Origin of the sequence: Providencia sp. PROV141, from assembly GCF_028481645.1 — a bacterium.
In the GTDB taxonomy this organism is placed as follows: Bacteria; Pseudomonadota; Gammaproteobacteria; order Enterobacterales; family Enterobacteriaceae; genus Providencia; species Providencia rettgeri.
The window spans coordinates 1-57,671 of record NZ_JAMPPR010000025.1; the positions used below are offsets into that span (position 1 = coordinate 1).

Below are 57,671 nucleotides of genomic sequence, written 5' to 3' on the forward strand. Positions count from 1 at the left end.
CCCTTTTTTTCATATTTTTTTTCGTTCGCTCAGCTTTCCATCAAATTTAACTTAAATAGCTAGTTTTTGCAGCGTTTTGAACCCTTCGGCTTCGAGAACTGGTTGTAACCCTTTTACGTTGTCATCCATTAATAAGCAATATGCGAAGTTTTCCTCATCTGAATTGATGATTTCAGCTTGATTATTAATGAGCCAAATAGTTCTTCTGGCGATTGCAGAACCTGAATCAATGAATCGAGTTCCATCTGGTAGCACTTTTTCGAGCTCTTCTATTAATAAAGGAAAATGGGTGCAACCTAAAATAACGGTATCAGGCGGTTCAGGCATGCGGATCCATGGTCTGACGGCTTGAGCGACTTCATCTAATGGTAAGCTTTCCCCATGCAGTTTTCTTTCTGCGAGTTGAACGAGTTCCGCAGAGCCCAATGAAATGACTTTGCAGTCTGTAGCAAACCGTTCGATCAGCTCTTTGGTGTATTCGCGGTTTACAGTGCCTTTCGTCGCCAATAAACCCACCACGCCATTACGCGTTAACTTGGTTGCGGGTTTAATAGCTGGAACAACCCCAACAACTGGGAACGTAAAATGTGCTCTCAAATTAGGGAGGCTGACCGTACTTGCAGTATTACACGCAATAATCACAATAGTTAAAGGATGCTTTGCAGCAATATCATTTACGATTTGATAGACCCTATCAATAATAAACTCTTCACTTTTTTCGCCATAAGGGAAGGCTTCATTGTCGAATGCATAGATATAGTGGGCATTCGGGATCATTTTTTTGACTTCACGGTAAACAGATAACCCGCCCACTCCAGAATCAAATACTAGAATGGTCGGGCGAACAGATAGGGTGTTATCAGAAGTTGTAGCTTCCTGTAAGGAAATATTCTCTTCCAGCGGTGCGATAACCATACGCGGTCTCATAGTCTTTATCGAACATATTAGCTATTTTACCACGAATTGTGAGATGTGAAGTGATTGGATATGCAGCTGTGAGATCCCAGAGGCTTACTCCACCAACTTTAGTGCGTTGATAAGTTTCATTGATATCATAGCGACTGCCTATATATTGGTAAGTCAGCCCCATATCTACCGCAGCAATATTCCAATCTAGCTGGTATTTGACTTGTTGTTTTGCTCTACGATTAAGCACTTTATTTGTTTTTTCATTTCTTGGGTCTAGATACTGTAACGTGAGTTGATGGCTAAATAGGCCTGTTTGTAATTCACCATTCCACTCGACACCTTTAATCTTTGCCTTGCCAATATTGTTATAAGAACTAGCATAAGTCACTGGATCCGTAGTGAAATCAATCAGATTAGTTATCTCGTTTTCATACCCAGTTAATTGCCAAAATAATAACCCTGTTTCGCCTTCTAAACCAATTTCCCACTGTTTACTTTCTTCTGGCTTTAAATTTGGATTTCCTTTGATGTTCCAAGCAACATTATCTGTATAAAGCTGACCTAAATTAGGGGCTTTATACGCTGTAGCATAAGAGCCGATTATCTTATATCCATCATAAAATTCCCAACTTAAACCTGATTGCCATGTCGTGTGCCAGTTAAATTCAGAATAGTGATCTGAACGTACTGCCCCTTCCGCACTGACAGAGTCGATGAGTGCATATTGTCCTGTAAGATAAATACCTGCGTTATTGACGGTTTCTTTTTTGCTTGTCATCGTATAACCACCGGGCTCGATACTTTGACGTTGATAATCGACTCCGGCACTGATATTTCCTTTTTCTAACCTATAGCTATTACCCCATTGAAAGTTATATTGGTCTGATTCATCAATTACAGAACCGCTACCATACCGCCCATTATGATAGTTGTAGTTATAATCTTTCATATGGCTATAGCTCCCAAGTAAACTTGTAGAGTACTTACCATTCGCATATTTCAACCCAGACTCATATGTTCTGCTGTATAGCTTACGAGTGTCTGCTGGTGTACCGTCATAACTCGTACGATTGTCATAACCATAAGCGCGTGCATAAGCAGAAAGATCGGAAGAAAATTGATGCTCAACACCTAACCATAACGTTTTATTCAAAAAACCATCTTTATCGGGTTGAGGGCCCCCGCCTGTATTTCCTCTGGCTTCAATATCAAACCCTTTGGTATGAGTATAAGCCGCAGCGGCAGTTACCGTTGTATTCTCACCAAACTTTTGCTGAGTCGAACCGTTATAGTTTTGATAACTGTGTGAGCCAATACCTGCATTTAAAGTTGTGCCATCGTTATCACGGCGCGTAATAATATTCACTACACCGCCAACGGCATCAGAACCATAAACTGCTGAACGGGCGCCGCGAATATATTCGATACGTTGTACCAGTGAGATAGGAATTTGGCTCATATCAGAAGAGCCAGAAATACCCGCTTGATTCAAACGAACACCATCAATCAGCACTAAAACATGGCGTGACTCTGTGCCACGTATAAATAAGGAGCTTTGTTGACCCATTCCCCCGTTTTGCGCAATATCCACTCCCGGTAAGCGTCTTAATACATCTATCACAGTATTGGATTGCCAATGATCGATATCTTCACGAGTGACCACCGTCACTGGCGCTAATATAGAAGAAATAGGTTGTTCAAAGCGGTTAGCAGACACGACCACTTGGTCAGTTTTATTATTTGCACTTGCCAAAGAAGAAGTAGCACAGAATACAGCCAGCGCAGCGGCCGATAACGGCAGCGACTTTTTATTATTCATTATGATTACACTCGGAAAATCAATTCAATTAACGTTCCGCGAGGTTGAATATAGATTCGCGCAGATATTCAACGAAGCGATTGGAAGCGTGGCAGGTATCGGACTTATAAAGTAACAAGTTGGGTTTCTATATATGAAATAAAAACGATATATAAAATGAAAATTCGACCTGTTATATCCCCTAAATAACTCAAGTAACATGTAGGCGGCAAGCGAAGATATCCCTAGGAGCATACTGAAGTATGTGACTAGGGTAGCTGAGCGATGCCAACACCCATGTAGCTTGAAGAATGACGGGGATACCTTAATTACCGTTGCGCGTCAGTCTTGGATTTACACCAAGTTCCCTAAACCACAGCCTATTATCGTAAGTTGAATAGTTATGAGTGTCTATGGATGGATAATGAAAACTGGACATCTTCGCCGCATTCCCTACAATTTCGCTCCTGATACGAATTTATTACTGTTTTATGGAGCCAAACATGCCAAACACCTCGCACACTGAAGACTACGAACAACAGCTCGTAGAAAAAACGGATCGTTTAAAGGCGATGATGGCTCCTTTTAACGCCCCTGAACCTGAAATTTTTTCATCACCAAAGTCGCATTACCGGATGCGCGCCGAATTTCGCGTCTGGCACGATAATGACGATTTATTTCATATTATGTTTGATAAGGAAACTAAAGAAAGGATCCGTGTTGATCAGTTCCCTGTCGCAAGTCAGTTAATTAATGACATGATGGCAGCGTTATTGCCGTTAATTAAGCAAAATGAATTACTGCGTCATAAATTATTTCAAATTGACTATTTATCAACACTAAGTAATAAGCTGATTGTTTCGCTGCTTTACCATAAAAAACTCAGTGAAGAGTGGGTTACTGAGGCAAAAGCCTTAAAAGCCGTTTTAGTTGAACAAGGCTTTGATGTGCAGTTGATTGGCCGGGCGTCAAAAACAAAAATCATGTTAGACAATGATTATGTGGATGAAATATTACCGGTAATGGGTAAAAATATGATTTATCGCCAAGTCGAAAATAGCTTTACGCAACCTAATGCACAGGTCAATATCAAAATGTTGGAATGGGCAATTGGGGCAACACAAAATTCGACGGGGGATTTATTAGAACTTTACTGCGGAAATGGAAACTTTTCATTGGCATTAGCGCAAAATTTCGAACGCGTATTAGCCACTGAAATTGCAAAACCTTCCGTGGCTGCGGCTCAATATAATATCGAAGCCAATAATATTGAAAATGTACAAATTATTCGTATGTCTGCAGAGGATTTTACCCAAGCCATGCAAGGTGCTCGTGAATTTAGGCGCCTAGAGGGTATTTCTTTAGCAGACTACCAGTGCAATACCATTTTCGTTGACCCGCCTCGCAGTGGTTTAGATGCAGAAACAGTGAAGCTAGTTCAGGGTTATGACCATATCCTATATATTTCATGTAACCCAGAAACGCTATGCGATAACTTAGTTGAGCTGACTAAAACGCATAAAATAGAGAAATTAGCCTTATTCGACCAATTCCCTTATACCCATCATATGGAAAGTGGGGTATTACTGAACCGCTATTAGTTGGCTGAAAACTCGGTTATTAAAAACAAAAACGCCGCATTTTACTGCGGCGTCTTATTTAGTAGAAAAGTCGTCTAAACTTAGTTTTCGACTTCTTGCTCAAGTGCCAGCTCCGCTTTTTCTTTCTTACGTGCTTTCCAGCTTGAATACATCCACAATGCGATAATGACAATAAAGGTTGCTGGGATAAAGTTAGAGCCTATTTCAGGGTTTTGAACGCGTAAAATCGCGGAATAACCAAATAGACCAATAAAAAAACTACCAGCAACAAATTTTGGCAACCCCATCGGCATGGCTTGATGTAAATAGCGCTGGTGTAAACAATACGCAGCCAATATTAGGGTTAAAATTGGAAAAAATGAAAAGTCGACCAACGAGTTAAACAGCGTTGAAAACGTCCCATGGGTTGCAAGGCCAATCACAAAGGCTAGCAATAATGTGCTTCTTTCATAACTTTTTTGATCCGTCATTGATTCTCCTTATTATTTAGTAAGGTCTGGGTCAGTTTGATTTTGTTTTTCCTGTTCCCGGCGGTACCAGTAGTAGGCGCCTTTCGCGATCATTCTTAACTGTAATACCAGCCGTTCTTCGAGATTTCTGCGTTTTTCTTCATCAATGTCTAGCGCTTCCGCACCTGCGCTAAAGACAATCGTTACCATGGCCTCGGCTTGCATTTCTGTAAAATGGCGAGGCATACGGCTTTCAAGTTCAAGGTAATCGGCCAATTCCGCAATAAAATGTTGAATTTCCCGAGCGACAGCTGCACGAAACTCCGCAGATGTTCCCGAACGCTCCCGCAATAATAACCTAAAGGCATTAGGGTTATTACCAATAAACTCCATAAAAGTTGAGACTGATGTACGGATCACACTCCCGCCTTTTGCAATACGCTGTCTTGCTTGGCGCATTAACTGGCGTAACATCAAACCACTTTCGTCAACCATCGTCAGCCCGAGTTCATCAACGTCCTTAAAATGACGGTAAAATGAAGTTGGTGCAATCCCAGCTTCACGTGCAACTTCCCGTAAACTGAGGCTAGTAAAGCTCCGCTCAGCGCTTAATTGGCTAAATGCGGCTTCGACGAGTGAACGCCGAGTTTTTTCTTTTTGTTTTGCTCTAACGCCAATTGTGTTGCTCACGGTGATCCTAATTTCTTATCATGGAAGGTCAATGTAATAAGTATTACTCTTCGCCTAGCATACCTGAAAATAATTAAACTGTTTTGGAGAAAAAGCGACTATCGCTGCAATTTACTCATTTTCAGAATTTAACTTAGCCTTTTTTCAATTAGTTTTTTAACGCTGATATACTACCAACCTTTCACTAAACAATACTTCAGCAAATCCCTACTTTATGAATCTATGAATTATATTTAGGTATTTTTCTGAGGCTCTTGAACTAAAATATTTTCGCCTAAGAATTTCAAATTGAGATAAGGCGGCAAAACAAGCGAATTTCTGAAAGCATATATAAGTATGTGACTAGGGTAAGCAAATGTCGCCAACGCTATATCAATTTGAAAGACGGCGAGGAAATTAGGTGAAATAACCAACTAATGATAACATCTTGTTGTCATTTTGTTTTAGAGCAGGTCTTACCTCATGCAACTTACCCATTTTGATGCAATAGTCATTGGTTCCGGTCCTGGTGGTGAAGGCGCCGCCATGGGGCTAGTGAAACAAGGAAAAAACGTTGCTGTTATAGAACGTTATAATAATGTCGGCGGAGGCTGTACCCACTGGGGAACCATTCCCTCAAAAGCCCTCCGTCATGCTGTTAGCCGTATTATCGAATTCAACCAAAACCCTCTTTATAGTGATAACTCCCGTAGCTTAAGCTCCTCTTTCTCTGAAATTCTGCGACATGCTGAAACGGTAATTAGCCAACAAACGCGCATGCGCCAAGGATTTTACGAACGTAATGGTTGCCAAATGTTTTCGGGTGAAGCCACCTTTATCGATGAACAACATATCAGTGTCCGCTACGCGGATGGAAGTTGTGATGTTTTAAGTGCAGATAAAATCGTAATAGCCACTGGCTCTCGTCCATACTGCCCTTCTGACGTTGATTTCAACCATTCTCGGATCTACAACAGTGATACTATTCTCAACCTGACCCATGAGCCTCGCCATGTGATTATTTATGGTGCAGGTGTTATTGGCTGTGAATATGCATCTATTTTTCGTGGATTAGGGGTTAAAGTTGACTTAATCAACACCCGTGATCATCTCTTGGCCTTTCTTGACCAAGAAATGTCAGATGCCTTGTCGTATCATTTTTGGAATAGTGGTGTTGTTATTCGCCATAATGAAGAATATGAAAAAATCGAAGGGGTTGAAGACGGTGTTATTGTTCACCTGAAGTCAGGTAAAAAAGTCAAGGCGGACTGTTTACTGTATGCGAACGGAAGAACCGGTAACACTGACAGCTTAGGTCTGGCTAATGTCGGGATCGAAGCAGATGGTCGCGGTTTAGTTAAAGTCAATAAAGCGTATCGCACCACTAATGAACATATTTATGCTGTTGGTGATGTCATTGGCTACCCAAGTTTGGCCTCTGCAGCTTATGACCAGGGCCGAATTGCAGCCCGAGCCATTGGGGGTAGTTTAGGTAATGCGCATTTAGTGGAAGATATTCCAACAGGGATTTATACCATTCCTGAAATTAGTTCAGTTGGTAAAACAGAACAAGAACTGACCGCAATGAAAGTGCCTTATGAAGTTGGCCGAGCACAGTTTAAACATTTAGCACGTGCACAAATCGCAGGTATGAATGTCGGTAGTTTGAAAATATTATTCCATAGAGAAACATTACAGATATTAGGTATTCACTGTTTCGGTGAGAGAGCGGCTGAAATTATCCATATCGGCCAAGCTATCATGGAACAAAAAGGTGAAGGTAATACTATCGAATATTTCGTCAATACGACGTTCAATTACCCGACGATGGCGGAAGCTTTCCGTGTTGCAGCTTTGAATGGTTTAAATCGACTCTTTTAATTATTCTGTGATTTATGGTTGCCAAAAATTTGGCAACCATCATCAACTAAAAAATAATATTGGTAGCTTAACCCTAAACTCTATTTTTATAATAGTTATCCATTGAGTTATAGATGGTCTCCGCTAATTGTTCATAACGCCCACGTAACGGTGAACCCGGGCGATAAACTAATACAATGGTTCGTTTCGGTTCAGGTTCAATGCAATTTAAATAACATACCCCATCACGACAAACCTCATTTGGCACCGATAAATCAGGTAAAAGTGTAATTCCACTCCCTGCTGCCACCATATTTCTTAACGTTTCTAAGCTTGTTGCCCTGAAATGTGTATCTTCTTTAGCCCCTGCTTGGAAGCAAAAGCCCATTGCTTGGTCACGTAAACAGTGGCCATCTTCTAACATTAATAGTTTTTCACCTGACAATTCACTCATTTCAATCGTATCACGATCATGCCATGGGTGACTCTCGTAAATAGCCAATTTCATCGGTTCTTCAAATAAAGGAACAACAATGAAAGGGTCCGTTTCTTTTACTTCCGCTAAAATAGCGCAATCTAATTTACCACTGTCTAACTGAGCTAATAATTGCTGAGTTTGCGCTTCATGCAAATAGATTTCTAATTTAGGATGAGCTTGGTGCAATTGCGGAATAATATGAGGTAATAGATACGGCGCAACCGTTGGAATTAAACCAATATGTAATGGTCCTGACATGCTTTCCCCTTGGAGGGCTGCCATTTCTTGTAATACTTTAATTTCACGCAAAATAGTACGGGCTTGTTCAACCAATAACAAACCTTGTTGAGTAAAAAGAACTTTACGGCTAGTTCTTTCTAACAACATCACGCCAAGTTCTTCTTCTAATTTACGAATTTGGCCACTAAGAGTGGGTTGGCTAACATGACAAGAATCCGCGGCACGTCTAAAGTGTTTATGTTCGGCGAGTGCGACAAGGTACTCTAAATCTCGAATATTCATATTTCTTTTCCTTTCGTGAATTCTCTGTCAAACCAAAGATAGATAATACCAATCACTATATCGATATTGTTTTGTTTTATCTATTGATAAATTGAAAAATAGGGGGGAAGCCTCATTTTTTGAAGGATACACGCAATATAATGAAACAAAATGTAATATTTAGAAACAAAATGTATCTCATTCGTGACTCTTCAAAAGAGAGAATAGTTAATTAATAATTAAATTCATTTACCATTAGCGTTTCAATATAACATTCTTAATAAAATCATTAACTGTGTTTTTTTAGAATAAACTTTCAATAAGTTACATCTTAACGTTGCCAAGTAAAATCCCAACATTCTCCTCAAAAAATATAGACTATTTTTGTCATTAAATCACACAACCAATAAAATTAACTTAATCTTAACATTCAGTTAATGTCACTAAAATAATTAAAATATTAGCGTTTAATATACATTCAGTCACATTTAAGCAGTTGTGAATTCATTAATTTATACAAAAATTAATTATAAAGATAAGGAAACAAGAAGTAATTTTTATAAAGAAATCAAAACAATAAATAATCATTCACTAACGCGCTCAAAATTAATGTTTTATTCAACACTCCCTTAAAACAGGAGAAAACACTATGAACGCATCGATATCGTCTTGTTTTAACTCACAGATTAAATCTTTATTGTTATTCTTTATAACATTATTTATTTCACTTAATGCGAATTCATTAGCCAAAGAGCATTCAGGAGTTATTACCTTCACCGGTAATGTTGTTAACGCTCCCTGCTTAATGTCCCATGAAGCATCATCACATTTACGTGTTGGATGTCTAGATGAACAATCAAAGATGAAAACAGAGTATGTTGATATTCATAGATTAAGTCGTACAACAAAAAGCATAGAACTCTCTAATCAACTCGGAAACTATCAATTTAAATGGCTAGATAGTTCGAACAAAACCGGACTAATTAAAGTGCAGTATCAATAATTGCCTCACTACAGGTTCTATTAGGGCTCTTAAGAGCCCTTTTTATTACACTTAATACGCGTTAATAAAACTTAGTAATAATATATACATTCTTCAACTGATGAATAACTCCCATTAATATCACGCCACATGTTAATCATTATATTAAAGTAAAATAAAAGAAACATTTTGTTATATTTACTTTCACTTTTTATTAAAGTTTGTAAGTTTTTATATAAAAGTAAATGTAAATTGCAGCCTAATTTTGTTAAATTTTATTTTAATTATTATTACAGATTGATGACAACAGAAAACCACTAGAGAATTCAACCATAAAAACCTAACATTCAACGAAAATAAAGAAACAAAACACTACAAATGATAACACTATCAGTTTTATTACCCAGCAAGATGCGGAGAGATAACTTTAAATCACAATGGGTGTAATTTTATTTTCTTTATATTTTTAAACATTTCCTTTTTTAATTTTACACCTAAATAGTGTTTTTCAATTTATAATTCCCTCGTCAAAAACACCAGGGAATATCAGTTCATTATTATTATTCTTATTTAAGAGCACACAAATCTAATTTAAACATACAGCAAGTTGATTAATCAAAAATCAATGACGGGATACTATTATGAAAAATTTATTAACAAAAACTCAAAAATTTGGCCTTCGTTCACTTTGCGCATTATTGTTCGTTACAACCGCATCTATTCATGCTTATGCAAGTAATGACCAACAAAATGGGGTTATTCATTTCTCTGGTGCAGTCGTATTTCCGCCTTGCTTTAATGAAGTGACCGACAAACATGTCACATTGAATTGCTTAAATAATCAATCTGATATGGTTGCTAGTAAAATTAACTTGAATGATGTTGCAAATACTCAAGGCTGGAAGGTAATCAATGAAGGTAGAGGAGAGTATTCATATAACTGGGTGAATGAAGAAAAACAACTCGGAATGCTAACCATTAAATATATTTAAAAACAAACGCGTTATGGGAATCGGGGTAGTCATGCTACCCCCCATTTTTTCTTCTACAACTAATCACAGCTCTAATCGTTTTTTTGCTTCCACAATAGCACTTGCCACTTGCTTCTGAGACACCCCACCTTTTGCTAACCGCTTATCTAAACAAGATTGTAGCGATAAAATTTCATAGACATCCAACTGAATAGTGTCACTGAATTTTTGCAAATCACTGAGAGCCATTTCTTCTAAAGCTTTACCTTGCCCAATCGCTGCAACAACCGCTTCGCCCACGATATGATGCGCTTCGCGGAATGGAACACCTTTAGCAACGAGGTAATCAGCAAGCTCAGTTGCATTGGCGTAACCTTGTTTCGCCGCATCTTCACAACGGCTACGACGAATTTGAATACCATCAAGCACTAACGCTGCCATATGCATGCAATCTAACCAAGTATCTAATGCGTCGAATAACCCTTCTTTGTCTTCTTGCATATCTTTGTTATACGCAAGCGGCAACCCTTTAAGGGTCATCATCATACCTGTTAACGCCCCTTGGACACGGCCACATTTTCCACGGATTAATTCCAATGCATCAGGGTTTTTCTTTTGTGGCATTAATGATGAACCTGATGTCACTTTGTCTGATAACTCGACAAAACCAGCTTCACCACTATTAAAGAAAATTAAATCTTCAGCAAAACGGGATAAATGAACCATACCGATACTTGCATTCGATAATAATTCAAGGACGTGATCTCTGTCTGATACTGTATCCAAGCTATTACGTGTTGCAGAAGCAAAACCTAACCATGATGCCAGCTGCTCACGGTCGATATCATAAGCCGTGCCTGCCAATGCTCCGCACCCTAATGGACTGACATCTAAACGTTTTAGTGTATCTTTTAAGCGGCTTTCATCACGCGCTAACATTTCACTGTAAGCTAAGCACCAATGTGCAAACGTCACCGGTTGAGCACGCTGTAAATGCGTATAACCGGGCATCACAGCGTCTTGATTATCTTCTGCCGTCAGTACCAGTGCTTTTTGTAGCTCTGTTACCGCTTCAAGTAGCAATGCAACTTGGTCTTTACACCACAATTTTAAATCTGTTGCGACTTGGTCGTTACGGCTACGGCCTGTATGTAATTTTTTACCTAAATCACCGACTTTATCAATCAGTTGACCTTCAACCCAGCTATGAATATCTTCTGCGTCACTTTGCAGGATAATTTCAGGGTTATCTTGTACTTCTTTAAGTAAGGCATTTAGCGCTTGTTCTAAAGTTTGTTGTTCGCTATCAGACAATACACCTACGGTCACCAGTGATTTTGACCATGCGACTGAGCCGATAATATCTTGTTGCGCCAAGCGATAATCGAAACGCAGTGAATCATTAAACTGTTTAAACCGTTGATCTGCTTGCTGACTAAAACGTCCACCCCAAAGTGCCATAACGAATCCCTACCTGATTGATAAAATAAGTTTTTAACCCCGATAGCGGTCTTGGCTATCGGGGGACTACAATTTGATTTATTTCGCTTTGTTTTGTTCTTTCAGCGCACGGATACGTGAAGATAGCGAGTAAAGACGAATAAACCCACCTGCATGGCTGTGATCATAAACTTCATCTTCACCGAATGTGGCAAACTCTTCTGAATACAAGCTCTTATCCGCTTTTTTCTGAATCGCAGTCACTTGCCCTTTATATAATTTCAGAACAACTTCACCTGTCACATCTTGCGCTAATGATTCAGCAGCTGCTTGTAGCGAGTGACGTAATGGCGCAAACCAACGCCCATCATAAACCACATATGACATTTCTAAACCAAGTTGCTCACGCCATTTGTAGCTGTCACGGTCAAGAACCAGTTGTTCAATACCACGCAGAGCAGCCATCATAATGGTGCCGCCTGGGGTTTCATAACAACCACGGGATTTCATACCCACTAAACGGTTTTCAACGATGTCGATACGGCCCACACCGTGTTTTGCACCTAAAGTATTTAATGTTTCTAAACAACCGAGTGGGGACAATACTTGCCCATTCACCGAAACGACTTCGCCGTGTTTAACACCAACGGTAACCAGTTCAGCTTCATCCGGTGCATCTTGTGGGTCGACAGTCCATACCCAACAATCTTGGTTTGCCGCATTCCATGTGCTTTCTAATACGCCACCTTCAGTAGAAATGTGCCATGCGTTTTCATCACGACTATAGATTTTTTCTAAGCTGGCTGTTGTTGGAATATTACGTTCTTTCAGGTAATCAAGCAGCGCTTCACGGGAACGTAAGTCCCACTCACGCCATGGTGCAACGACTTGTAACTGTGGTGCTAATGCCGTATAAGTGCTTTCGAAACGCACTTGGTCATTACCTTTACCTGTTGCGCCATGGGCAACAGCATCTGCCCCCACTTTTAAGGCAATTTCGACTTGAGCTTTAGCAATAATTGGGCGAGCCATTGACGTACCTAATAAATAGCTGCCTTCATATAATGCACCTGTTTTTAATACAGGGTAAATATACTCTTTGATGAACTCTTCGCGTAAATCAACTACGTAGCATTCAGATGCACCTGATTGCAGGGCTTTTTTCTCTACGCCCACTAAATCTTCACGGTCTTGACCCACATCCGCAACGAAGGCCACGACTTCGCAACCATCATAGTTTTCTTTTAGCCATGGAATAATTGCTGATGTATCCAGACCACCTGAATATGCTAATACAATCTTTTTAATGCCCTTTTTCATAACGTACCTATCCGCTCAATTAATATTGTTATTCCATGGCTCATTTATGATGCCAAGATCCGTGTTCCGATTGCGGTTCCATTAAACAGCTCGGGAAGTTGTTCTGCATGACGCCAGCTTGCAATATCCACAGAACGTTGCAAGGCTGCCGCAGCGTCTAATGCTGCATTAACCTTCACAATCATTCCGTCGGTAATAATTCCCTGTTCAATTAACTTTTGCGCTTTTTGCGTCGTCATTTCATCAATTTTTTGGCCTTTACCATCCAAAATACCGCTCACATCGGACAATAAGACCAGATCTGCATTTAATGCTTGGGCGATAGCCGTTGCGGCTTGATCCGCATTCACGTTCATCAACTCACCTTCTGGTGTGATACCAATAGAGCTGATAATGGGTAAATAACCCGCACCCAACAATAATTTCAATAATTTCGCATCACCAGGTTTAGCATTACCGACATGGCCTAATTCTTCGTTTAGTTGCGTCACCGTGGCGCTTTGACCATCACCAAGAGAAAGACCTACTGCCGGAAGTTGATACTTCGTTGCCCATGCCAATAATGTTTTATTCGCGGTGCCTGCTAATGCCCCCGTAATAATATCGATTTGGTCTGCTGGCGTGACACGCAACCCTTGCTTTTTAACCACGGGTAATTGCAGTTTTTGCATCAATTCATCAACTAAACAACCACCACCATGCACAATCACCAACTCGCGTTGATGAGCTTGCCGATAGGTTTGGATAGCTGTAAATAATTTTTCAAGCGCCTCGACGCTATCAAGTAATACTCCGCCCAATTTAATCACTAAGGGTTGCATGGGGTTAATCCTTCTTAAAGTAAAGACTGAGTTTCAGCAAAACCAAAACGAATATTCATGCACTGAACGGCTTGTGCTGCTGCACCTTTGAGTAGGTTATCTTCTGTACCTACTAAAATCAGGTGTTCACCTTTCAATACATAGCCAATATCACAAAACGGCGTACCGACTACTGATTTCAATGCAGGAACGCCTTTTTCATATAACCGCACTAACGGTTTATTTTGATAGGCATCTTTAAACGTTTGTGTGATTTTTTCTGCTGTCACACCCGTTTTTACTTTGCAAGTAATCGTTGCCAGAATACCTCGAGAGAAATTACCCAAATGTGGTGTAAAAATAACCTCTCTTCCTAAGTGAGTCGCGATTTCTGGCTGATGGCGATGCGTAAAGAGGCCATAAGGTTGCAAACTCACTTCGCAAAAGCTGTTGGTCATTGACGCTTTACGGCCTGCTCCGGAGACACCACTGGTAGCATTAATGACTGGCCACATAGCTTCATCCAGTAAATCTGCTTCAATCAATGGCTTAAGAGCTAACTGGGAAACCGTTGGGTAACACCCTGGTACTGCAATCAATTGTGCTTGACGAATTTTATCGGCCTGCCATTCTGCTAAACCGTAAACTGCTTGCATTAGCCATTCAGTATTTGTATGTTCAAAGCCATAGTATTGCGTATAAAACGCAGGATCTTGAACACGATAAGCACCGGATAAGTCGAACACCACGCAGCCCGCTTCAAGAAACTGAGGTGCAATGTCATGGCTCACTTCATGTGCCGTGGCAAGGAAAACAACATCAATACCTTTCGCTGCTTCCGCGACATCGGTTAATGGCAGAACGGGAAGGTCGATGATGCCTTTATACTGAGGGTGTAAATCAGAAAAACGTTTATTTGCATCCGCACTTTGCGCCGAAACCATCAGCCCTTGAAGATTAACTTCCGGATGGCGTTGCAAATAAGCGGCTAATTCTGCTCCAGTATAGCCACTGGCCCCGATAATGAGTGTGTTCAACATATGCTTTCTACCTTGTACTCGTGACCCAAACAGTTTAATGTGTATTTTTATTCAAATAAAGTGCATGAATATTGATACTATTATGGATAAAGGCTGTCAACAGTGAATATTAAATTACCTGCATTTATTGAGATTTATCGTCAATTAATTGCCATTCCGTCGATTAGTGCGACTGATTCTCATTTGGATCAGAGCAATAAAGCTCTGGTGGAACTTCTCGGTGGATGGCTGGAGACGTTAGGTTTTTCGGTCAACATTCAACCTGTACCGGAAACGCGTGATAAATATAATTTGCTTGCATCCATTGGCGAAGGTAATGGAGGGCTGATGCTATGCGGCCATACCGATACCGTACCCTTTGATGATGGGCGTTGGAGCAAAAACCCATTTGAGCTGACAGAGTATGACGGCAAGTTATATGGGCTCGGAACCGCAGATATGAAAGGCTTTTTTGCTTTTATTGTTGATGCGTTACGCGATATGGATTTAACTCAACTCAAACGCCCACTGCATATATTAGCCACAGCAGATGAAGAAACATCGATGGCTGGTGCGCGTTATTTTGCAGCCAGTACAACATTAAGACCAGATTTTGCAATTATTGGCGAGCCAACATCGTTACAACCGATTCGCGCGCACAAAGGGCATTTATCAAATGCTATCCGCATTACTGGGCAATCGGGGCACTCTAGTGACCCAGAACGTGGCGTCAATGCAATTGAATTGATGCATGAGTCTATTTCCCACCTAATGGACTTACGAAATACGTTAAAAGAACGATTTAACAACCCTGCATTTGTCATTCCCTACCCGACGATGAACTTTGGTCATATTCATGGTGGTGACGCAGCCAACCGAATTTGTGGTTGTTGTGAATTACATATGGATATTCGCCCGCTACCTGGGCTAACTTTGCAAGATTTAGATGAGCTACTTAATGAAGCTCTTGAGCCGGTTAGTGCCCGTTGGCCAGGCCGCTTGACGGTTGAATCCATGCATCCGCCGATCCCTGGCTATGAATGCCCAACGGACCACAAAATGGTCGCAGTGATTGAGCAATTGTTAGGGCAAAAAGCAGATACCGTGAATTACTGTACTGAAGCACCGTTTATCCAAGAGCTCTGCCCAACGTTGGTTCTTGGCCCTGGTTCTATTGAGCAAGCACATCAACCTGATGAGTTTATTGATATGCGCTTTATTGAGCCTACTCGCCAATTAATTAGCCAAATGATTGAGCACTTCTGTTTCACTGAATAAATCTGACTAGCCATAGATTCAAGCGCGACACTGAAAAGAGTCGCGTTTTTTATCATGAATTATTTTCCTGTTGCCTTTGAAAAAACCTCAGCGTCATAATTTAATTTAAGTATTGACTATTGATACCGATCTGGTAATTTCTTTTAGACGTCTAAACGTATAGACGCACAAATGGATATAATAACGTACAAAAAATAGTTAGTCTGCAAATTGCGAGGTTACAGGGTATGAGCTTTTTTCACGCAAATCAGCGCGAAGCGCTAAATCAAAATTTAGCTGAGTTAGACGGCCAAATTAATGTTTCATTTGAATTTTTCCCACCTCGCAGTGAAGAGATGGAGCAGACGCTATGGAAATCCATCGATCGGCTCAAAAACCTGAAACCTAAATTTGTCTCCGTGACTTATGGTGCGAATTCCGGTGAACGTGATAGAACGCACAGCATCATCAAAGATATTAAAGATAAAACCGGTTTAATTGCAGCCCCTCACCTAACTTGTATTGATGCGAACCCTGATGAACTGAAAGCCATTGCCCGTGACTATTGGAATAATGGTATTCGTCATATTGTTGCTCTGCGTGGTGATTTGCCTGACAACAGCCGTAAACCAGATATGTATGCCGTTGATTTGGTTGAGTTGCTAAAAGGTGAGGCAGATTTTGATATTTCTGTCGCTGCCTACCCTGAAGTCCACCCTGAAGCCAAAAGTGCTCAAGCCGATTTAATTAGTTTAAAAAAGAAAATTGATGCGGGTGCTAACCGTGCAATTACTCAATTTTTCTTTGATGTTGAAAGCTATTTACGTTTTCGTGACCGTTGTGTCGCAACTGGCATTGATGTGGAAATTGTACCGGGGATCTTACCGGTCTCTAACTTTCGTCAACTTGAGCGTTTTGCCAAACTGACTAACGTACGCATTCCTGCGTGGATGAGTAAAATGTACGAAGGGTTAGACAATGACCCAGAAAGCCGAAACCTTGTTGGAGCATCCATTGCCATGGACATGGTTAAAATTCTTAGCCGTGAAGGTGTAAAAGATTTCCACTTTTACACATTGAACCGTTCTGAGCTCACCTATGCTATCTGCCATACTTTAGGCGTTAGGCCTTAGCCCCTCAATGTCGTGATGTATTTTTAAAAGTACATCACGACATTGCTTTATGAAAGTTTCCTAATTCCACTTAGTTAAACTCATTGAAATCGAAAAATTCCAACAATGAGTATTAAATATGAAAGTTGAGTCCAATATCTCTTCGGTGAATACTTCACCATCCACCTCGATTAAAACAGCCGCATTCCCTACTGGATCATTTGAACAACGGGATGTCGTGATTATTAATCCCTATATGAATGGAGGTGGGGATAAAGTACTGGGTAATAAAGTCGCAAACATTGCTTTAAATGATGGCTGTAGGGTATCCATCATTTCAATAAATGCTGACAATATTGCAAAAATGGGCTGTCGTAATTTGTCGTTAAATGACCCCACTTTTAATTCAATTGACCAATTGAGAAATCCATTACTTATTATTACTCCAATTAGCACGCTGGAACCTCAACAAATTGAGTTTTGTATCACGTGGCTATGTCAACACCTTGATTTTAAAAAACAAAAAGTAATGATCCTTGATGAAATGGATGTCCGTCCGCAAGACAGTAAACGGCTAGAATGTATAAAGCACCTACGTCATAATGGGTTTAAAAATATCCACGCTTATAACTTAGGGTTAAATAATGGGATAGGTTATTTAGCAACAGAACAGAAGCAAATAGATAATATTAAACACCGTTTCAAATATGAGTTATCCAACTTAATGGATAGTTATAATTTATCGTTAGCAAAAGATACCCACCACTATTTAGCCTATCTCAGTGCTGAACCTGTGTACCGACAAGCCAAACTCCCCATGCATAGTGCACAATTGTTCATTGCTAATAAACTTGTAGAAACACAGCATGATAATAAAGATACAAATTTTATTATTGTGATACGCCAGCTAGCCAATTGTTATCGTGATGATTTCAATATAGAAGAATTTGATAGGCATACAAAATACTACTTTGACGGTAAAGAAACTGTTTCCTCAGCCCTACAAGAAATACTGATAAAAAAAGAAGCAGGGAAATTTGATTCACCAATGTTATTTTCAAAAGCACAATTATATCTTGCAGATACAGAGCAAGGAAAATTAGAAAAACTTTTTGAGCTTAAAGGTACTGGAAACCGACAAATTAATATTGTTGTAACTGAATCCCTCCCTAAAAATATTTTTGAGGATTTCATGTACTTGGCTGATTCCGGCATGATGAGCGGTGATCAGTCACTTAGTGAGTATTTATCCTTAAAAAGCGCCGTGCCTTACTACGACATGCAACCATGGAAAGAGGAGGTTGCTGATGGCTTAATCAAGTATGCAGAACAACATGGAACCAAAGATACTATGGTTTCTAAAATCAGTGGTTACAAACTTAATGGCGACATCAGGGCTTCCTATTTAAATGCAGCCCAGTATATTCCACCAACCCCAGAACAATTAGCTCAAGAAGAGGCAACTAATAAGAAAATTGCTAGCTTAAAAGCCAATGGTAAAATTCGTGAGTTCATCACGCCAAAAGAAGAATGGAAAAGATGGGATCAGTGGAAAGAAAGTCACTAATCGAGCAGAAGGCGGGATCACTCCCGCCGTCCCTTCATACCACTGTACGTACGGCTTAGTATATGGCTGCTCCTATCTATATTGAAATAACTTCAATACATGAATCTGTTTCGTTCATTGTGCCTACGACACGCTCAGAAAGCATATGTGATTTGTCGCTCATGATATGCTATTAGTTAGCTCGCACTACTTTAATTAGCTTAAAAAATAAAGATCATCAATTAGCTGGAACTGGCTATTTATATTTATTGTTTACAAAATAGCTTCTATTTTTTACAAAAATACATTGACGCGATATCGAAACTGATTAGTTTCCCGACCCACGTATCCATAATAAAATCAGTGTTATTATCTTCTATATTCAAGTTTATCTTACCGCAATAAATATATTTAACGGTTAATGGTATAAATTAATTTTTAATATAATGAAAATTATCGCTTAAATATCAACCACAGAATTTAACATTACTGAAATATTAAATTCTCACAAATAATCATGTATTTCTTCTACAATTATCGCCCTATGCAAAATCAAATAAAAATAACTAAAAAGCTAAATTCATAGAAATAAAAACCATAAAAATGTAATAATTCAGTTAAATTATGCAGTTTTTAGTATCATCTTATAAACACAAATCACCCTTTGATAAAATTATCTATCAAAAAAACAATCACAAACCATCATTCACCCCACTATTACTTTCTAATTATGACATTTTTCATTAAATTATCTTTTTTATTTGAACGCTTTTGAATTTTTCAAAAGTCAGCGTATATTTAATATTGAGCTCAAAATTAATACTATTTAATTACCACATGGTCATTGAGGAATTAAGACATGAGTAATAATGCATTAAATTCAAAACACAATGGAATGGATGATGTCTACGCATCATTAGAATTATCCAAATCATTACCAAAAACCAAATTTCCATTGAAGGAACAAGCACCACGTAATGTATTTAGTGCAGTACGCGATGAATTAATGTTAGATGGAAATTCACGCCAAAACTTAGCGACATTCTGCCAAACATGGGTAGATGATGAAATTCGTGATTTGATGGATTTGTCTATCGACAAAAACATGATAGACAAAGATGAATATCCACAAACGGCGGAAATTGAAAACCGCTGCGTACACATGTTAGCGGATTTATGGAACTCACCAGATGCAGAAAATACCCTTGGTTGTTCAACTATCGGGTCCTCAGAAGCTGCAATGCTTGGTGGGCTTGCGTTAAAATGGCAATGGCGCAAAAAACAAGCCGCTAAAGGAAAACCGACTGATAAACCCAACTTAATTTGTGGCCCAGTTCAAATCTGTTGGCACAAATTTGCCCGTTATTTTGATGTTGAACTGAGAGAAATTCCACTTGAAGGCGACCGCCTTATCATGACACCGGAAGAGGTGCTCAAACGCGTCGACGAAAATACCATTGGTGTGGTCCCAACGCTTGGGGTGACATTTACCTGCCAATATGAACCCGTCAAAGCCGTACATGATGCACTCGATAAACTGCAAAAAGAGACTGGGTTGGATATCCCTATCCATGTGGATGGGGCGAGTGGTGGGTTCTTAGCCCCATTCTGTGCACCAGACTTAGAATGGGATTTCCGCTTACCGCGCGTAAAATCCATTAATGCATCAGGTCATAAGTTCGGTTTAGCCCCATTAGGTGCTGGCTGGGTAATTTGGCGTGAAGCCAAAGACCTTCCAGAAGAATTGATTTTTAATGTGAATTATTTAGGCGGTAACATGCCAACATTCGCACTCAATTTCTCTCGTCCTGGTGGTCAAATCATTGCCCAATATTATAATTTCTTGAGACTAGGTCGCGAAGGCTATGCAAAAATCCACAACGCTTGCTACGCAACCGCACAATATCTTAGCCGTGAAATTGAAAAATTAGGGCCATTTGAAATGATTTTTGATGGTGATAGTCAAACTGGTATCCCGGCATTAGCCTGGAAACTAAAAGAAGGCACAACCACCAGCAAATATTCCCTCTATGACATCGCAGACAAACTGCGCAGTCGCGGCTGGCAAGTTCCAGCTTATTCCATGCCAGCAAACCGTGAAGACCTTGTTATTCAACGTATTCTAGTGCGTCATGGTGTTAGTTTAGATTTAGCGGCATTACTGATTGATGACTTCAAACGTACCTTAGAATATTTCGATAAGCATCCCGTCAATCAACCGCTAACAGAAGAAGAAGGCGGCGGTTTTAATCACAGTTAATTCTTTTATTCATGATTGTGTTGTTAACGAGTCAAAGAACCTTAGGTTCTTTGACTCCTACTGAAATCCGCCCAGCAAAGGCTGATTGTTTATCGATTTGAGGAGAACTCGTATGGCAACAACGACAGCTCCAGCCGCAAAGCAGCTCACATTACTTGGCTTTTTCGCCATTACTGCATCGATGGTGATGGCCGTTTATGAATATCCAACATTTGCGACATCTGGCTTTAGTTTAGTATTTTTCCTGCTATTGGGAGGATTATTGTGGTTTATTCCTGTCGCCTTGTGTGCCGCAGAAATGGCAACCGTGGAAGGTTGGGAGGAAGGTGGTGTATTTGCGTGGGTTTCCAATACATTAGGCGAACGCTGGGGATTTGCCGCCATTTCATTTGGTTATTTACAAATAGCAATTGGCTTTATTCCTATGCTGTATTTCGTCTTAGGGGCACTGTCTTATATTTTAAATTGGCCAGAACTTAATACAGACCCTATCACTAAAACGATTGGGGCACTTGTTATTCTCTGGGTATTGGCTTTCACTCAATTTGGTGGAACCAAATACACGGCAACCATTGCCAAAGTCGGTTTCTTCGCCGGTATTTTGCTCCCAGCTCTAATTTTAGTCTTTTTAGCAATCAGCTATTTAGTTAGCGGCTCACCATTAGCGATAGAAATTAGTACTGAAACTTTTATTCCTGATTTCACCAAAATTGGCACACTCGTGGTATTTGTTGCCTTTATTTTGAGTTATATGGGTGTTGAGGCATCCGCAACCCACGTCAATGAGATGAAAAACCCCGGCCGAGATTACCCCGCTGCGATGTTTTTACTCATGATAGCAGCAATTTGTTTAAGCTCAATTGGTGGGTTGTCGGTGGCAGCGGTGATCCCAAACAGTGAGATTAATTTATCTGCTGGCGTAGTACAGACATTCAATGTGCTTGTCACACACTTTAATTCCTCCCTTGAATGGGCCGTAAGAATTATTGCTGCATTATTATTGCTTGGTGTGCTGGCTGAGATTGCTTCTTGGATTGTGGGGCCATCCCGCGGCATGTATGTCGCGGCACAAAAAGGCATTCTGCCGCAAAGCTTTGCCAAAGTGAATAAAAATGGCGTGCCGGTAACACTGGTAATTTCCCAATTACTGATCACGACAGTCGCAATTATTGTCCTCACCAATACTGGGGGCGGTGGTAATATGTCATTCCTTATTGCGCTCGCCTTAACCGTGGTTATCTATTTATGTAGCTATTTCATGCTATTTCTGGGTTACATGCATTTAGTGTGCAAACAACCAGAGAAAAAGCGTGCATTTAATATTCCTGGAGGAAAAGGCGTTAAAATTATTGTCGCATTAGCTGGCTTCATTATTTCTATCTTAGCCTTTATTGTTTCATTCTTCCCACCGAGTTCTTTACCTGGGGGGGCGAGTGATAACACCTATGTGACATTACTTGCGGTTAGCTTTGTGATTATCTTCTTACTCCCCTTTGTGGTTTATGCCTTCCATAGCAAACAAGGTAAGAAAACGAATGTCGCCATGGTGCATATCAAAACGCACAATGCGCCAGCTAACCATTTCTTTATTCACCCTCGAGCCCGCTCTGCATATCACTTGGTTCATCATGATAAACCAGATGATGGCTCATCCAATTCGTAATAACCTGTAAAAATAATGAGGGCTACCATTTGGTAGCCCTCATATTATTCAAGTACTTTAAAAATCAACAAACTAACCCGTATTACGCATACCTGCAGCAACCCCTGCAATCGTTACCATCAAGGCTTGCTCGACACGTGAGTCTGGGTGCTCTTGTTGGCGGGAACGGTGTAGAAGCTCGGCTTGTAAGACGTTTAATGGGTCGGTATAGACATTACGTAACGCGATGGATTCAGCTATCCAAGGTAAATCCGCCATTAGCGCTTCGTCTTTCGAAACCGCCAATACGCTTTTAATATCCTCAGACAACTGGTCACGTAATTTTTGCCCTAATGGCCATAAGCGCTCTTCCACTAATCGGTGGTCATAATATTCCGCCAGCCATAAGTCTGCTTTTGCATAAACCATTTCTAACATCGCAATACGTGTATTAAAGAATGGCCACTGCTGCCACATTTCATCAAGAACAGCTTGTTTGCCTTCTTTCTCAATGACATGTTTCAGCGCTGCGCCAGCGCCTAACCATGCAGGAAGCATTAAACGGTTCTGCGTCCATGCAAAGATCCATGGAATAGCACGCAACGTTTCCACGCCACCCGTTGGGCGGCGTTTTGCAGGGCGTGACCCAAGCGGTAACTTACCTAACTCTAGTTCAGGCGTCGCAGCGCGGAAATAAGGAACAAAATCTGGTTGCTCACGCACATAATCACGGTACATCGCGCAAGACACATCAGATAGTGAATCCATCACAGACTTCCACTCATCTTTTGGCTCTGGAGGTGGTAAAAGATTCGCTTCTAATATCGCACTGGCGTATAAGGCAAGGCTGCTAATTGTGACTTGCGGCAAGCCGAATTTAAAGCGGATCATCTCGCCTTGTTCTGTTACCCGCAACCCACCTTTTAAGCTACCTGGTGGTTGAGAAAGTAATGCGGAATGTGCAGGTGCACCACCACGGCCAATGGTGCCGCCGCGCCCATGGAATAATGTCAGTGTGACACCTTCTTTTTCGCACAGCTTAATAAGTGCATCTTGTGCGCGATATTGCGCCCATGACGCCGCCATTACCCCTGCATCTTTAGCCGAATCGGAGTAACCAATCATCACCATTTGGCGATCGTCAATAAGGTCACGATACCACTCAATGCTTAACAGCTTGGTCATCACACTTTCAGCGTTGTTTAAATCTTCCAGTGTTTCGAATAGTGGCGCTACTGGCAAGCGGACTGACGCCCCATTCTCTTTCAGCAACAATTTAACCGCCAACACGTCTGACGGAACTTTCGCCATTGAAATAACGTAAGCTGCGATAGAATCATTTTTGGCTTTCGCAATCACACGGCAAGTTTCAAATACTTCCTGTGTTTCTGCACTTGGCTGCCAGTCTTGAGGGATCAGTGGGCGTAACGATTGTAGCTCTGCCAGCAAAAATTGTTGTTTTTCCTCTTCTGACCACTGCGAGTAATCACCCAGTCCTAAATACTGAGTTAGCTCTGCAATGGCTTCAGTGTGACGAGTGCTTTCTTGGCGCACATCAATACGTACCAATTGCAAACCAAAGCTACGAATACGGCGCAATGTGTCAAGCAATTGCCCATTCGCAATGATTTTCATATTGCAGGCAATTAATGATTGATAACATGCATATAACGGGTCCCATAACTGGGCGTTGTCTACCAATAAGTCTGCTGGTGGTAAAACTTGCTCGCCTTTAACACGGCGCTCTAAATACTCTAATGTCGAGAATAATTGGCTACGTAAATTTTTCGCAATTTGGCGATAAGGCTCATCAACGTCATCTCCCCCTGCTAGCGCACGCAGCTCTGGGGTTGCTTCTGTCATTGAAAGCTCTGAAACCAACACTTGGATATCTTTGAGGAATAAGTCCGCCGCTTTCCAGCGGCTCAGTAATAGCACCTGACGAGTCACATCCGCAGTCACGTTCGGGTTACCGTCTCGGTCTCCCCCCATCCATGAAGTAAAGCGGATTGGGTTTGCTTCAACGGGTAACACCGCGCCGATTGAGTCTTCCAACTGTTCATTAAATTCACGTAAGAAAGCGGGAACCCCTTCCCACAATGAATTTTCAACAACGGCAAATCCCCATTTTGCTTCATCAATGGGCGTTGGTCGAATTTTACGAATTTCATCGGTATGCCATGATTGTGCCACTAATTGGCGTAAGCGGCGCATGATATTATTACGTTCATAATCTGCAATATCATCATGGTCGAGTTGTGATAAGCAGTTGTTTACCTCAACCAATTTATGGATCAATGTACGGCGAGCAATTTCCGTTGGGTGAGCCGTTAAAACCAGCTCAATTGAAAGCTGTTCAACCGCTTTTTGGATATCACCATCAGTGAAGTTTTTGCCTTTTAATCGGCTAAACAGATTTTTCAATGCCACAGGGTTACTTGCCGCTTCACCGTGAGGCGAAATGCTGTGATATTGCTCAGCAACGTTTGTCAGGTTTAAGAATTGGTTAAATGCCCTTGCAACGGGTAGCAATTCATCATTAGAAAGATTTTGTAATGTCATCAGCAATTTTTGGCGCTGAACTTCATTACCTGCACGAGAAGATTTGGAAAGCTTACGAATGGACTCAACTTTGTCGAGTATGTCCTCACCTAAGGCTTCCTTGATGGTATCGCCGAGTAGCTTACCCAGCATACTGACATTACTGCGCATTGCGGAATATTGCTGATTCATGAGACTCCTGACCTTGTGCTTCTGGCAGAATGCATTCCCGCACGGTTCACGGTTAACAGACTGCACCCAGTTTCCTGTAACAAAATTTCAGTCGGCTGCGTTAGAGTTGTCGTTTTGTGATGCAGGCCGCTAAATTTACCCTTCAGTGTATATTCATATCAGAAAAAAATGACTTTGGGGGATTTTTCTGAAATTTAATTACAGCCTTATTTTTATTAATTTTTCTTATTTAAGTATTGTTTCAGCGCAATATATCGTCGATTCAGCACTTTTAAGACATGAATAATGTTTAAGAATTAAATCATCAGAATAAAAAACAGAAAATGAAGGGGTAAATTAAAAATATTCATAATGCATCGGCGCCCTCAATACTACCAAGAACACCAATACACCTGAAAAATGATTATAAAAGTTGAGAGAGCCGGTTGAGATCCGACTGAATAGCGCCAGCGGTCACATCGCGCCCGGCTCCTGGGCCTCGGATCACTAATGGGTTGTCTCGATACCAACGGCTCTCGATAGCAAACACATTGTCACCCGGTAATAATGAGGCCAGCGGATGTTCCGGTTTCACGGCTTCCACACCGACTTTCGCTTTGCCTTTTACTGCATCAAACCGTGCCACATAGCGTAGCACTAACCCTAGTTCTTGCGCCGCTTCTAAACGTTGCTGCATCTGCTCATTAATAATGGCGCTATTTTCAAAGAACTCATCGAGTGAACCCGTCTGAGCCTGTTTCGGTACTAAAGATTCCACTCTCACATCATCGGGTTCGATGTCATAACCCGCTTCACGGGCTAAAATAATTAATTTTCGCATGACATCTTGCCCTGATAGATCAATGCGAGGGTCCGGTTCAGTTAACCCTTGTTGCCACGCTTGCTCTACTAGCTCACTAAATGGGATAGAACCGTCAAACTGTAAAAATAGCCATGATAGTGTTCCGGAAAAAATACCACTGATAGCCAGAATCGAATCACCACTTTCTTTTAAGTCCCGTACCGTATAGTTAATCGGTAACCCTGCTCCTACTGTTGCGTTGTATAGCCAGTGACGACCTGTTTTCGAAAACGCATCGCGAATTTGACGATATTGTGCCGTTTGCGCTGCCCCCGCAATTTTATTTGCACTGATCACATGAAAACCATAACTCGCAAAATCCACATAGTTATCTGCCAGTGTCTCACTTGCGGTGACATCTAATACCACTAAATCATCATAAGGATGGGAACGCATCCATAAAAATAGGTTATCGTCCTCATGCTCTACGGCTTCGTCATCAAAGAAAGCCAGCGCACGGCTTGGGTCAATCCCTTGGTAATTCAGTAAGCTACGGCGGCTATCTACCACACCGGCTAAGACAAAATCAAAGTCACTACGTGCCGAAATTTTGTGTTGCTCCGCAGCAAAAAGCTCTAACCAACGCGCACCAATGTTCCCTTTACCAAATAACACTAATCCAATGCGTTTTTCTGCACGGAATAAGCTCTGGTGCATCCCTTGAATTAAGTGCTCGGTTTGGTTAGAACGCAAAACAGCGACTAAACTGATGGCATCCTCTGAATGCCAAATAAATTCAACAGGCTGCCCTTTTAATTCCTCATAAAAACGGTGGCTATGTAATGGCTTTTTACACACACCTGCACCGACTAACGCAACCAAAGAAAAACCTTCACGTAATGATAATGACCCCGGCAACCCGGCTTCTTCAAGGGTATTTAAGGCACTTTCGACAATTTCAGAGGTATAACATAATTGCAGCAAAGAACGGTCATGATGAATACCACGAGCCAAAGGACGCAATTGAGCACGCTTAAGTAATAAATCCACATCTTTGCAGATTTGTTTAAAATCACGGCCGGCAGCGATACGCAATTCAATTAAGCACACATCATCATGGCTAGTCACGATTTTTGCCCCTGCTCCTGACGCGAGTACCCGTTCAATTTTTGTTGAGCCCTGCTCCGGTTGGTAGCTACACCTTAATTGCAAATCAATATTGCTCACGGAAACGGGTTGTAAAGTGCGTGTATGTAAAACAGGAGCTGCTAAGCGCGCCAATTCACTGGCTTCATCTAGGCGCAATAAGGGCAATAAACAGGCATCTTTCACTTTACGAGGGTCCGCGCTATATACTCCAGCGACATCACTCCAAATCGTTACTTTTCCCACATCTGCTAACGCACCGACTTGTGTTGCAGAATAGTCACTCCCATTACGCCCAAGCAGTACCGTCTCACCTTGCTGATTACGCGAAATAAAGCCTGTCACGACAATACGTCGGTTCGGTAACTGAGTTAACTGTTGTTGCAATAAATAACGCGATTGTGTTTCATCGACCTGCGGTTGTGCCGCTCGCTCAGCGCGTAAAAATAAACGCGCATCTAACCAAGCACTCGTCATACCCGCCAGAGCAAGCACCTCAGCCATAAGGCGTGCGGACCAAATTTCACCGTGCCCTACCACTTCTGCATAAGTCGCATCATTTGTCGGTTTATCCAACAACGCGCTTAAACGCTCTAAATCGTGAATAAATAATTGGCTTAATTCTACGGCTTTTTGTTCCGGTAAAAGAGATTCAATTAAATCAAGTTGATAGCGGCGTAACGACTGTTGAGCTTGATGAGCCGAAATACGATCACTTTGGCTTAATTTTAACCAGTTGATCAACTGATTAGTTGTACTACCCGCGGCAGAAACCACCATTAAATCACCAGGTTGACTATAGTTCGTCATAATTGCTGCAACGCGTTGATAGCACTTCGCATCGGCTAAACTACTGCCCCCAAATTTATGTAACTGACGGTGACAAGGAGCCACCTCAACCGCTGTTAGTACACTCATCAAAAACTCCGCTAACGTTGTCCCGCAACCTGAAATGCGTGATCTAAGTCTGTGATTAAATCCTGAGGATCTTCAATCCCCACTGAAATTCTTAGTAAGCTATCGGTAATCCCCGCTTGCGCACGAGCTTCTGCTGACATACCTGCATGCGTCATTGTCGCAGTATGGGAAATCAATGTTTCCACCCCACCCAATGACTCCGCCAATGTAAACAGGCTAAGTGAGCGAAGAAAATGGCGAAGTTGTGACTCATCACCTGCAAATTCAAAACTCAACATGGCGCCAAAACCTTTTTGTTGTTTCAGTGCTATTTCGTGCCCAGGATGATCTTCCAATGCAGGATAATACAATTTTTTCACTAAAGGCTGCGATTTAAGATATTTTACGATCTCTTGTGCATTTTGCTGTTGCTGTAACACACGTGGGGATAGAGTTCGGATGCCTCTTAATAATAAGTAGCTATCAAAAGCGCCCCCAGTGACACCTATATTATTCGCCCACCACGCTAATTCTATTGCCCATTTTTCCTCTTTGGTAATCACTACACCAGCCACAATATCTGAATGACCATTAAGGTATTTTGTACATGAATGCACAACAAAGTCAGCCCCTAATGACAGTGGTTGCTGGAGGATAGGGCTTAAAAATGTATTGTCGACAACCACTAACGCACCAACATCATGCGCTAATTGAGCAATATGCTGTATATCAAAAATTCTTAATAATGGGTTACTGGGTGTTTCAATTAAGACTAATTTAGGTTTTTTAGCGAGCGCAGCTCGTAATGCAGATTCATCACTTTGATCAACAAATTGCACTTGGTAAGCCCCACGCTGACTTTGGCTATTAAATAACCGATAACTTCCGCCATAACAATCATGAGGTGCAACTAATAGATCACCGGGCTGTAAAAAAACAGTACAGAGTAAATGAAGCGCTGACATCCCACTGTTGGTCATTACTGCGCCGCTTCCCCCCTCAAGTTGTGCCAATGTTTTTTGCACAATATCCCGACCTGGATTTCCACGGCGTGAGTAGTCATGTGCGCGGGGCTCATTAAAATCAGTGAAGTTATAGGTGCTGGACAAATAAATGGGAGGCACAACACAACCAAATTGTTGGTCATCGTTTAATCCATTATGAATTGCGATGGTTGACGGTTTGTAAGTCATAAACGCTTCTCCTGAACAGTGATAGGCCAAATCATACCCATCGGATGTTTAGACGTCAACATATCTAGACGTCTAAACCTCTTTACGTTTATATCAAGTAATGGAATAATCAGCCTTAATAATTATGTGTAAATTGATAGTCAATCGCATAAGTGGGTTTAACTCGTTAATTTTAGACAGTATTTTGTGTTAAAATAAGTGAAGCCTCATCGAACATATATGCAGATATTCTCGATTTAGAGCTTAGAATAAGTTCCTATTAAAAAGAATATGCATATTATTTTTAATTATTACTGAAAATATCCAAGGTAACCCATGGCTGAATGGAATGGTGAGTATGTCAGTCCGTATGCTGAACATGGCAAAAAGAGTGAGCAAGTAAAGAAAATTACAGTATCGATTCCTTTGAAGGTACTAAAAATTTTAACTGATGAGCGTACTCGCCGTCAGATCAATAACTTACGTCATGCCACTAACAGTGAATTACTGTGTGAAGCATTTTTGCATGCATTCACAGGCCAACCACTGCCAAATGATGAAGACTTGCGTAAAGAACGTAATGACGAGATCCCTGAAGCCGCAAAAGAAATTATGCGCGAATTAGGTATCGACCCTGAAACGTGGGAATATTAATCCCAATTAGTCGCCATTACGTGCCTCAAAGTTTTAACTACGTCGCAAACCTTGCGACGTAGTACCTTTCCTTATGTTTTATTCAAGATGGCTTTGAATTCTTGCCAATCCATTCGTAAATATTGTTATATTTCGGCCCCATAACCGGAAATATGAATAAATTAATTCCACAGTTGCGGGAACAGGTAACACAACCCTCCAATTCATAACATTTTCTTATATTTAGTACTGAGAAATCACTCTTTTACTGTGAAAAATGGCCGCTTATTCTGTTTATCGAAAAATGGAAAATTTACCTTAAGTTCATTATTTGTTTAGATCTATAATAGATGCTGATATTTAATTAACTATATGAATGGTAATAAATAATGAAAAAAATAATTGCAGTTTCCCTACTCAGCCTTGTATCTAGCGTGGCTATGGCATCTGGCAGCGGTTTTTATGTTTCTGGTAAATTAGGTACATCTATTCTTAAATTATCAGACCAAAAATGGGAAGAATCAGATGTAGGTTTTTATGAAAGCTATAACGGCGGCAGTAAAACCAAAGCAGTATTGGGGGGGGGGTATTGCATTAGGCTATGACTTATATGATGTGACATCTCTTCCGTTACGTGCTGAATTCGATATTGCACTAAGAGGTAAAGCCTCATCTAAACATAATCTTTTCTATGAAAATAATAGTTTCTTTACCGCTTCAGATGACAGCAAAAACGATATCACATTAAATACCTTTATGGTTAATGCTTATTATGACTTCAAAAACGAAACCAATTTCACCCCTTACGTATCCGTTGGATTAGGTTTAGCAAGTATTAAACATAAATCTACTTATTCATACGAAGAAAAAAGCCATCATTCTATGTACTATGGCTATGATTCATTTTCTAAATCTAAAACAAAAAGCAACTTTGCTTGGAGTTTAGGTATTGGCTCCCAGTATGCCATCAATGATAATTTATCATTAGATTTAAGCTACCGCTTTTTAGATGCAGGTAAGTCATCACTTAGCTATACGGAAGATAACGAAGTATATAAATCAAAAGTGAAAGTCAGAACCAATGATGTGATGTTCGGTGTCGTTTATCGCTTCTAATTTCTTCATTTAGACATAAAAACGCTTATTTTGGGCATTAAAAAAGGGAAACTCAGTTTCCCTTTTTTTCGCATTTCACAAGTTCGATTATTTTTTAGAACCTGGGATGCTGAAACGTTGGTTGAAGCGATCAACACGACCACCAGTCGCAACATCACGCTGTTTACCAGTATAGAACGGGTGGCAGTTACCACAAACGTCCAGATTCAGCGAGTGACCAGCAGTTGAATTAATTTTCATTACATTACCGCAAGAACAAGTTGCAGTAACTTCTTCGTATTTAGGGTGAATACCTTTTTTCATGGGAGAACCTCTATTAAGGCCGTGTCGCCATTCCAGCCCTAACGCCGGACACCACACGTCGTGTTGATTGAATTTAATATATTGGTAAAAATAAATACCAAAGGCGGCGGATCATACAGAAATTCTGTTTATCGCGCAATGAAAACCGAGTAAATTTTGTGGTACTCTAGTCAACAATCGCTCGTATTATCGCATAAAAAATAGACGGAAACCCAGATATGATCGTCGTTCAGGTGGCTTTACCTGTCCCATTAAACCGCACATTTGATTATCGCCTTCCTGATAACATGCCACTGCCAGTGATTGGCAGCCGTGTTATGGTGCCGTTTGGCAAGCGCCAAGCCCTAGGTATTGTGGTAAAACACAGCGATAAAAGCGAGTTTGCTGAAGATAAATTAAAAGCTATCGAACTGGTTATCGACCATCAAACACTCTTCCCTGATGATATTTGGCAGCTCTTACTGTGGTCTTCCCAATACTACCACTACCCAATTGGCGAAGTACTATTCCACGCATTACCCACATTGTTGCGCCAAGGTAAACCCGCTGAATTTACCCCGATTTGGCAATGGCAAGTGACAGATGAAGGCTTAGCCGTTGACCTTAATGAGCTCAAACGCTCCCCAAAACAGCAGCAGGCCCTCGCACTTTTACGTCGTAGAGCCGTTTATCGCCATCAAGTGAATGAGCTTGAAATCAGTGAAAGTGCTCTGCAAGCACTGAAAAAGAAAGCTTATATTGAGTTACATCCCGTTCAACCGACGAGCAAAAAGTGGCAACCAAATTTTACAGTTTGTGGTGAAAGGTTGCGGCTTAATAGCGAGCAAGCTACCGCTGTCGGTGCTATACGTGCTGAAGATGACCAATTTTCACCATGGTTGCTCGCAGGGATAACAGGGTCTGGTAAGACTGAAGTCTATTTGAGTGTTCTGGAGAATGTCCTTTCTCAAGGTAAACAAGCTTTAGTACTGGTGCCTGAAATTGGTTTGACCCCACAAACTATTAGCCGTTTTCGTGAGCGCTTCAATGCGCCTGTTGATGTGTTGCACTCTGGGCTGAACGATAGCGAACGTTTAGCCGTATGGCTACGCACGAAGCAAGGGCAAAACGCCATTATTATTGGCACTCGCTCAGCACTGTTCACGCCTTTTGCCCGCCTTGGCATTATTATTATTGATGAAGAGCATGACAGCTCATACAAACAACAAGATGGTTGGCGTTATCATGCACGTGATTTAGCCGTTTTCCGTGCGAAAAAGAACAATATCCCCATTGTGATGGGCACTGCAACGCCATCGTTAGAAACCTTATTTAATGTACAACAACATAAGTATCGGCAATTAAATCTCACTATTCGTGCTGGTAATGCACGCCCTGCGACTCAACATCTTATTGACTTAAAAGGCCAACCGCTAAAATTTGGCCTTTCTCACTTATTAATTCAACATATTAAAGAACATCTTGCACAAAACAATCAGGTGATTTTGTTTTTAAATCGTCGTGGTTATTCGCCAGCGTTAATTTGCCATGAATGCGGCTGGATTGCTGAGTGCCAGCGCTGTGACCACTATTACACCTTACATCAAAATTTCCATCAATTACGCTGCCACCATTGTGATAGCCAACGCCCAGTTCCTCACCAATGCCCACAATGTGGTTCAACGCATTTAGTGCCTGTTGGAATGGGAACTGAGCAACTTGAGGAAGGTATTTGTGAACTATTCCCTGACACCCCTGTTACCCGTATTGACCGTGATACCACAAGCCGTAAAGGGGAACTGGAACAACATTTAAATCAAGTACATGAGGGAGGAGCTAGAATTCTAATAGGCACACAGATGTTAGCCAAGGGCCACCATTTCCCTGATGTCACCTTAGTCGCCTTATTAGATGTTGACGGAGCTTTATTCTCGAGTGATTTTCGTGCAGCCGAACGGTTTGCTCAATTATACGTGCAAGTTTCTGGCCGAGCAGGACGAGCTGGTAAACAAGGTGAAGTGTTCTTACAGACCCACCATCCCGAACACCCGCTGCTACTCACACTACTTGAAGAAGGTTACAACGCATTTACCCAAGAAGCGATGGAAGAGCGCCGAATCGCCATGCTACCGCCTTACACCAGCCATATATTGTTCCGTTCAGAAGATCACAATAACCAGGACTCGCGTCAATTTCTGCAAAATGTACGGCAATATATAACTCAACACCCACAAAGCGATGCAAAAATGTGGATTTTAGGCCCCTCACCGTCGATTCAAGCTAAACGTGGAGGCCGATTCCGCTGGCAATTGCTATTGCAACACCCTTCGCGACTTTATTTACAGCAGTTTATGGCGAAACTATTGCCAGAAATTCTTCAACACCCAGAAAGTCGCAAAGTAAAGTGGAATATTGATGTGGATCCAACTGATTGTTAACGCATGAACAATGCTAAAGGATTCATTTTATCTAACCATTTAACTTTATAGGCCATACCAATATTGTCTTTGCAGCATATTGATAACTTTGAATTATTTACCCTATAATGCTAAACAACCAAATTGGGTGTTTTATATACACATTGAGTTTCATTTATCTTTTTACCCTTAGAATTATTTTCAAAATTTGCGAAGCAGCTCTAAAAAATGACGCAAGTCACACTTTTTATGCAAACTAGGTAACAGATATTATTGAGAAACCAATTAGAATAACCACTAATAATGACGTACTTGCGCTATTCAAAAAAAGCAAACGATTAAATCAATCTAAGGAAGGCGTTGTGGAAAGTAAAAAACACAATCACACGGCAACAATGAAAGATGTTGCCAGTGCCGCGGGCGTTTCGACAGCGACGGTGTCAAGAACACTCATGAACCCGGAAAAAGTTTCTTTGCAAACACGCCAAAAAGTCGAACAAGCGGTGATGGATGTTGGTTATTATCCTCATAACCTTGCTAGAAGCTATAAGCGCAATGAATCAAAAACCATTCTTGTACTTGTTCCCAATATCCGCGATCCGTTCTTTAGTGATGTCGTCTGTGGGATTGAAGAAATCGCTGCTCAAGAAGGCTATTTTGTTTTGATTGGAGACTGTAAACACCAAGAAAAACAAGAAAATGCTTTTATTAATCTTATTATTACCAAACAAATTGATGGCATGGTCTTACTGGGCTCCAATATTCCGTTCGATATCTCAACGGAAGAGCAGAAAAACCTTCCTCCGATAGTGATGGCGAATGAATTTGCGCCTGAGCTAAAACTACCGACTGTGCATATCGATAACCTCACTGCCGCGTTTAATGCGACACATTACCTGCAAAAACAAGGCCATAAACTGATTGCTTGTATTGCAGGCCCTAACCATATGCCTTTAAGTCAATACCGTTTAGAAGGGTATAAAAAAGCCATGTTGCGCACAGGCGAAAAACTGCGTGAAAATTATATTATCCGTGGCGATTTTACCCATGAAGGTGGGGCTGAAGCTGTGAAAACATTGATGTCACTTCCTGAACCACCTACGGCTATCTTTTGTCACAGTGATATCATGGCTATTGGCGCGATGTGGCAAGCGAAAAAAATGGGCTTGAAGCTCCCTGATGACCTTTCTTTTGTTGGTTTTGATAACTTAGAGCAATCAAAATATACCTTGCCAGCCCTAACAACCATTAATCAACCTCGTGCTGAAATTGGTCATCATGCGATGCAATTACTGCTTGAGCAAATCCATGGACACAATGTAAACCCGGGTTCACGTCTCCTAGATTCTGATTTAATCATCAGAGAGAGCACAAAAGCGCCTAAAAGCTAGTCAAAGTTGCTCGGGTTAAGTAACATGTTAAGCCAAATGATGACGAACAATTGATAACTAGTGAATTAATAGCGTGGCACAAAAAGATTATGTAGCTCGGGGGCGCTCATCCGCCCGTAAAAAAAGCAAAGGTAAATCAAAGAAAGCACAAGGACTACCAATGACAACATTGGTTGTTGCTGTGACAATTGTCGTGCTATTTGTTGGCGGCCTGTTTTATATCACTCAAAATAAAAAGGATACACCGCCCCCCCAAGTTGTCACACCAACAACACCGGGAAGTACGCTTCCACCAAAGCCTGAAGAACGTTGGCGCTATATTAAAGAGCTCGAACGTCGTGGTGTGGATATGCCAAATATTCAACAACCGAGTACTGGCAATAATATTGTGCGCCCATCAGATTTAACACCTGAACAGCGCCAGCTATTAGAGCAAATTGATTCTGACAGACGCCAGCCTGTCACTAACTTGCAAGAAATCCCTGCAAACGGTAAACCCGTACCGCGCTCCCAAGTGCTCATCAATGAGCCGGCTCAACCTATCGAGCCAGTACAACGTAAACCGGTGGCCAATATCCCGCCAAAACTTGAGGCTCAACCAACCGCGCCCGCAGCTCAACCACAAACGGCACCAAGCACTAAACCGACAAACAGTTTACAAAATATGGTTGTTCAATGCGGTTCATTCCGTACAGCAGAACAAGCCGAGTCTGTGCAAGCTACTTTGGCATTTTCAGGTATTGAAAGCCGCGTAAGCGCAGGTGGAGGTTGGCACCGTATCGTTTTAGGGCCTTATTCCAAATCCACCGCCGAAAAAATGCGTGACCGCGCAGCAGGTGCAGGTGTTTCCGGTTGTATTCTTCGTGCTTCTGGGGGTTGAAAAATTCCTCCTCCCCCCCCATGTACTGTTTTAATGTACTCATGAGCGGTACTTTGTGGCTTCAACCTAGTTCAAGTGATAGTTAATTAGACAACTATCACTTGAATTTACTCTTTTGAAAATCACATACAACCGCATTCTTTTTTTTGTAATAAACCAGGGGCTAACTCATGACAACAATCGTAAGTGTTCGCCGTAATGGCCAGGTCGTAATTGGTGGTGATGGACAGGCGACGATGGGTAATACCGTCATGAAAGGCAATGTCCGCAAAGTTCGCCGGTTATACAACGACAAAGTCATTGCCGGATTTGCCGGTGGCACCGCAGACGCATTCACATTATTTGAACTGTTTGAGCGCAAACTCGAACTGCACCAAGGCCATTTAACAAAAGCGGCCGTTGAACTCGCTAAAGATTGGCGTACCGACCGCATGCTTCGCAAGTTAGAAGCCTTGTTAGCTGTCGCCGATGAACACACTTCACTGATCATTACGGGTAATGGTGATGTGGTTCAACCGGAAAATGACTTAATTGCTATTGGCTCCGGTGGCCCATATGCGCAATCAGCCGCACGTGCTTTGTTAGAAAATACAGACTTAAGCGCCAAAGAAATCGCTGAAAAAGCGCTCGCTATTGCAGGTGATATCTGTATTTACACCAACCATAATGTCAACTTTGAAGAAATTTCTTCAAAATCATAAGGATTGCTAGTATGTCCGAAATGACTCCACGCGAAATTGTCAGCGAACTCGACAATCATATTATTGGCCAAAATAAAGCCAAACGTTCTGTTGCGATTGCTCTGCGTAACCGCTGGCGCCGTATGCAGTTAAATGAAGTGTTACGTCACGAAGTCACACCAAAAAATATTTTGATGATTGGGCCAACAGGGGTGGGTAAAACTGAAATTGCTCGCCGCCTGGCGAAATTAGCCAATGCGCCATTTATCAAAGTCGAAGCGACTAAATTTACTGAAGTCGGTTATGTCGGAAAAGAAGTTGACTCGATTATTCGCGATTTAACTGACTCCGCCGTTAAAATGGTGCGTTTACAGTCTATTGAAAAAAACCGCTATCGTGCCGAAGAAATGGCTGAAGAACGTATTTTGGACGTTCTTATTCCACCCGCAAAAAATAATTGGGGGCAGTCTGAACCAACGGATGAGCATTCTCCAGCTCGCCAAGCATTCCGTAAAAAATTACGTGAAGGCCAATTAGACGATAAAGAAATTGAAATTGAAGTCTCTGCATCTCCTATGGGTGTTGAAATTATGGCACCTCCGGGCATGGAAGAGATGACTAACCAGTTACAGTCTATGTTCCAAAACTTAGCAGGCCAAAAGCAGAAGCCACGTAAGATGAAAATCAAAGAGGCATTCAAACTGCTAGTTGAAGAAGAAGCAGCTAAATTAGTCAACCCTGAAGAGCTAAAAGAACAAGCCATTGAAGCCGTTGAACAAAATGGTATTGTCTTCATCGATGAATTCGACAAAATTTGTAAACGTGGCGGCCAAAGCTCAGGGCCAGATGTCTCTCGAGAAGGGGTTCAACGCGATTTACTGCCATTAATCGAAGGCTGTACCATTTCGACTAAACACGGCATGGTCAAAACCGACCATATCCTGTTTATCGCTTCAGGTGCGTTCCAAGTTTCGAGCCCATCAGACTTGATCCCTGAACTCCAAGGCCGCTTACCCATTCGTGTTGAATTACAAGCGCTGACAACTGAAGATTTTGTGCGTATTTTGACTGAACCAAATGCCTCATTAACTGAACAGTATAAAGCGCTGATGGCAACAGAAGGCGTGAATATTGAATTCACAACTGACGGTATTCGTAAAATTGCGGAGTCCGCATGGCAAGTCAATGAATCAACCGAAAACATTGGAGCTCGTCGCTTGCACACAGTGCTTGAGCGTTTAATGGAAGATATTTCTTTCGATGCCAGTGACCGTAACGGGCAAACTATCCAAATCGATGCAGATTATGTCAAACAGCACTTAGATGAGCTGGTGGCGGATGAAGACCTGAGTAGATTTATTTTATAATCTTATTAATTATCTGGTTTTCATGTATCCTTAATATACATCGACTAAAGTGCAGCTTTTATCGCTGCACTTTTTTCTATGAAATATTCTGCCCATTACATTGAAAATACTCAGGTATCTCTCTATATGATGGGTTATTAAATTATTAAGAACACATCTCTAAAGAGTTTGAATTATAGGTAACTGCATGCAGTCGACATCCACAACAATAAGTCGTAAACAAGCTTGGATTGAAAGTCTCCGCCCTAAAACCCTACCATTAGGGGTGATTGCGATTGTGACAGGCTCTGCACTCGCTTATTTAACTAATAATTTTAAATGGCCCGTCGCTTTATTAGCACTGATCACGGCAGGTTTATTACAGATTTTATCTAACCTTGCGAATGACTATGGTGACGCAGTCAAAGGCTCTGATACCGCTGAACGTATTGGTCCATTACGTGGTATGCAAAAAGGTGTTATCACGCAAGCGGACATGAAAAAAGCGCTCAAAATAAATATTACAGCAGCCTGCCTTTCTGGCTTACTGTTAATTATTGTTGCGTGTGAAAAACCAGAAGATGCCATTGGTTTCGTCGCACTAGGCCTTATTGCCATCGTTGCTGCTATCACCTATACCGTCGGTAAAAAACCGTATGGGTACCTAGGATTAGGGGATATTTCTGTCTTAATTTTCTTTGGCTGGCTAAGTGTTATTGGGACTTACTATTTACAAGCTAATAGTTTTAATATCATCACTATCCTACCCGCAACTGCTTGTGGGTTGCTCTCTGTCGCAGTACTGAATATCAATAATATGCGTGATATCGAAAATGATATTAAAGCAGGTAAAAATACCTTAGCGGTACGTTTAGGCCCCCAAGGAGCTCGGATTTATCACACCATTATTATTGTTGCGGCAATTTTATGTTTGGCATTTTTTAACCTAATTTACTTGCACGGGTGGAGTGGTTGGTTATTTTTATTAGCCGTACCGATGCTGATGAACCATTTACGCCGCGTTCTGAGTGACCCTACCCCAGAAGGCATGCGTCCTTTACTCGAAAATATGGTGAAAGCCGCACTCGTAACCAACGTTTTATTCTCCATTGGCGTTGTGATGAGTAAATAACAGTCACTATTTGTCGTTTTTTTGACTTTTTCCGCCTATTTTTAGGCGGGTAACTTTGCCAAGTACTGTTGAAAAGGGATATACTGGCTACCTCTTGCAGCAAAAAAGACCTAACTCCTATGAAATATGATACTTCCGAACTCTGCGATATTTACCAAGAAAGCGTTAATGTGGTAGAACCCCTTTTCTCCAACTTTGGTGGACGTACTTCATTTGGCGGTCAAATCATTACGGTTAAGTGCTTTGAAGATAACGGCCTACTGTATGATTTGCTGGAAGAAGACGGTACTGGGCGTATTCTCCTGGTTGATGGTGGCGGCTCTGTCCGTAAGGCACTCATTGATGCTGAAATTGCCAGACTCGCCGTTGATAACCACTGGGAAGGCATTGTGGTTTATGGTGCCGTCCGTCAGGTAGATGCACTAATGGAGCTTGATCTCGGTATTCAAGCTATTGCGGCGATGCCTGCAGGTTGCCCAGATGAAGGCATCGGTGAAAGTGATATCCGCGTTAATTTCGGCGGCGTCACCTTCTTCTCTGGTGATTACCTTTATGCCGATAACACTGGCATTATTCTTTCTGAAGAACCATTAATCCCGTCTGAGAACAACGATTTTATCGAAGATGACAATATCGACGCATAATCCATACCCTATTCAATAAATAAGGGCCGCTATCATAGTGGCCCTTATTTTTATCTCAATAATTCGAGTTGTAGGTCGCTTGCAACTTAATGAAACCCTAGGAGCATACATAAGTCTGTGACTAGGGTGAAGAAACTGAGCCACCCCACAACGTGAGATATAACAAACATTTCTCTAAATAATTCGTGTTGTAGGTAGGCGGCAAAGTCAATAAGGCCCTAGAAGCATATAACGTCTGTGACTAGGGTGAAGAAACTGAGCCACCCCACAACGTGAGATATAACAAACATTTCTCTAAATAATTCGTGTTGTAGGTAGGCGGCAAAGTCGATAAGACCCTAGGAGCATACATAAGTATGTGACTAGGGCGAAGAGACGAAGCCAACACCCCTACAACGCGAAGTATGACGAGAAATTACACCTCTTCCATCTTACCTAGCAGAGTCCGTAAACGCTCTTGCCAAGCTTGCTGCTCTTGTTTTAATTGTTCATTTTCACGCACCAGTGAATCCGTACCTGATTTTGCTATTTCTAGCTCTTGGCTTAGCGCACCATTTTTATCTTTTAATTCGTCGATTTCCATTTGTAACAGTGCGATTGTATCAATCGCTTGTTGGACTTTGGATTCGAGTTTCTCAAATACTTCAAATGACATAATTCTGGTCTCCCTTATCAGCTTTTACACGATTGTAAGTAGCATGATCCTCTGTGTCCAGTTCCTTCCATCTGAATCGTAGTTACCTTCATAAAAAAATACTGGTCAGATCACATCACAAAGGTCGAATTCATCACTATTTTTGATTGTTTTGTTTCGCTTTAGTGATGTAACACACATTTTTCAATTTCGATATTTCTCGTTTATGTTCTTTAACGATAAATTCACAGTTAATGGTTTTCGATTAGAAAATCTTAACTTAAAAAAACATTACAATATTTTTCATTTTCGTAGGATAGAAACATATGAGCCAAATGACGACTACATCACTCACAGGTCAGTGCATCTCAGAGTTTTTAGGGACTGCGCTACTGGTATTTTTTGGTCTAGGCTGCGTTGCTGCCGTTAGAATAGCGGGTGCACAGCTAGGCTTATGGGAAATTAGTATTATCTGGGGCTTCGGCGTTGCTTTAGCCGTTTACCTAACAGCAGGCACCTCAGGTGCCCACTTAAACCCAGCGGTTACTCTCGCACTATGGCTATTTGCGTGTTTTGATAAACGCAAAGTTGTCCCTTATATCATCGCACAGATGTTAGGTGGTTTCTTTGCCGCCGCATTAGTTTACTCAATGTATTCCCCTGTATTTTTCGATTACGAGCAAGTTCACCATATCATTAGAGGCTCACAAGAAAGCTTATTTACTGCGGGCGTTTTCTCAACCTACCCTGCGCCACAAATTAGTGTTCCTCATGCATTCTTTATTGAGGTCATTATTGCAGCCATTCTAGTTTGCTTAATCCTCGCGCTAACCGATGATGGCAACGGTGTTCCTCGCGGCCCACTCGCTCCATTATTAATTGGTATTTTGATTGCCGTCATCGGCGGGTCATTTGGCGCACTCACCGGATTTGCGCTCAACCCAGCTCGTGACTTCGGACCAAAGGTTGTCGCTTATCTCGCAGGTTGGGGTGATATTGCTCTCACCGGTGGTCGCGATATTCCGTATTTTCTTGTCCCATTGACAGCACCTATTGTTGGTGGTCTGCTAGGCGCATTCGCCTATCGCAAACTGATTGGTCGCCACTTGCCTTGCATGGTATGTGAAGAAGAGACCAAAACAGAAAAATTATCCGTTAAAAACACCAAATCCTCGGAACAGGCTTAAATTATGACAACTGAAACCACTATTGCGAAAAAATATATTGTTGCACTCGACCAAGGCACAACCAGCTCACGCGCTGTTGTGCTCGACCATGATGCAAATATTGTCAGTATTTCACAACGTGAATTCACCCAAATTTACCCTAAACCAGGCTGGGTAGAACACGACCCAATGGAAATATGGGCATCACAAAGCTCAACTCTTGTGGAAGTACTCGCTAAAGCGGATATTCGTACGGATGAGGTCGCTGGGATTGGGATCACGAACCAACGAGAAACGACCATTGTATGGGAAAAAGCCACCGGGAAACCCGTTTATAATGCGATTGTATGGCAATGTCGCCGCACCGCTGATTTTTGTACGCATTTAAAACAAAATGACCGTGATTTAGAAGAGTATATTCGCCAAAATACCGGTCTAGTTGTCGACCCCTATTTCTCCGGTACCAAAGTAAAATGGATTTTAGACCATGTTGAAGGCGCTCGTGAACGTGCCGAGAAAGGTGAATTACTATTTGGGACTGTCGATACTTGGCTCGTTTGGAAAATGACGCAAGGGCGTGTTCATGTCACCGACTACACCAATGCTTCTCGAACCATGTTGTTCAATATCCGTAACCTTGAATGGGATGATAAAATCCTCAAAGCACTGAATATTCCACGTGCGATGCTCCCAGAGGTGCGCCCTTCTTCCGAAGTCTACGGGCAAACCAATATTGGGGGAAAAGGCGGAACACGTATTCCAATCTCCGGGATGGCAGGTGACCAACAAGCCGCACTTTATGGTCAGCTGTGTGTCAAACCAGGAATGGCAAAAAATACCTATGGCACTGGTTGTTTCCTACTTCTGAACACCGGCGAAACTGCTGTACGCTCAAATCACGGCCTACTGACAACTATCGCATGCGGCCCAAAAGGCGAAGTCAATTATGCCCTTGAAGGTGCCGTATTTGTTGGAGGAGCCTCAATTCAATGGTTGCGTGATGAATTGAAATTGATTGATGAATCAACTGACTCTGAGTATTTTGCTACTAAAGTGAAAGACAGTAACGGCGTGTATGTTGTTCCTGCCTTTACAGGTTTAGGTGCTCCTTATTGGGACCCGTATGCGCGCGGAGCAATCTTTGGCTTAACCCGTGGCGCAAACCGCAACCATATTATCCGCGCAACATTAGAATCTATCGCTTATCAAACCCGTGATGTGCTTGATGCCATGCAAGCAGACTCAGGCGAACGCTTAAAAGCACTGCGCGTTGATGGGGGCGCTGTCGCTAATAATTTCTTAATGCAATTCCAGTCAGATATTTTAGGCACCCCTGTTGAGCGCCCTGAAGTACGAGAAAGTACCGCATTGGGTGCAGCCTACCTTGCTGGTTTAGCCGTTGGTTTTTGGAGTAACCTTGATGAGTTACAAAGTAAAGCGACGATTGAGCGCGTATTCAAACCGGGTATTGAGACTACAGAACGTAATTTCAAATACGAAGGGTGGAAAAAAGCCGTAGCACGTGCTCAAGAATGGGAAGATCGCGGTTAGTTTTTCATTAAAAACAAATCGTTCAAAGGCAGCACTTCAGTGCTGCCTTTCTTTTTCATAAAACTAATTAGCTAATAAATATAAAATCAATAATCAGATTAATAATAAATTAGAAGAACAATAAGTATTTATTTAAAGTTATCTAGCAAGAGGAAAATTAACTATTGATAGTTTAAGAAATAAAGAAAGGACACGGTTATGGAAAACCGACACGAAGAACAAAGCAGACCTATTTCATTCATTAAAAACCAATATGATAGCAATATTAAACAACAACCATTAAAAATTGGCTTATACGCAAATAAAGGTAGGGTCGTAGTTATTGATAATAACTCACCATTATTAAAAAACTTAAGCCTTAACCCTACATCTTCAAAAGAAGGCAAAGCCGCTCATGAGCTATTTAGCTGGCTTATAAATAAGCCGCGAATTATAGGAGAAACTCAAAAAAACTACATTGTTAGCACGTTACCAGAGTCTCAATTTTCTGGTTTCACGTTCCATCCCAAGCAAGGCATATTTGTAGAAAGCTTTAATTCACCACATGAATGGATCGACGGAGAAGTCAGGGCACAGGCCCAACTCGCCGATTTATTGCTGCCAAGTGGGGAATGGCACCGCCATTACAGCATCGTAGCCTTGCCCGAAAGTGCTAATGACAAACAAGTTGAGCTCATTCGCCATTGGTTGGAGCTCACAGGTGGTAGTTTATTGATAGTAAAAGACAAACAAAAAAAAACATCAGCTTCTACTCAACAGTTAATCAATGAACTTCGTCCAGTAGAGCACATTGAGCTAGCCAGCAATACCTTAGAAAATCACAACTTCCAACAAGTTATTATCTTACCACCCCATACAATAAGCTCATTGAAGCTAACTGATGAATTACGAAAAAATAGTCAATATTTCTCAGTAACCATAAGAGATACCAATAATAACAAAATATTAAATTTACATGATATCCCAATTGCAGAAACATCATCTTGGCAAAAGATTGCCCATTCAATCGAAACCGATGTCAATAGAATGATGGCAGAGCACCGACTGCCTGCGGTTAAAATCAGCTATGAAAAGAATACATTAAAACTTGTTGGGGAAAATATCATTTTTCGCCAGTTTCAATTGAAACAAGTAAAACAAGTCATCTCTCGATATCGTAAGCAAAAAACCATCGCTCAAACTCTCCCTATTTTTGTGGCAGAAAACCCAGATGAAATACCCAATCAATTAACTGTAGGGGCCATAACAGGAAAACTACCCAATATCCCTCATATTAAGGGTTACAAAATCCTTGAACAGCCCCAATTTGGGCAACTAACACTAAACAGCACCACCAATAAATGGCAATATATTGCCAATAACACAAAATTTAAAACCCGCTCAGACCAGTTTGACTTTATCGCCATGCTGTCTAATGGGCAAAAATCCCAGCCTATTTCCATTCAGTTACAAACCGAAAATACACCACAACTCCGTATTCCTGGCAAACGGACATTTTCCGTTCCAGACCCGATTTATCATGAACCTCAACGGCGTTATCACCCAACACCAAGCGATATGCAAATCCATAATATTCAACTTGCACAAACTCATCTGCAGAATATGACAGATAAGCATATAAGCTTAACGGCTAATCGCTGGGCATTATTGAATATGGAGATAACCAGTGAAACCGCGGAAAAATCCCCCGATATTGAGGCGATTATCAGTAGTAAAGAAAGAAAAATATTAGGTCGAATAAAACTTACAGGACCAGACCATTTACCCAAAACATTGACAGCACTTCCCCGCCGGCCCAATGTCTCCGCACAAAACTGGCATCAACAACGCTTTACTGCCCCGCTAAAAGGTGAATGGATACAACCGGATATCAACATCATTATCACTGTTAATGGCAAACCCATTATCACCGAAGAAACCAACCAATATGGGGCGTTCTCCCCAAACATCACGCTTGATAGCCACTTAATTGTTCGTGTAGATAGCCACAGCTTATACCAACAAGGGCATGGCGTTTATTCAGACTCCCCATTAGGCTGGGGAAGAGAAGCTGTGTCAGTCTTGCCTATTCGGCAGCTCACATTGTATAGCTCTCCCGCCACAGTCAGTCACCCAAGCTTAACGCCATACGGTGAGGTAAATAAAAATCCTATGCCGTTTATTCACCCCTATTATGATAACCCTGAAAAAATCAGCTATCACCCAGGAGCCCAAATCTATTGGGCTTATAATAATAGCCAACAATACCAAACCGCTAACAATGCTGATTCTGATTACCAATATACTGCCATTGAAACCCTGCCTTCGAGTGTGTTCAATTCGCTATTAGGACTTGCATCACCCAATCACGGAGGGGGAGCTCACGAACCTAACGTGATGTTTCACGAAATTTTTGGTCATGGCCTTGGGTTGCCACATACGGACTCGCAAGCTCATAATAATCAGCCAACATACCCTTACCGCCCCTATGACCACGGTAAAAATCCAGCTTATAACCAATCTAGACAATATTATGTCACTTATCACGATCCCCACGACCCGCTACAACAGGCTATTCCGACTATGTTTTCGAGCTATGCTCCTTTTAGGAGCGATGCCTACGATGCATTTTTACCGCACGCAGATACCTACAACCAAAAAATCCACCAATTTTTAAGTAAAAGAGTACGTTGGCAGCCGAATAAAATAAAAGGTGTCGATAGTGAGGATGATGGATTTGCGGGGGAAGGGTTTTATCAACGATGGAATAAAGATTCTAAACAGTGGGTTACGCTAAAAAAAGAGAATTATTCAAAATATTATCACCGTACTCAAATTGAACAATTTCCTCATCAACGTGATGTCCCTATCTATTGGATACACATTCACTCAGCCAACATGGCGGACAATACACTTCACCCTTATAGTACGATTACCGTTGACCGTACCGTGGGTAATTTACCCGCTGATTATCACAACCTAAAAACAGGCGTAGGTCGTCCGTTTTATATTTACCATAATAATGCTTTAACGGTGACTTATGCCACGCCGAATGGGTTATTGACCGAAGTATTACAAATTCCACACGCAACGAGCTTCAATATTGCAGATAAAGGCGAATTAGTTCAATTCACCATACATAAATTGAACTACAAAAAAGAGCTCGGGCAACTTATTTACCACTATAAAAACCCGACCTCACTAGCGAATCGCATATTTGCAAAATATGATGGCCAAACATTACCTGACCACTTGCTCCTTGATAATTATTGGCAAGGCGCACCTGTTTTTTGGGCAGCAACAGAAGAAGGCTTAATTGATTTTTCGACGGGTAAAGTTGATGCCAACAAAATCACCTCAAAAAGTGCACTCTCGGCTAAATGGGTTGAAAATGGGCGTCTGCACCAACAATATTTTTCATTATCGGATCCCTTTGGGCAAGATGGGCAAGTTGATACGTCAATGAACTTTATTGCTCTTAATCATCTTGATACCTACAAAACTGGCTATTTATCGGCAAACATGAGCCACCATCAAATAATAGAAACACCACTAATCGCAGATATGAATATTGAGCAGCAGATTGATATTAGTGATTTAAACTTATCTAATGGACATTATACCTATTGGGTAACACTCATAAGCAGTGATGAGCAAAGACGGGTTCAAGAAAGAGTGCCTGTAGAGGAGTGGTTTTTTGCAATACAGCAAAATCAATTAACCCTAAAAGGCACGATAGACAGCACCCCAGGATTAAAACTAGATGGAATACTCATTCATATTGACCAGCACTTGCAAGACCATGTTGCACCGAAGTTGATTTGGCTTCAACAAAACCATCAAAATCTAGTGGGACAATTAGCAGAAAATACGGAACTTCTAGATGACAACCAACCGGTGGTATTTAATTCAGGAGTCATTTTGCCGGAGCTAATATCATCAATACCAGAAAAGGAACCTAGCTCCTTTTATTCATCAACGCTATCAATTCCGCAACACAAGCAAGCTGATATACTGCTAAGTGCGTAATCCGAAAATCAGGCTGTGTTATGCAGCCTGACCTTCTCACGATTAAACCATACGCTCTGAATGACTCATGCGTTTTGCTAAAGGCAACCAACACAATAATATGAGTGTCGACATTAAAAACATCAGTAGCCCAAGACTAAACTGCCCGTTTTGCGGTAATAATGCAGAAACCCAGGTAGCAACACCTGAACCTATATTTTGCAAGCCACCCACGAGTGCCCCCGCTGCCCCTGCTAAATAAGGGAAGGGCTCCATCGCACCTGTCGTTGCTAAGGGAAATAACATCCCCGCACCAAAGAAAAATACCGCTGCAGGTACTAACAGTGTCCAAGTATTCATAATCCCAAACCAACCTGGAATCCACATCATAAAGCCTGCCAATAGACAAATAAGAACGGAGTGCCACATCAAATTATAAAACGTTTTTCCTTCTCGCCCCGCATACCAAGCACCAAAGAAAGCAGCAGGAATAGGCAATATAAATAAAATACTCACAGTAATGCTATTGAGCCCTAAAACACCGCCCATTAATACACCACTACTAGCTTCAAATACGGCTATTCCAGCTAACGCGCCCACTAACATGGATAAATAAGATAGAAATGAACCGCTTGATAATAATTCCCGATATGACGCAATCATTTTATGTTTTTCAGGTGAAACAGGACGCGTTTCGGGTAACCAACGATACATGCTTAATAATACAGAAGCACCTAAGATAAACAGGAAAATATAACAAGCATGCCACCCCCAGAAATGCGCCAATATTCCACCGAACATTGGGGCTAATAATGGACTCACTAATATACCCATATTTAATAAGCTATTTGCATAACGTAACGCGGTGCCTTTATACAGATCACGAGGCATAGTTCTTGCCATCACACCTGCAACACCCGTTCCGAGGCCCTGCAACCCACTCGCTATAGTGAGTATATTTAATGTTGGCGCAAAAATCGCCACAATCGTTGAAAATAAGAAAATCGTTAAACCCGTTAAAATAACAGGTCGGCGACCAATTCGGTCAGATAACGGCCCATAAACTAACTGTGAAAAACCATAAGAAAATAAATAAGCCGCCATCACTTGTTGAACAGCACCAGAAGGCTCATTAAAATAAGTGGCAATTTCAGCAATGACAGGAACATAAATAGTTTGTGTCATTTGGCCGACCGCTGCCAATGCAATTAGCATTAATAGCAAATTAAAGTGTTCCAGCTTTCTCATTTTTCTCTCAGATACATCCAATAATTCAAATACACCCTATTTCAGACACAAAACAACGCTGCATTATCTCAATGTAATAACGCAAAATTATTTAGGTGCTTAATTATCAATATAAAATACCGCTCCACGCTTTGATATCATTTTAAATAAGCTTTTGTGTCATTTAAAATAAATGGCAAATAATGCGTTTTGCTTGAGTGTGACTAAGATAACAAAAGCCGCCACCTTTTCGTAGTAGTGCGACATTTTATGTTTTTCACTAATGGCAGTAATATTCGCCAGCATTGTCAACATAACTGTACATTAAGATTCAAAAAATATTCATTTAAAGAACAAACTACTGGAACACGTTATCGATAAGCATAAATAGTGAACTGTTTTAGTATTAAATCCTAGTGAGCCGTGCTTTGAGTTATTCGAATTATATATTTGTCATTTTTAGCCGGTAGATATTTGAAATATAAAGAGGTGGAATGTATGGCTAATTGGGTAACAGGAACAGTGACTGAAGCCAAATTTTGGACCGACTCATTATTCAGCCTTGTTATCAAGGCCCCGATTAAACCCTTTACAGCAGGGCAATACGCAAAACTTGGACTAGAAATCGAGGGAGAACGTGTCCAACGAGCTTACTCTTATGTCAATGCGCCAAGCGATGACCGACTCGAATTCTATTTTGTCATTGTACCAGGGGGCAAACTTAGCCCAAAACTCGCTAAACTAAAACCTAATGATACGTTACAAATTACGGATGAAGCGACGGGGTTCTTTGTTTTAAATGAAATCCCACCATGTAAAAACCTGTGGATGCTTTCAACAGGAACTGCTATTGGGCCTTTTTTGTCTATCCTACAAGAAGGCAAAGACTTGGATCGTTTCGAAAAAATTGTTTTACTCCACGCCGTCCGTTATGAGAAAGATTTAAGTTATTTACCCTTAATGAAAAAGTTGGAACAACAATATCAAGGGAAGTTAAAAATAGTTACCGTTGTCAGCCGTGAGCACTGCACAACCTCATTGCATGGCCGTGTTCCTGCGTTAATTGAAAGCCACGCTCTCGAAGATGCGGTTGGCCTGACACTTTCACCCGAGACCTGCCATGTCATGTTATGCGGAAACCCCGAAATGGTGAGGGACACTCGTGATACATTAAAAAATAGTCATCAAATGGTTAAACACTTGCGCCGCAAACCCGGCCATATCTCTAGTGAGCAATATTGGTAATGCAAAACACTACCCTGAAATATTTCAGGGTAGCATTCATGCTATGTGGTATTGGCATTATAGATAATCTACCGTTTCTGTTTCTTCACCATAGCGGTTAACCCCCTCCATTCCCAGAAAAGCACCGCAATCTATCACCATAATCATCGTAATAAATAAGGGTAAGAAACGCCCTATTCCCCATTGCCACACAGGTTCAAATTGACTGACATCGATTGAAAAGAGAGCAAATGCCAGCAAAATTAACGCAAACCATCCCCCCGATTTCCCTCGATCATGTAAACGCTTCACAAAGATAGCGGCCAAAGGGTAAAGTAGTAAAATAAATAACGATATAGCAAGCGTTTCAGAGAATAGCAGTACATTTTGTAACAGGGCAACTGCTGTCATTAAAATAAAAATGACCGCAATACCTACCCAAAATGGCCGGCGACCGATACGGCCTTTGAAGGAAAAAGCCCATTGTTGTAATGTCATTACCTATTATCCTGATACAATGTGGAAAACTAAAAATGAGTGGTTCAAAAATGACCCAAATTTTATTTCGTTCTGTATACGCCATCATAACCATTTTTGTACTTAGTGCGCCACAACTGGCTTTCGCTCAAAAAGTACCCACTTTGCCTGATACCGATTTCAAAGTCGCCTATTTAGCTCCAGATGCCCCTTCTTTTGAACTCACCATTCCAAAATTACGCAATCAATTCAATCAGGCTAATAAAGACTTATATCTCCATGAATATAAAGTTATTGCTAGCCAAGATATCTCCGCTCCCTATATTCGCGCAGCGTCTCGTATTAACCAACAGATATACTCCTCGGCAGTGTTAGAGCGTGGTAGTGAAAAAATTAAAAGTTTACAAATTACATTACTGCCATCAGATGACCCACAAGAAACCCAAAAGAATCGGCAGTTAATGGAAAACTATACTATTGCAATGATCCATATATTTGCCCCAGAAGTTTCACTGGACAACGCCCCTGCACTTACAGAAGCCTTAAATAAATTTATTGCCAATAATAATGCGACTCATGCTGAAGAAGCGCGATTAGGCGCTTTAAGATATATTTTAGTAAAAAGTGACAATAATGTGCTTACTTTTGCTGTTGAACCGATTAAGCTAGAACAACAAACACCCTAAACTGACTGTGATCACGCTCTAAGAACAAGCATGATGAAAAGCAAAGCTATTATTATCTATTGTTCTTATAATGCGGAAGGTGAATGGCGACAACATTGTCACGTTGCGCGTGTAACATAAGCGTGTGATGAATAACTTATTGATTAATCATTAAAACTCTCTGGTTGGAGGAAATAACATGCGACATCCATTGGTAATGGGTAACTGGAAACTGAACGGCAGCACACAGATGGTCAATGACCTCGTCGCTGGCTTGCGTAATGAACTAAGCAGCGTTGATGGCTGTGATGTAGCTATTGCACCACCTGCAATTTACTTAACCCAAGCTAAACACGCGTTAGCAGGTAGCCGTATTGCGTTAGGTGCACAAAACGTTGACGTTAACTTATCAGGTGCATTTACAGGTGAAACCTCTGCTGAAATGTTAAAAGATGTTGGCGCCAAATACATCATTATCGGCCATTCAGAGCGTCGTACTTATCACAACGAAAGTGATGAATTTGTCGCTAAGAAATTTGCTGTATTAAAAGAACAAGGTCTGATCCCAGTACTGTGTATTGGTGAAACTGAAGCTGAAAATGAAGCAGGCAAAACCGAAGAAGTATGCGCTCGTCAAATTGATGCCGTATTGAACTCTTTAGGTGCAGAAGCTTTCCAAGGTGCCGTTATCGCCTATGAGCCAATCTGGGCAATCGGTACAGGTAAGTCTGCAACACCAGCTCAAGCACAAGCAATCCATAAATTTATTCGTACTCATATTGCGAAGAAAGACGCTGCTATTGCCGAGCAAGTTATCATCCAGTACGGCGGTTCTGTTAATGCGAGCAACGCGGCTGAGCTATTCACCCAACCAGATATCGATGGTGCCTTAGTGGGTGGGGCTTCTCTGAAAGCTGACGCTTTTGCTGTTATTGTTAAAGCAGCCGCTGAAGCGAAAAAAAACAAATAAGGTTATTATAATACCTTGAGATTAACCGCCAAATATTGGCGGTTTTTTTGTATTAATTAATGTATCTAATTCATAATGAAATCTATATCTGCAATTTCATTCCTATGATCCAAAATCATATAAATAATTATAATTTAATTTTTAATAAAAAATAATTAGATTTAAAATTAATTAACAAACAAATGATTAAAAATTCAAAAAAACATTATTAATAAAAATATAAATTTATTTTCAAGGAAATAAAAATAACCATAATAACAGTGAGATATGAGTCACTAACACTTTGCCTTATATATACCATCTATCACCCATTAAATAATAACGGTAGACAACCCATAAAAGTTAATACACATTTATCTCGCTAATCGCTCAACTAGATAATTAACATTAATAACTTTTACTCTGAAGGATAAATATGAAATATATAGTTGGTTTAATCTATAGTATCATAATTATATTCCCTGCAATTTGTTTCTCTGAATTAAACAATGACTCTTGGCGAGTTAATACTAATATTTATTTGGAAATAGAAGAATACCAAGGTCAACGTGATTCATTTAAAAATAAAGTCTACGATAAAATCAGCACAGTTGGGCAATTAAAGCTATACAACCCTAAATCTGACTGGCGCTTCACCCTAGATCATCGTGAATCCTTAAGGAATCATGGTCGCAATTTCACGACTTCACGGGACTCTTATATTCGAAACCGCACACAAATTGATGCTATCAAAAAAATTCTCAACACCTCAAAATCAGACTTAGAACTTGGTTTTCGTTACAGAAAAGAGTCAAACGATGTCGAGCCCAACACCAAAGCACGCTCTTCGAATCGTTTATATGGCTTAACCCCAGCCGGTGAGTACCGCTTCAACGATGATTGGTCTTTTAATTTTTGGCTTTCTTATTTTTATTACAGTAATTATTTCAATGACAGTAGCCATGAAGCAGAAACTGAATATGGTGTGACTTACAAATATTCAAATGCATTAAAAGCAAAACTCACTGTTTATATTGACAACCAATGGGATAAAAATTTCAGTACCCGCTTTTTACAATCGCAAGTTCGTGCTTACTTACCCATTACCATTAAGCCTAACTGGAAAATTACACCATATGTGCGTTATTTCTTACAAGAAAACACCTATGACAAAAATAATTATTTAACACAGGAAATTAAAAATGGCTTCCGTATTGGCTCCCGCTTGGAATATAAAGCTACACCATCCCTGACTTTATGGAGTGAACTTGCCTATGAACCTTCAACATGGAAATCACCTAAAAAGAATGAAATCACGTCAGGGTATGATAATAAACAAACGCTATACCTCGGTAAAATTGGCGTAAAATACCAATGGTAACCTTTAATTTGCCATCAACTTATTTTTCATAAAAAAACAAGCCATATGGAATATCATGTGGCTTATATATTTTAAATCACAAAACCATTTAAATATAAGAATAAAACATTTCGAAAAGCAAATAATCAGTTGAAATATTCACTTTTAACGTTAAATTTTCGATTTAAATACCATTTAATTATAATTTATACTTACGTCACATAACAAAATAATATCAAACTGAAATTATTCTAGGTTAAAATCAATTATTCTCGAAAATTTACTATTTAATATCAATTAGATAAATAAAAACCATCTCAACATTTATTTGTGCTCTATTCCTCTTACTCTAAAAGAGAGAATACTATCAACTGTGAGCACTCTCACATCATAAATATATCCAGCCACTTATTATTTTTCGAAAAATAACCTAGAGAAAATGAAAATGAATAAATTCACTTTACTTAGTGCTTGTATTTTCAGTGCGTTTTCAATGGCTAACCCAATAACACAAGCCCAATTGAATGAATTATGGCAAGACAAACAAAAGTCTGCTCAAGAAATAGTGGATAATATGTCCGAGGCTGAGAAAATTGGTCAGCTATTCATGCTGGATTTTAGATATTGGAATAAAGACAGTAATGGGGAACCCGCACCATTTTTGGCTATGAATGATGAGGTTTCTAAGGTTATCAATCAATACCATCTCGGATCAGTGATCCTATTTAGAGAAAATCTGATTGATACACCACAAACTGTGGAGTTAATTAATAAACTTCAATCTTCCCGCAGTAACCTTCCATTATTTATTGGCACCGACCAAGAAGGCGGCTATGTCACCCGCTTACGCGTAGGCACCGAAATGCCTGGTAATATGGCTCTAGGCGCAACACGTAACCCAGCCCTTGCAGAGCTAACAGGGATGATCCACGGATATGAGCTATCCAGTCTTGGTTTTAATATCAATTTTGGTCCAGTTGTTGATGTTAATAACAATCAAAATAACCCAGTGATTGGGGTACGTTCATACTCAGATGATAAAAATTTAGTTGGAACTCTGGCCACCAGCTATATTCAAGGTATTCATAAATATAATTTATTGACGTCACTTAAACATTTCCCTGGTCACGGAAATGTTTCTGCTGACTCTCATGTTGATTTACCCGTTGTTAATTCTGACGCAAAAACATGGCGAGATACTGAACTCGTCCCATTCAAATACGCGTTATCTCATGGTGCTGATGCCGTCATGACCGCACATATTATTGTACCAGCACTGGATGACCATAAGATCACCACACTTGCCGGTAAACAAGTTGGCACCCCAGCGACGCTTTCCAAACCTATTTTGCATGATATTTTACGTGATGAGCTCAACTATGACGGCTTGATAGTGACAGATGCCATGGATATGGGGGCTATTGCAGACAATTTCGATATTAATTGGGCGGTAGAAACCTCGCTACTTGCTGGCTCAGATATTATTCTTATGCCAATCAAAATGTGGGACTCCCAAGCGGTTTCTCGTTTAGATAACATGTACCGCTATTTAGAAACACAAGCAGAAAAAAATCCAGAACTGAAGAAACGTATTGATGAATCCGCAAAACGTGTGGTGCTGAAAAAGCTTCAGCAAGAAATTACGGCACAACCTGTAGACTTAGTGAAAGCGGAACAAGTCGTCGCATCAAAAGGTCATAAAGATATTGAAAATATGGTTTCTGAGCAGGCTATCACATTAATTAAGAATGAGAATGTACTGCCTTATCAATTAAAACCACTCAATCGAATTTTCACTATTTCTGATGAAAAGCCACGTAATTCCTTAATTCAAAAACAGTTAAATGATATCGCACAAGAAACGGGAGTTGCGATTATTACAGGCGAAAGTGTTGTTAAATTAAATGAAAACACACTAACTCAAGATGAAGCAAAAAAACTGGTGCAAAACCAAGATTTGGTATTACTGACGACCTATAATTTAAAGGATACGCCAACGAATGCTCAGCTTATCATTGATGCTGCAAACCAACTTAAAACCCCGATTGTTGTTATCTCTTCACGTAATCCCTATGACATTGCATACCTAAACAATGTAAGCGCAAATATTGCCATCTATGGTATCACTGGATTTGATATCACCAATAATAACCGCAATTCATTAGAAACCAATATTCGTAGCGGGTTACGGACATTATTTGCTAATACTCATGGCCAGCCGTTAAACCCACCTCAAGGGGTGCTACCCGTTAATATCAAAACCCCACAAGGTAACAAAGTCCTGTTCCCTTATGGTCATGGCGAAACTTACTCCACAGTCAATTAATTACACAGCCTATTAATTATTTAGCAATGATTCCGCCTTTATACCTCCACGGTATAAAGGCCAGATACTAACGCCTTGAATAAAGGCCAGATACTAACGCCTTGAATAAAGGCATAAAAAAATAAAATACACATAAAAATTAAAGGGTTAAAATGAAAACTTCACTGAATGGTTTACTTTTTGTTACGCTCACAGGATTGGCAACATCCGTTTTCGCAGCCGATCAGGTCAACAATGATTACTGGCGCGTTTCTTCCAACGTCTATATGGAACTCGAAAAATTTGAAGGGCATCATAATACCAGCGGTCGTAAGGTCTACGACAAAACCACGATGGTTGGGCAGCTATTTTTAGTGAATCCTGAATCAAAATGGAGCTTTTTTCTGGAACATAAGGAATCATTAAGAAGCTACAACCATAATTTTTCAACATCCAAAGACTCTTTTATTCGTAATCGTACACAAATTGGCGCTACTCGGAAAATGTATGCCAGCGAGATTGGCCAGTTCAATTTAAATGTCACCTATCGCAAAGAATCCAATGACTCCGCACCAGGTACACAAGCGCGCCCATCGAATACGATGTTTTGGTTAATGCCTAGCGGGACATACAATTTCAATGATAAGTGGGCGTTTAACTTTTGGGATGCGGTTTATCACTACGACAATTTCCACGCCCCCAACAGTTATGAGTGGGAATCCGAGCACGGGCTTGTTTACAAGGTCAATGATTCCGCAACCGCCAAAGTCTATCTATACACCGATTGGACATGGGATAAAGACTTTAATAAGACATGGGAACAAAACCAAATTCGCGGTTATTTTCCTATCACGTTAAACCAGGATTGGAGCGTAATGCCTTATTTTCGCTATTATTTAAATGAACATAACTACGATAGCAACAAACGTACAACTCAGAAGGTTAAAGACGGCTACCGTGTCGGGACACAGGTTTTTTATAACTTAACACCAAAACTAACGCTATGGGGCGGCTTCGCGGTTGAACCTAGTACTTGGGAAAATCCCAAAAATGCAGGTATCACCTCTGGTGGCAATAACCGTCAAACATTTTATCTTGGCCAGTTAGGTGTCAAATACCAGTGGCAATAAATTAACCTCATTCCTAGTCTGCCCCTCACAGGCTAGGAATAATACCCCATTTTAATCCTGTTTTTATTATCCCCGCCCTTAACTATCATTACTCAAAATATTTATTACACCTAAGATAATACTCTAAATAGTTCAAATTGTAGGTAGGCGGCAAACAAACGAGGCCCTAGGAGCATACACCAGTATGTGACTAGGGCGAGTGCGTGCAGCCAACACCCCTACAAATTGAAATATGACGAGTATTTAGGAGCATACACCAGTATATGACTAGGGTGAGAGCATGCAGCCAACACCCCTACAAATTGAAATATGACGAGTATTAGCGTTGAATGATTTCGTCGAACACCCCTCCATTCGCAAAATGGGTTGCTTGCGCGGCTTGCCAGCCCCCAAAGCTGCCATCAACCGTCAGCAGTTTTAGTTCAGGAAACTGTTGTTGATATTTTTTGGCCACTTCACTATTTCGTGGTCGATAATAGTTTTTAGCTGCAATTTCCTGCCCTTGCGCAGAATAGAGATGCTCTAGGTAAGCTTCTGCAACCGCCCTGCGGTCACGTTTATCGACGGTTTTATCGACAACAGCGACGGTTGGCTCAGCGAGAATCGAAATACTTGGCGTCACAATTTCAAACTGCCCGCTTTCCCCTAACTCATTGATGGCTAATAACGCTTCATTTTCCCAAGCAATTAATACATCGCCGATACCACGTTCAACAAAACTATTGGTTGCGCCACGAGCCCCTGAATCGAGGACTTCCACATTTTGATACAGCTGTTTAACAAACTGCTTCGCTTTTTCAGAGTCTTGCTGGTTTTTATCTAATGCATACCCCCACGCTGCGAGGTAATTCCAACGAGCTCCACCAGAAGTTTTCGGGTTGGGTGTCACCACAGAGACATCTTTACGGACTAAATCGTCCCAATCGTTGATGTTTTTCGGGTTATCTTTACGAACTAGAAAGACGATAGTCGATGTATAAGGAGCTGAGTTATCGGGAAGTTTTTCTATCCAGTTTTTATCTATACGGCCACTTTGTGCAATAGCATCAACATCGTAGGCTAAAGCTAACGTCACAACATCGGCTTCTAACCCATTCACCACTGATATGGCTTGCTTACCTGAGCCACCATG

At 40.9% G+C, this 57,671-nt stretch carries 46 protein-coding genes (1 of these 46 running past the window's edge); 28 read left to right on the top strand and 18 right to left on the bottom strand.

Annotated features, from left to right (window positions below):
• Positions 1–51: 51 nt before the first annotated feature.
• Positions 52–915, bottom strand: coding sequence for a glutamate racemase (murI, locus tag PSF09_RS16735; RefSeq protein WP_272666557.1), 864 nt, complete (start codon positions 913–915; stop codon positions 52–54).
• Positions 860–2,728 (bottom strand): TonB-dependent vitamin B12 receptor BtuB, encoded by a 1,869-nt coding sequence (btuB, locus tag PSF09_RS16740; RefSeq protein WP_272684191.1) that lies wholly within the window; start codon positions 2,726–2,728, stop codon positions 860–862. The genes murI and btuB overlap by 56 nt, the downstream gene beginning before the upstream one ends.
• A gap of 482 nt (positions 2,729–3,210) precedes the next feature.
• On the opposite strand from btuB, the gene trmA reads away from it, so the two are divergent.
• Positions 3,211–4,308 carry a tRNA (uridine(54)-C5)-methyltransferase TrmA gene (trmA, locus tag PSF09_RS16745; protein WP_272666559.1) on the top strand — a complete coding sequence of 366 codons (1,098 nt, stop codon included), beginning with the start codon at positions 3,211–3,213 and terminating at the stop codon, positions 4,306–4,308.
• 80 nt (positions 4,309–4,388) lie between these two features.
• Here the strand turns inward: trmA and PSF09_RS16750 are convergent, their stop codons facing one another.
• Positions 4,389–4,778, bottom strand: a complete 390-nt coding sequence (locus PSF09_RS16750; protein WP_272684192.1) for a YijD family membrane protein — start codon at positions 4,776–4,778, stop codon at positions 4,389–4,391.
• 12 nt (positions 4,779–4,790) lie between these two features.
• Entirely contained in the window at positions 4,791–5,447 is a 657-nt protein-coding gene (fabR, locus tag PSF09_RS16755; protein ID WP_004265350.1) for an HTH-type transcriptional repressor FabR, read from the bottom strand.
• Positions 5,448–5,909: 462 nt separating this feature from the next.
• Here fabR and sthA point away from each other — a divergent pair, with 462 nt between their 5' ends.
• Entirely contained in the window at positions 5,910–7,307 is a 1,398-nt protein-coding gene (sthA, locus tag PSF09_RS16760; RefSeq protein WP_004907101.1) for a Si-specific NAD(P)(+) transhydrogenase, read from the top strand.
• 73 nt (positions 7,308–7,380) lie between these two features.
• On the opposite strand, the gene oxyR is transcribed toward sthA, so the two are convergent.
• Positions 7,381–8,286 carry a DNA-binding transcriptional regulator OxyR gene (gene oxyR, locus PSF09_RS16765; protein ID WP_004907100.1) on the bottom strand — a complete coding sequence of 302 codons (906 nt, stop codon included), beginning with the start codon at positions 8,284–8,286 and terminating at the stop codon, positions 7,381–7,383.
• Between the two features lie 628 nt (positions 8,287–8,914).
• Between oxyR and PSF09_RS16770 the strand changes: the two genes are divergently transcribed.
• Both PSF09_RS16770 and PSF09_RS16775 read left to right on the top strand, forming a co-directional pair.
• Positions 8,915–9,268: a hypothetical protein gene (locus PSF09_RS16770; RefSeq protein ID WP_210840069.1), complete on the top strand. Its 354-nt coding sequence runs from the start codon at positions 8,915–8,917 to the stop codon at positions 9,266–9,268.
• Between the two features lie 620 nt (positions 9,269–9,888).
• Positions 9,889–10,239 carry a hypothetical protein gene (locus PSF09_RS16775; protein ID WP_272666560.1) on the top strand — a complete coding sequence of 117 codons (351 nt, stop codon included), beginning with the start codon at positions 9,889–9,891 and terminating at the stop codon, positions 10,237–10,239.
• A gap of 63 nt (positions 10,240–10,302) precedes the next feature.
• Here PSF09_RS16775 and argH read toward each other — a convergent pair whose 3' ends face one another.
• The 4 genes from argH to argC form a co-directional block, all read right to left on the bottom strand.
• On the bottom strand, positions 10,303–11,679 hold the full coding sequence (argH, locus tag PSF09_RS16780; RefSeq protein WP_272666561.1) for an argininosuccinate lyase: 1,377 nt from the start codon (positions 11,677–11,679) through the stop codon (positions 10,303–10,305).
• 78 nt (positions 11,680–11,757) lie between these two features.
• On the bottom strand, positions 11,758–12,978 hold the full coding sequence (locus tag PSF09_RS16785; RefSeq protein ID WP_210840072.1) for an argininosuccinate synthase: 1,221 nt from the start codon (positions 12,976–12,978) through the stop codon (positions 11,758–11,760).
• A 44-nt stretch (positions 12,979–13,022) separates the two neighbouring features.
• Positions 13,023–13,799 carry an acetylglutamate kinase gene (argB, locus tag PSF09_RS16790; protein WP_210840073.1) on the bottom strand — a complete coding sequence of 259 codons (777 nt, stop codon included), beginning with the start codon at positions 13,797–13,799 and terminating at the stop codon, positions 13,023–13,025.
• A gap of 14 nt (positions 13,800–13,813) precedes the next feature.
• Positions 13,814–14,818 (bottom strand): N-acetyl-gamma-glutamyl-phosphate reductase, encoded by a 1,005-nt coding sequence (argC, locus tag PSF09_RS16795; RefSeq protein WP_272684193.1) that lies wholly within the window; start codon positions 14,816–14,818, stop codon positions 13,814–13,816.
• Between the two features lie 102 nt (positions 14,819–14,920).
• Here argC and argE point away from each other — a divergent pair, with 102 nt between their 5' ends.
• The 5 genes from argE (at position 14,921) to gadC (ending at position 22,635) form a co-directional block, all read left to right on the top strand.
• Positions 14,921–16,075, top strand: coding sequence for an acetylornithine deacetylase (gene argE, locus PSF09_RS16800; protein WP_272684194.1), 1,155 nt, complete (start codon positions 14,921–14,923; stop codon positions 16,073–16,075).
• A gap of 227 nt (positions 16,076–16,302) precedes the next feature.
• Positions 16,303–17,187 carry a methylenetetrahydrofolate reductase gene (gene metF / locus PSF09_RS16805; protein WP_272666564.1) on the top strand — a complete coding sequence of 295 codons (885 nt, stop codon included), beginning with the start codon at positions 16,303–16,305 and terminating at the stop codon, positions 17,185–17,187.
• 118 nt (positions 17,188–17,305) lie between these two features.
• The gene (locus PSF09_RS16810; protein WP_272684195.1) at positions 17,306–18,733 is read left to right on the top strand and encodes a hypothetical protein; all 1,428 of its coding nucleotides are present in this window, start codon (positions 17,306–17,308) and stop codon (positions 18,731–18,733) included.
• Between the two features lie 838 nt (positions 18,734–19,571).
• Positions 19,572–20,972, top strand: coding sequence for a glutamate decarboxylase (locus PSF09_RS16815; protein ID WP_004907076.1), 1,401 nt, complete (start codon positions 19,572–19,574; stop codon positions 20,970–20,972).
• Between the two features lie 112 nt (positions 20,973–21,084).
• The gene (gadC, locus tag PSF09_RS16820) at positions 21,085–22,635 is read left to right on the top strand and encodes a glutamate:gamma-aminobutyrate antiporter (RefSeq protein ID WP_272684196.1); all 1,551 of its coding nucleotides are present in this window, start codon (positions 21,085–21,087) and stop codon (positions 22,633–22,635) included.
• Between the two features lie 72 nt (positions 22,636–22,707).
• Here gadC and ppc read toward each other — a convergent pair whose 3' ends face one another.
• From ppc to metB, 3 genes are all read right to left on the bottom strand, one after another.
• Positions 22,708–25,347 carry a phosphoenolpyruvate carboxylase gene (gene ppc / locus PSF09_RS16825; RefSeq protein ID WP_272684197.1) on the bottom strand — a complete coding sequence of 880 codons (2,640 nt, stop codon included), beginning with the start codon at positions 25,345–25,347 and terminating at the stop codon, positions 22,708–22,710.
• 403 nt (positions 25,348–25,750) lie between these two features.
• Positions 25,751–28,192 (bottom strand): bifunctional aspartate kinase/homoserine dehydrogenase II, encoded by a 2,442-nt coding sequence (locus PSF09_RS16830; protein WP_272684198.1) that lies wholly within the window; start codon positions 28,190–28,192, stop codon positions 25,751–25,753.
• 11 nt (positions 28,193–28,203) lie between these two features.
• The gene (gene metB / locus PSF09_RS16835; protein WP_272666569.1) at positions 28,204–29,364 is read right to left on the bottom strand and encodes a cystathionine gamma-synthase; all 1,161 of its coding nucleotides are present in this window, start codon (positions 29,362–29,364) and stop codon (positions 28,204–28,206) included.
• 315 nt (positions 29,365–29,679) lie between these two features.
• On the opposite strand from metB, the gene metJ reads away from it, so the two are divergent.
• From metJ to PSF09_RS16850, 3 genes are all read left to right on the top strand, one after another.
• Positions 29,680–29,997 (top strand): met regulon transcriptional regulator MetJ, encoded by a 318-nt coding sequence (gene metJ / locus PSF09_RS16840; protein WP_004265315.1) that lies wholly within the window; start codon positions 29,680–29,682, stop codon positions 29,995–29,997.
• A 368-nt stretch (positions 29,998–30,365) separates the two neighbouring features.
• On the top strand, positions 30,366–30,581 hold the full coding sequence (locus PSF09_RS16845; RefSeq protein ID WP_272684199.1) for a hypothetical protein: 216 nt from the start codon (positions 30,366–30,368) through the stop codon (positions 30,579–30,581).
• On the top strand, positions 30,514–31,092 hold the full coding sequence (locus tag PSF09_RS16850; RefSeq protein WP_272684200.1) for an outer membrane protein: 579 nt from the start codon (positions 30,514–30,516) through the stop codon (positions 31,090–31,092). Before PSF09_RS16845 ends, PSF09_RS16850 begins: the two co-directional genes overlap by 68 nt.
• A gap of 87 nt (positions 31,093–31,179) precedes the next feature.
• On the opposite strand, the gene rpmE is transcribed toward PSF09_RS16850, so the two are convergent.
• Positions 31,180–31,395, bottom strand: a complete 216-nt coding sequence (rpmE, locus tag PSF09_RS16855) for a 50S ribosomal protein L31 (protein WP_004265313.1) — start codon at positions 31,393–31,395, stop codon at positions 31,180–31,182.
• Positions 31,396–31,613: 218 nt separating this feature from the next.
• Between rpmE and priA the strand changes: the two genes are divergently transcribed.
• The 7 genes from priA to rraA all read left to right on the top strand — a co-directional run bounded on the left by priA (position 31,614) and on the right by rraA (position 39,864).
• Positions 31,614–33,812: a primosomal protein N' gene (priA, locus tag PSF09_RS16860; RefSeq protein WP_272684201.1), complete on the top strand. Its 2,199-nt coding sequence runs from the start codon at positions 31,614–31,616 to the stop codon at positions 33,810–33,812.
• Between the two features lie 341 nt (positions 33,813–34,153).
• Positions 34,154–35,182, top strand: coding sequence for a DNA-binding transcriptional regulator CytR (gene cytR / locus PSF09_RS16865; RefSeq protein WP_102140413.1), 1,029 nt, complete (start codon positions 34,154–34,156; stop codon positions 35,180–35,182).
• A 73-nt stretch (positions 35,183–35,255) separates the two neighbouring features.
• On the top strand, positions 35,256–36,062 hold the full coding sequence (gene ftsN, locus PSF09_RS16870) for a cell division protein FtsN (RefSeq protein WP_272666572.1): 807 nt from the start codon (positions 35,256–35,258) through the stop codon (positions 36,060–36,062).
• Positions 36,063–36,232: 170 nt separating this feature from the next.
• Positions 36,233–36,763 carry an ATP-dependent protease subunit HslV gene (hslV, locus tag PSF09_RS16875; RefSeq protein WP_004265304.1) on the top strand — a complete coding sequence of 177 codons (531 nt, stop codon included), beginning with the start codon at positions 36,233–36,235 and terminating at the stop codon, positions 36,761–36,763.
• An 11-nt stretch (positions 36,764–36,774) separates the two neighbouring features.
• Positions 36,775–38,109: an HslU--HslV peptidase ATPase subunit gene (gene hslU, locus PSF09_RS16880; protein WP_272666573.1), complete on the top strand. Its 1,335-nt coding sequence runs from the start codon at positions 36,775–36,777 to the stop codon at positions 38,107–38,109.
• Between the two features lie 187 nt (positions 38,110–38,296).
• Entirely contained in the window at positions 38,297–39,220 is a 924-nt protein-coding gene (locus tag PSF09_RS16885; protein ID WP_272666574.1) for a 1,4-dihydroxy-2-naphthoate polyprenyltransferase, read from the top strand.
• Positions 39,221–39,339: 119 nt separating this feature from the next.
• Positions 39,340–39,864 carry a ribonuclease E activity regulator RraA gene (gene rraA / locus PSF09_RS16890; RefSeq protein WP_272666575.1) on the top strand — a complete coding sequence of 175 codons (525 nt, stop codon included), beginning with the start codon at positions 39,340–39,342 and terminating at the stop codon, positions 39,862–39,864.
• A gap of 415 nt (positions 39,865–40,279) precedes the next feature.
• Here the strand turns inward: rraA and zapB are convergent, their stop codons facing one another.
• Positions 40,280–40,519 (bottom strand): cell division protein ZapB, encoded by a 240-nt coding sequence (gene zapB, locus PSF09_RS16895; protein ID WP_272666321.1) that lies wholly within the window; start codon positions 40,517–40,519, stop codon positions 40,280–40,282.
• Between the two features lie 305 nt (positions 40,520–40,824).
• Here zapB and PSF09_RS16900 point away from each other — a divergent pair, with 305 nt between their 5' ends.
• The 3 genes from PSF09_RS16900 to PSF09_RS16910 all read left to right on the top strand — a co-directional run bounded on the left by PSF09_RS16900 (position 40,825) and on the right by PSF09_RS16910 (position 47,223).
• Positions 40,825–41,685 carry an MIP/aquaporin family protein gene (locus tag PSF09_RS16900; protein WP_210838062.1) on the top strand — a complete coding sequence of 287 codons (861 nt, stop codon included), beginning with the start codon at positions 40,825–40,827 and terminating at the stop codon, positions 41,683–41,685.
• 3 nt (positions 41,686–41,688) lie between these two features.
• Positions 41,689–43,215: a glycerol kinase GlpK gene (gene glpK / locus PSF09_RS16905; RefSeq protein ID WP_102140630.1), complete on the top strand. Its 1,527-nt coding sequence runs from the start codon at positions 41,689–41,691 to the stop codon at positions 43,213–43,215.
• Positions 43,216–43,413: 198 nt separating this feature from the next.
• Positions 43,414–47,223 carry a hypothetical protein gene (locus PSF09_RS16910; protein ID WP_272684202.1) on the top strand — a complete coding sequence of 1,270 codons (3,810 nt, stop codon included), beginning with the start codon at positions 43,414–43,416 and terminating at the stop codon, positions 47,221–47,223.
• Positions 47,224–47,265: 42 nt separating this feature from the next.
• Here PSF09_RS16910 and emrD read toward each other — a convergent pair whose 3' ends face one another.
• A complete protein-coding gene (gene emrD, locus PSF09_RS16915) occupies positions 47,266–48,450 on the bottom strand; it encodes a multidrug efflux MFS transporter EmrD (protein WP_102140628.1) in 1,185 nt (394 codons plus the stop codon).
• Positions 48,451–48,609: 159 nt separating this feature from the next.
• Entirely contained in the window at positions 48,610–48,744 is a 135-nt protein-coding gene (locus PSF09_RS16920) for a hypothetical protein (RefSeq protein ID WP_272666323.1), read from the bottom strand.
• Positions 48,745–48,927: 183 nt separating this feature from the next.
• On the opposite strand from PSF09_RS16920, the gene fpr reads away from it, so the two are divergent.
• Entirely contained in the window at positions 48,928–49,674 is a 747-nt protein-coding gene (gene fpr, locus PSF09_RS16925; RefSeq protein ID WP_102140627.1) for a ferredoxin--NADP(+) reductase, read from the top strand.
• A 57-nt stretch (positions 49,675–49,731) separates the two neighbouring features.
• Here the strand turns inward: fpr and PSF09_RS16930 are convergent, their stop codons facing one another.
• Complete coding sequence (locus PSF09_RS16930; RefSeq protein WP_004907027.1) at positions 49,732–50,151, bottom strand: DUF805 domain-containing protein; 420 nt, start codon at positions 50,149–50,151, stop codon at positions 49,732–49,734.
• Positions 50,152–50,186: 35 nt separating this feature from the next.
• On the opposite strand from PSF09_RS16930, the gene PSF09_RS16935 reads away from it, so the two are divergent.
• From PSF09_RS16935 to PSF09_RS16955, 5 genes are all read left to right on the top strand, one after another.
• A complete protein-coding gene (locus tag PSF09_RS16935; protein ID WP_202981446.1) occupies positions 50,187–50,816 on the top strand; it encodes a DUF1454 family protein in 630 nt (209 codons plus the stop codon).
• A 178-nt stretch (positions 50,817–50,994) separates the two neighbouring features.
• Complete coding sequence (tpiA, locus tag PSF09_RS16940) at positions 50,995–51,765, top strand: triose-phosphate isomerase (protein ID WP_004907024.1); 771 nt, start codon at positions 50,995–50,997, stop codon at positions 51,763–51,765.
• 415 nt (positions 51,766–52,180) lie between these two features.
• Positions 52,181–53,125, top strand: a complete 945-nt coding sequence (locus PSF09_RS16945) for an OmpG family monomeric porin (RefSeq protein WP_272666325.1) — start codon at positions 52,181–52,183, stop codon at positions 53,123–53,125.
• A 424-nt stretch (positions 53,126–53,549) separates the two neighbouring features.
• Positions 53,550–55,430, top strand: a complete 1,881-nt coding sequence (locus PSF09_RS16950) for a glycoside hydrolase family 3 protein (RefSeq protein WP_272666326.1) — start codon at positions 53,550–53,552, stop codon at positions 55,428–55,430.
• 152 nt (positions 55,431–55,582) lie between these two features.
• Positions 55,583–56,539, top strand: coding sequence for an OmpG family monomeric porin (locus PSF09_RS16955; protein WP_004907017.1), 957 nt, complete (start codon positions 55,583–55,585; stop codon positions 56,537–56,539).
• Positions 56,540–56,858: 319 nt separating this feature from the next.
• Here the strand turns inward: PSF09_RS16955 and PSF09_RS16960 are convergent, their stop codons facing one another.
• Positions 56,859–57,671, bottom strand: partial view of a sulfate ABC transporter substrate-binding protein gene (locus tag PSF09_RS16960; RefSeq protein ID WP_102140624.1) — the 3' portion only. The gene runs 201 nt beyond the window's last position; the window shows 813 of its 1,014 coding nt (coding positions 202–1,014); the start codon falls outside the window, past its right edge; its stop codon occupies positions 56,859–56,861.

Excerpts from the sequence above, each read along its gene's own strand:
- oxyR (WP_004907100.1), bottom strand. The coding sequence starts at position 8,286 with ATGAATATTCGAGATTTAGAGTACCTTGTCGCACTCGCCGAACATAAA.
- PSF09_RS16850 (WP_272684200.1), top strand. The coding sequence starts at position 30,514 with ATGAAAGCTATAACGGCGGCAGTAAAACCAAAGCAGTATTGGGGGGGG.
- sthA (WP_004907101.1), top strand. The coding sequence starts at position 5,910 with ATGCAACTTACCCATTTTGATGCAATAGTCATTGGTTCCGGTCCTGGT.
- PSF09_RS16920 (WP_272666323.1), bottom strand. The coding sequence starts at position 48,744 with ATGTTGACAATGCTGGCGAATATTACTGCCATTAGTGAAAAACATAAA.
- tpiA (WP_004907024.1), top strand. The coding sequence starts at position 50,995 with ATGCGACATCCATTGGTAATGGGTAACTGGAAACTGAACGGCAGCACA.
- PSF09_RS16885 (WP_272666574.1), top strand. The coding sequence starts at position 38,297 with ATGCAGTCGACATCCACAACAATAAGTCGTAAACAAGCTTGGATTGAA.
- PSF09_RS16900 (WP_210838062.1), top strand. The coding sequence starts at position 40,825 with ATGAGCCAAATGACGACTACATCACTCACAGGTCAGTGCATCTCAGAG.
- PSF09_RS16935 (WP_202981446.1), top strand. The coding sequence starts at position 50,187 with ATGAGTGGTTCAAAAATGACCCAAATTTTATTTCGTTCTGTATACGCC.
- PSF09_RS16950 (WP_272666326.1), top strand. The coding sequence starts at position 53,550 with ATGAATAAATTCACTTTACTTAGTGCTTGTATTTTCAGTGCGTTTTCA.
- hslV (WP_004265304.1), top strand. The coding sequence starts at position 36,233 with ATGACAACAATCGTAAGTGTTCGCCGTAATGGCCAGGTCGTAATTGGT.
- PSF09_RS16770 (WP_210840069.1), top strand. The coding sequence starts at position 8,915 with ATGAACGCATCGATATCGTCTTGTTTTAACTCACAGATTAAATCTTTA.
- priA (WP_272684201.1), top strand. The coding sequence starts at position 31,614 with ATGATCGTCGTTCAGGTGGCTTTACCTGTCCCATTAAACCGCACATTT.
- metB (WP_272666569.1), bottom strand. The coding sequence starts at position 29,364 with ATGACTTACAAACCGTCAACCATCGCAATTCATAATGGATTAAACGAT.
- PSF09_RS16775 (WP_272666560.1), top strand. The coding sequence starts at position 9,889 with ATGAAAAATTTATTAACAAAAACTCAAAAATTTGGCCTTCGTTCACTT.
- PSF09_RS16945 (WP_272666325.1), top strand. The coding sequence starts at position 52,181 with ATGAAATATATAGTTGGTTTAATCTATAGTATCATAATTATATTCCCT.
- PSF09_RS16750 (WP_272684192.1), bottom strand. The coding sequence starts at position 4,778 with ATGACGGATCAAAAAAGTTATGAAAGAAGCACATTATTGCTAGCCTTT.
- metJ (WP_004265315.1), top strand. The coding sequence starts at position 29,680 with ATGGCTGAATGGAATGGTGAGTATGTCAGTCCGTATGCTGAACATGGC.
- hslU (WP_272666573.1), top strand. The coding sequence starts at position 36,775 with ATGTCCGAAATGACTCCACGCGAAATTGTCAGCGAACTCGACAATCAT.
- PSF09_RS16830 (WP_272684198.1), bottom strand. The coding sequence starts at position 28,192 with ATGAGTGTACTAACAGCGGTTGAGGTGGCTCCTTGTCACCGTCAGTTA.
- glpK (WP_102140630.1), top strand. The coding sequence starts at position 41,689 with ATGACAACTGAAACCACTATTGCGAAAAAATATATTGTTGCACTCGAC.
- ppc (WP_272684197.1), bottom strand. The coding sequence starts at position 25,347 with ATGAATCAGCAATATTCCGCAATGCGCAGTAATGTCAGTATGCTGGGT.
- metF (WP_272666564.1), top strand. The coding sequence starts at position 16,303 with ATGAGCTTTTTTCACGCAAATCAGCGCGAAGCGCTAAATCAAAATTTA.
- PSF09_RS16955 (WP_004907017.1), top strand. The coding sequence starts at position 55,583 with ATGAAAACTTCACTGAATGGTTTACTTTTTGTTACGCTCACAGGATTG.
- PSF09_RS16910 (WP_272684202.1), top strand. The coding sequence starts at position 43,414 with ATGGAAAACCGACACGAAGAACAAAGCAGACCTATTTCATTCATTAAA.
- rraA (WP_272666575.1), top strand. The coding sequence starts at position 39,340 with ATGAAATATGATACTTCCGAACTCTGCGATATTTACCAAGAAAGCGTT.
- emrD (WP_102140628.1), bottom strand. The coding sequence starts at position 48,450 with ATGAGAAAGCTGGAACACTTTAATTTGCTATTAATGCTAATTGCATTG.
- murI (WP_272666557.1), bottom strand. The coding sequence starts at position 915 with ATGGTTATCGCACCGCTGGAAGAGAATATTTCCTTACAGGAAGCTACA.
- rpmE (WP_004265313.1), bottom strand. The coding sequence starts at position 31,395 with ATGAAAAAAGGTATTCACCCTAAATACGAAGAAGTTACTGCAACTTGT.
- trmA (WP_272666559.1), top strand. The coding sequence starts at position 3,211 with ATGCCAAACACCTCGCACACTGAAGACTACGAACAACAGCTCGTAGAA.
- argH (WP_272666561.1), bottom strand. The coding sequence starts at position 11,679 with ATGGCACTTTGGGGTGGACGTTTTAGTCAGCAAGCAGATCAACGGTTT.
- fpr (WP_102140627.1), top strand. The coding sequence starts at position 48,928 with ATGGCTAATTGGGTAACAGGAACAGTGACTGAAGCCAAATTTTGGACC.
- argB (WP_210840073.1), bottom strand. The coding sequence starts at position 13,799 with ATGCAACCCTTAGTGATTAAATTGGGCGGAGTATTACTTGATAGCGTC.
- PSF09_RS16815 (WP_004907076.1), top strand. The coding sequence starts at position 19,572 with ATGAGTAATAATGCATTAAATTCAAAACACAATGGAATGGATGATGTC.
- PSF09_RS16930 (WP_004907027.1), bottom strand. The coding sequence starts at position 50,151 with ATGACATTACAACAATGGGCTTTTTCCTTCAAAGGCCGTATCGGTCGC.
- gadC (WP_272684196.1), top strand. The coding sequence starts at position 21,085 with ATGGCAACAACGACAGCTCCAGCCGCAAAGCAGCTCACATTACTTGGC.
- PSF09_RS16810 (WP_272684195.1), top strand. The coding sequence starts at position 17,306 with ATGAAAGTTGAGTCCAATATCTCTTCGGTGAATACTTCACCATCCACC.
- PSF09_RS16845 (WP_272684199.1), top strand. The coding sequence starts at position 30,366 with ATGAAAAAAATAATTGCAGTTTCCCTACTCAGCCTTGTATCTAGCGTG.
- PSF09_RS16785 (WP_210840072.1), bottom strand. The coding sequence starts at position 12,978 with ATGAAAAAGGGCATTAAAAAGATTGTATTAGCATATTCAGGTGGTCTG.
- zapB (WP_272666321.1), bottom strand. The coding sequence starts at position 40,519 with ATGTCATTTGAAGTATTTGAGAAACTCGAATCCAAAGTCCAACAAGCG.
- btuB (WP_272684191.1), bottom strand. The coding sequence starts at position 2,728 with ATGAATAATAAAAAGTCGCTGCCGTTATCGGCCGCTGCGCTGGCTGTA.
- argC (WP_272684193.1), bottom strand. The coding sequence starts at position 14,818 with ATGTTGAACACACTCATTATCGGGGCCAGTGGCTATACTGGAGCAGAA.